Origin of the sequence: Marmoricola endophyticus, assembly GCF_014644415.1 — a bacterium.
Lineage (GTDB): Bacteria > Actinomycetota > Actinomycetes > Propionibacteriales > Nocardioidaceae > Marmoricola > Marmoricola endophyticus.
This window is the reverse complement of the sequence record NZ_BMKQ01000001.1, coordinates 858861-915671: the sequence shown is the minus strand read 5'-3', so window position 1 is coordinate 915671 and position 56811 is coordinate 858861. Positions and strand designations below refer to the sequence as shown.

Here is a 56811-nt window from a genome sequence, read left to right as displayed (position 1 = left end):
CGGGGGAGAGGTCGTAGGACCAGCTGGCGATCCGGCCGCCCATCACCGGCTTGCTGGGGCCGATCGCGAGCACGTCGAAGGCGAAGCGCTTGCCCGGGTCGCTGTCGCTGACCCGGCACTTGGTGACCCATCGTGCGCGCCCGCGCCTGTTGCGGCCGACGAACTCGTCGCCGACGGACAGGACGCCCCTGGACGGCGCCTCGGTGCCGCTGTTCTCGGGGCTCCAGCGCCCCATCTGCGACGGGTCGGCCAGCTGCGCCCAGATCTCGTCGGCGGGGGCGTCGATCTCGACGGAGTCGGAGACGGTCAGCGTGCGTTTCATCGGCGGTTCCTTGCGTCGAGGAGGGTACGGCTGGCGACGACGCCGACGAACATCGACACGACCGCCACCCAGGAGGCGACGTTCAGCTGCGCGACGCCGGACAGCCCGTGGCCGAGGTTGCAGCCACCGGCGATCCAGCCGCCGGCACCGAGCAGGAAGCCTCCCACCAGCAGCTGGACGTACCTGACGGGGGTCTCGCCGCGCACCCAGAGGTCGCCGGCTCGTCGCGCCGCGACGAACGCGCCGGGGACCAGCCCGACGAGGAACGCGATCAGCCACCAGTTCGGGCTGCCCGCGGCGAGGCTGGCGGTGGCGCCCACGGTGCTCGGGCCGTAGGTGGATCCGCCCACCCGCGCCAGCAGCCAGGCCGCCGGGACCGCGAGCCCGATGGCGACCCCCGTGGCGCGCCAGGACCAGCGGTCGTCCGGCTGGGAGCCGTCGTACGACGACCTCGGCGCCGCGGCCTCCGCCCGTCGCCCGAGCAGGACCGCGGCCACCAGCAGCACCGCCCCGATGACGACCGCCACCACGAGCCGCGGCAACCCGAGCGAGCCGCTGATCGTGCCGGCGTCCCCACCGGGGAGCACCGTGGGGCCGCGCAGGTCGGTGAAGGTGGCGGCGTACTCGCCGCCGACGAAGCCGACGATCCCGACCAGCGCACCGAGCATCCCCGTCCCGAGCTTGTAGAACAGCCCCGAGGCGCACGAGCGGGCGACGGCCATGCCGACACCGATCAGCAGCCCTCCCACGACGTTGCCGACGGGGCGGAACGGGAGGCCGGAGTTGAGGGCGTCGCCCGCCGGGGTCAGGTAGACCGCCGAGAGCAGCACCCCTGCGATCGCGACCCCGACCAGCCAGCCTCGCAGCAGCCGGGTCTCGTTGCGGCCCGCGGTCGCGAACATCGAGTGGAAGCACATCCCCGAGCGCTGCAGCACGAGTCCCAGCAGTGCCCCGGCGACCAGCCCGGTCCAGATCATCGCGCCCACGAAGGGCCAGTGTGCCTCAGGAGGCTTTGGAGTAGCTCAGGTCCTTCCCGCGCAACGTGAGCCGCAGTCCCTGCTCGGTCGCGCGCACGGACTGCACGGTGACGTCGAAGGGCAGGTCGTCGAGGCGTACGGCGTCGTCCACCGCGTCGCGCAGCGCGGAGCCGATCGAGTCGGGCAGGTCGTCGCCCAGATCGAGGTCACCGAACCTCAGCGAGCCCCGCTCGTAGGTCGGCTCGATCGTCGCCGACGGGGTGATCGACCCGCCGAGTGCGCTGAGCTTCTTGGAGATCTTGACGCGCCCGTCGCCGGCGTACGAGGTGGTCACCCCCAGCGCGCGCCCGAGCCCGGCGTACCCGATGGTCGCGGTGGCCGCCGCCCGCTGAGCGGTGAACCGGCTGAAGTCGCGGTTCGTCGTGACCCCGCGGAAGTCCACCCGGACCGAGCGCAGCGTCAGTGCAGTGTCCTCGACCGGGACCGAGTCGGCGCTCGCGCTGACGTGGTCGTAGCGACCCTCGGCGAACTGGTCGAGGAACGGGAAGCCGTCGATGGAGACGTCGGGCTCCTGGCTCAGACCCTGCTCACTCTGCAGGTTCGAGGCCACGACCTGCTCCGCGATGGCCTTGCCGCCCCGGTCGAGGACCAGGGCGAGGACGACCACGACGACGAGGAACCACACCAGTGCGCGCACCGCACCAGCCTGTCAGGCCCCCCTGAAGCCGTCCTGAAGGGATAGTCCCTGACGTTTCTGCGGTCGTTTCGGCGCCAGGACCGCAGAAACGTCAGGGACTACCCGTGGCGGGTCAGGCGGCGGGGCGCCGACGCAGCTCGCGACGACCCTGCTTGGTGGTCAGCGCGGTGACGGTGGCCAGCGGGGCCTTCGAGGCGCCGTTGGGCAGGGAGAGCCGGATGACCTTGTGCCAGGCCGACGCCACCTGCACCGGGAGCGGCGCCGAGTGGTAGTTCAGGCCGTAGCGGCGGAACAGGTCCTGCACCTGCGGCGCGATCTCGGCGTACCGGTTGGAGGGCAGGTCGGGGAACAGGTGGTGCTCGACCTGGTGCGAGAGGTTGCCGGTCATGAAGTGCATGGCCTTGGAGCCGGAGATGTTGGCCGAGCCGAGCATCTGGCGCAGGTACCACTCGCCGCGGGTCTCGCCGTCGATCGACTTCTTCTCGAACGTCTCCACGCCCTCGGGGAAGTGCCCGCACATGATCACCGAGTGGGTCCACAGGTTGCGGATCAGGTTGGCGGTGAAGTTCGCCGACAGCGTGGTCAGCGCGGACGGGCCGGAGACCAGCGGGTGGACGACGTAGTCCTTGGTCATCTGGTTGCGGATCTTCTTCAGCGTCACCTTGGCGGCGGCCTTGAACTGCGGGCTGCGGCGCCGCTTCTTGCTGGACAGGTTCTTGCCCAGCTCGAGGTCGTACGCGGCGATGCCGTACTCGAAGAAGCAGGCGTTGATGAAGTTCCACAGCGGCTGGGCGAGGTACATCGGGTGCCAGCGCTGCTCCTCGTCGACGCGCATGATGCCGTAGCCGAGGTCGTTGTCCTTGCCGATCACGTTCGTGTACGTGTGGTGCAGCTCGTTGTGCGAGTGCTTCCACTGCTCGGCGGGCGAGGCGTTGTCCCACTCCCAGGTGGTCGAGTGGATCTTCGGGTCACGCATCCAGTCCCACTGGCCGTGCATGACGTTGTGGCCGATCTCCATGTTCTCGATGATCTTGGCGACGGCGAGTCCGGTGGTGCCGACGAACCACGCCGGCGGGAAGATCGAGGCGAGCAGCACGGCCCGCGAGCCGAGCTCGAGTCCGCGCTGGGCCTTGATGACCTTGCGGATGTACGCCGCGTCGCGCTCGCCGCGGGTGTCCAGCACCGACTGGCGGATCGCGTCGAGCTCGCGGCCCAGCTCCTCGACCTGCGCGGCCGAGAGGTGCGCGACCGGGTCGGTCTGGTCCGCCTTGGACTTGGTCTGGATGGTGGTCATCAGATTCTCCTTCTCGGTGGGGAGAGCAGTGGGGTGGTGGTCAGACGACGAGGTCGACCGGGCCGGCGGCGGCGTTGATGCAGGTTTGGACGATGACGTTGTCGCCCGGCTCGGCGCTGGTGATCTCGCCGTTGCGCAGGTCGCGCACGGAGCCCTCGCGCAGCGGGAGGACGCAGCCGAAGCACACGCCCATCCGGCAGCCGGAGGGCATCAGCACGCCGGCCTCCTCGGCGACGTCGAGCAGCGGGGTGGCGCCGTCGGCCTCGATCGAGTCGATGCCGCTCTTGGAGCAGGTGAGCGTCCCGCCCTCGGCGACCACGCGGGTGCCGGTGCGGAACTGCTCGACGAACAGCGCGAGGCCGCGCTCGTCGTGGTGCACGGCCAGCGCGTCGAGGAGACCCGCCGGGCCGCAGGCGTACGTCGCGCGCGCCCCGACGTCGGGCACCAGCGACTCGAGGTCGGCGAGGTCGAGCACGCCGTGCTCGTCGTCGTACCTCGCGACCAGGTCGATCACCCCGGCCTCGGCCAGCTCGCGCAGGTTGGTGGCGAAGATCGAGTCCGGCGCGCTGGGCGCGACGTGCAGGACGGTGACGTCGAAGGCCTCGCTGCGCGGGAGGCGGACGACGCCCTCGTCGGTCGCGGGGAACAGGTTGCGCAGCATCCCGATCACGGGCGTGATCCCGGACCCGGCGGTGACGAAGAGGAACTTGCCTCCCTCGGGCGGCAGGACGAACTCGCCCGCCGCCTGCTCGAGGTGCACCAGCGTGCCCGGTCGGGCCTGGTGGACGAGGTGGTTGCTGACCTTGCCGTCGGGCACGGCCTTGACCGTGACCGAGATCCGGCCGTCGGCGCGAGGGCCGTGGGTCAGGGAGTACGCGCGCCACAGGCGTACGCCGTCGACGTCGATCCCGATCCGGAGGTACTGCCCCGGCACGTGGCCGGCCCAGTCCGCGCCCGGGCGGATCACGATGGTGGCGGCGTCGGCGGTCTCCGGGTGGATCTCCTCGATCCGGCCGCGCAGGTCTGCGCCCGAGCGCAGCGGCGCGAACATGTCAAGGTAGTCGGCGGGCAGCAGCGGCGTGGTCGCCGCCTCGGCGACGCGGGTCAGCCGGTCGCGCAGGCGGGCCCCGCGGTGGGGGAGTGCTGCCGAACTCATGGCTCCATCCTGGCTGTCCGCAGGTGTGAGCACATGGGTCCGCAACGTGATTCTGCAACGAATCGTTGTTCGCGACGAACAAAGCGCTGTCCGGCCCGCGCAGAGACGCCGGTGGCGGCCTCGAGCCATGGCGGTTGTCACACCGGTGACAAGACAGGGTCTCGAACAGGTAACTGCGCCAGATTGTCGGCGCTACACCCTTGCCGCCGGTCTGTCGCCTTGGTCACATGGCCTCCGCACCGAATCCGGGTTCGGTGCCTCTCTCGGCCGGGCCCGCGTCCGAGACACCTTCGGGGAGGACGGCTTGATGGCGCGAGGCGGCGCGAGCGTGGAGATCCGCGGTCTGACCAAGAGCTTCGGCGCCCAGAACATCTGGCGTGACGTCTCGCTCGACCTCCCGCCCGGGGAGATCACGGCGCTGCTCGGCCCGTCCGGCACCGGGAAGTCGGTCTTCCTCAAGTCCGTCATGGGGCTGCTGCGTCCCGAGGCCGGCTCCTGCGTGATCGACGGCGTCGACATGGTCACCGCCAGCGAGGCCGAGCGGCAGGAGGTGCGCCGCCGCTTCGGCGTGCTGTTCCAGGACGGCGCGATGTTCGGCTCGATGTCGGTGTACGACAACGTCGCCTTCCCGCTGCGCGAGCACACCCACCTGAGCGAGTCCGAGATCCGCAGCACCGTGTACGACAAGCTCGAGCTGGTCGGCCTCGTCGGCGAGGAGCACAAGCTCCCCGGCGAGGTCTCCGGCGGGATGCGCAAGCGCGCCGGTCTGGCCCGCTCGCTGGTCACCGACCCGGACATCGTGCTCTGCGACGAGCCCGACTCCGGCCTCGACCCGGTCCGTACGGCGTTCCTCGCGCAGCTGATCATGGACGTCAACGCCGCTACCGACGCCACGATCCTGATGGTCACGCACAACATCGAGCTGGCGCGCACGCTCCCCGACAACATCGGCATGCTCTACCGGCGCGAGCTGGTCGTCTTCGGCCCCCGCGAGCTGGTGCTGACCAGCCAGGACCCGGTCGTCGAGCAGTTCATGGAGGGCCGCCGCCAGGGGCCGATCGCGATGTCGGAGGAGGCCGACACGACGATCGCCGAGGCGAGCGCGTCCGAGGACCACGCCGGTGGGGGTACGGCACTGCTCACCCGCGCTCGGCGCGCGTCCGAGCCGGTCGCCGCCCCCGCGATCCCCGACCAGCTGACGCCGAGCGACGGCTCGGTGCGCGAGGGCGCGCTGCGCCACCGCGACCGTCTCGTCGGCACCGACCCCGCGGACCTGCTGACCGTCGGCGGGCGCGAGGAGAAGGCGCCTCTGCCCCCGCCACCGAGGACCACGGCCATCGGTCGCGGGATCGACCTGCTCGGCGACGTGCTCGCGCTCGGGCTGGAGGTGCTGCGCCTGAGCCTGCGGCGTCCGTACGCCTGGCGCGAGACGATCGAGCAGTTCTGGTTCCTCGCCCGCGTCTCGATCCTCCCCGCCGCCCTGGTGGCGATCCCGTTCGGTGCGGTGATCGCGCTGCAGCTCGGCTCGCTGACGGTCCAGATCGGCGCCCAGTCGTTCACCGGCGCGGCCAGCGTGCTGGCCGTGGTCCAGCAGGCCAGCCCCATCGTCACCGCGCTGGTCATCGCAGGGGCGGGGGGTGCCGCCATCTGCGCGGACCTCGGGTCGCGGACCATCCGCGAGGAGATCGACGCGATGAAGGTGCTCGGGGTCAACCCGGTGCAGCGGCTGATCGTGCCGCGCGCCCACGGCGCCGTGCTCGTGGCGCTGCTGCTCAACGGTCTGGTCTCGGTGGTCGGCGTGCTCGGCGGCTACTTCTTCAACGTCGTCGTGCAGGGCGGTACGCCCGGGGCGTACCTCGCCAGCTTCACCGCGCTGGCGCAGATCCAGGACCTGTTCGTCGGTGAGATCAAGGCGGCGATCTTCGGCTTCATCGCGGCGCTGGTCGCCGCGCACCGCGGGCTCAACCCCAAGGGCGGGCCGAAGGGCGTGGGGGACTCGGTGAACCAGTCGGTCGTGATCACCTTCCTGCTGCTGTTCTTCGTGAACTTCGCGATCACCACGCTCTACCTCCAGATCGTCCCGGCGAAGGGGGCCTGAGATGGCGGCACGCGACGTCATCGGCAGCGGCCTGCGCTGGCCGTACGACACCCTCGTCGGGCTCGGCGAGGAGCTGCGCTTCCACGCCCGCTCGCTGGCCTGGATCCCCGGCGCGATCGTCCGCTACCCCAAGGCGGTCGTCGCGCTCCTGGCCGAGGTCTCCTTCGGCTCCGGTGCCCTGGCGGTCATCGGCGGGACCATCGGCGTGATGGTGGGGCTGAGCCTGTTCACCGGGTCGGTGGTGGGCCTGCAGGGCTACGCGGCGCTCGACCAGATCGGCACCTCGACGCTGAACGGCTTCATCTCGGCGTACTTCAACACCCGCGAGATCGCCCCGCTGGTGGCCGCCCTGGCGCTCTCGGCGACCGTCGGGTCCGGCTTCACCGCACAGCTCGGCGCGATGCGGATCTCGGAGGAGATCGACGCGCTCGAGGTGATGGCGGTGCCGAGCGTCCCGTACCTCGTCTCGACCCGGATCATCGCCGGGTTCATCGCTGTGATCCCGCTCTACGTGATCGGGCTGCTGACGTCGTACCTCGGCGCGCGGGTGGTGACGGTGAACTTCTACGGCCAGTCCGCAGGCACGTACGACCACTACTTCGGGCTCTTCCTGCCACCGCAGGACATCCTGCTGTCGTTCGTGAAGGTGATCGTCTTCGCGGTGCTGATCATCCTCATCCACTGCTTCTACGGCTTCCGCGCCGAGGGCGGGCCCGGTGGGGTCGGCCGCGCGGTGGGCCTGGCCGTGCGCCGCTCCATCGTCACCGTCGCGGTCCTCGACCTGATCCTGTCCTTCGCCCTGTGGGGGGCCACCACCACCGTGCGGATCGCCGGATGAGCGGCCAGCACTCCGGCCAGGCGCCGCTGACGGCGGCGGTGCGCAAGGCGCGGGTGCGGCGGACGGTCAGCGCCGGCCTCGGCGTGGTGTACGTCGCCGCGGCGCTCGTCGTCGTCCTCGTCGCCGTGCTCGTCTACGACAAGGCGTTCACGGACACCGTCGACGTGACGCTCAAGGCCGACAGCGTGGGCAACGCGCTGCAGAAGGGCTCCGACGTGAAGGTGCGCGGCGTCCCGGTGGGCCGGGTCACCGAGATCGACCCGAGCGAGGGCGGCGCGACCATCCACCTGCAGCTGCAGCCGGACAAGGCCAAGGAGATCCCGGCGAGCACGACCGCGCGACTGCTGCCCAAGACCCTGTTCGGCGAGCGGTACGTCTCGTTGGCCGACAGCTCCGACGGGGCCAGCGCCGGCGACCCGCTGCGGAGCGGCGACACCGTCATGCAGGACACCTCCAGCCAGGCCCAGGAGCTCGAGCAGCTCTTCGACCAGCTGCTCCCGCTGCTCACCGCCGTGCAGCCGGAGAAGATCTCGGCCACCCTGAGCGAGATCGCGACCGCCCTGCGCGGGCAGGGCGGCGACCTCGGCGACACGCTGAGCCAGGCGGGGGGCTACCTCACCAAGCTCAACCCCGACGTCCCCCAGCTGGCGCGCGACCTCGACCGCCTCGGCACCGTCGCGCAGCAGTACGACGACGCCGTCCCGGACCTGCTGGCCGGCCTGGACGACCTGAGCGTCACCTCGCGCACGATCGCCGACCAGCGACAGGAGCTGAGCGCGGTCTACGCCACGGTCGCCAGCGCGAGCGACACCACACGCGGGTTCCTGGTCCCCAACGAGGACACCATCGTCGTCGTCTCCCAGCAGGGGCGGCGGGCGCTGGATGCGGTCGCGCCGTACGCCTCGACGTTCCCGTGCACGCTCAAGGCGCTGCGCGAGTTCATCCCGCGGATGGACACCGTCCTCGGCAAGGGGACCAAGGAGCCCGGCCTGCACGCGACACTCACCGTCACCGACGCGCCGGCGCCGTACCGCCCCGGCAAGGACGCGGTGCGCTACTCGCGCAAGAAGGCGGCGTGCCCGTACTTCCCGGGTGCGAGGGACGGTGCCGCCGGTTCGCTGGCGACCGCGGCCACGCCGACGGTCGAGGGCGAGCCGAGTGTCGCGAAGGCTTCGGCCGCACGCAGTCTCGCCAGCGCCCAGGCCGCCGCGGGGGAGGGCCTGGGCAAGGCGAACTCGCCGGCCGAGAACCAGCTGATCGCCGAGCTGGTCGCGCCGGGCGAGGGCAAGGACCCGGCGACGTACCCGCGCTGGAGCAGCCTGCTGCTCGGCCCGACGATGCGCGGGAGGACGGTGGCGGTCTCGTGAAGTCGCTGACACCGACGATCGTCAAGAGCCTCGTCTTCATCGTGGTGACCGTGCTCGCGACGGTCGCGCTGGGCGCCACCATCCGCAGCTCCTCGGGCGGGGGTACGTCGTACACCGCGCTGTTCACCGACGCCACCAGCCTCAACAAGGGCGACGACGTGCGGATGGCCGGGGTCCGGGTCGGCCAGGTCGACGACATCTCGGTCTCGGACCACCGGGTGGCCAAGGTCCGCTTCGAGGTCGACCCCGACGTGCCGCTGATGCGGGGCACCGTCGCTGCGCTGCGCTTCCGCAACCTCGTCGGTCAGCGCTACATCGCGCTGAACCAGGGCGACTCGAGCGTCTCGATGCCGGCCGGTGCGGTCTTCGACACCGACCACACGCAGCCGGCGCTCAACCTCACGATGCTGTTCAACGGCTTCCAGCCACTGTTCCGGCTGCTCGACCCCGACGACGTGAACAAGCTCAGCTACCAGATCGTCCAGGTCTTCCAGGGCGAGGGCTCGACGGTGGAGAGCCTGCTGTCCAGCACCGCGCGGCTGACGAAGACGATCGCGGCCAAGGACCGGGTGATCGGTCAGCTGATCGACAACCTCAACTCGGTCCTCGCGGTCGTCAACGGCCGCGCCGACGAGCTGTCGACGACGATCGTCACCCTGCAGCGGCTGGTCAGCGGTCTGGCGGAGGACCGCAAGACCATCGGCAGCACCCTCGACGGGCTCGGCGACCTGACGGTCAGCGTCTCCGGGCTGCTGGAGGAGGGGCGTGCACCACTCAAGCGCTCGATCGTCTCCCTCGGCGCGCTGTCGAAGAACCTGTCCGACAACGAGCCGGTGATCGACGACTTCCTCGCGAAGCTGCCGATCAAGCTCGACGCGCTCGGGCGTACGGCCAGCTACGGCTCGTGGCTCAACGGCTACGTCTGCTCGATCCAGACCCAGCCGGGCACGACCTTCCCGCAGCCCGAGGGCTACCGCGGCGACTACGGCGCGAAGCCGGTGGCGGAGAGGTGCAACGGATGAGGCTCCTGCCCGACCGCTCCTTCCAGGAGCGCAACCTCAAGGTCATCGCGACGATCGGCACGGTCGCGCTGGTGGTGCTCTTCGCGCTGGCCTTCAACCTCTCCCGACTGCCGGTGGTCGGCGCCGGTACGACGTACCACGCGGCGTTCTCCGAGGCCGCCGGTCTCAAGGAGGGCGACGAGGTCCGCCTGGCCGGCGTGAAGGTCGGCGAGGTCCAGGGGATGCACCTGGACGGCAAGCAGATCATGGTCGACTTCGCCGTCAAGGACACCTGGGTCGGCAGCTCGTCGTCGGCCTCGATCGCGATCAAGACGCTGCTGGGTCAGAAGTACCTCGCCCTGGACTCGACCGGCTCGACGGAGATGGAGAAGGGCGGCACGATCCCGCTGTCGCGCACCACCGCTCCGTACGACGTCACCCAGACCCTCTCGAGGCTCTCCAGCCAGGTCAGCGAGATCGACACCGGGCAGCTCGAGCAGAGCTTCGACGCCCTGTCGAGCACCTTCGAGAACACCCCGGATGACCTGCGCGGCACCCTCGACGGGCTCACGGCGCTGTCGAAGACGATCTCGACACGGGACCAGCAGATCGCCGAGCTGCTGGCCAACACCGCGAAGATCTCCCAGGTCCTGCGCGAGCGGCGTGCCCAGATCGGCTCGCTGATCCAGGACGGCAACCGGCTGCTGGCCGAGCTGCAGCAGCGCCGGCAGACCATCAGCGACCTGCTGCGGGGGACCGCCGAGCTCGGCACCCAGCTGCAAGGACTGGTCGCGGACAACCAGGACACCCTGCGACCCGCGCTCGCGAAGCTGGACCGGGTCTCGGAGATCCTCAGCCGCAACCAGACCAACCTCGACTCGGCGGTGAAGCTGCTCGGGCCGTACTACCGGGTGCTGACCTCGGCGATCGGCAACGGGCCCTGGATCGACGTCTACGCCTGCGGCCTGTTCCAGACCCAGGGGCCGGACGCCGGCTACCCGCAGCTGGACAACGACGTCGCCCGCAACTGCAACCCCGGCGGCAAGGGAGGAGCCCAGTGAGCGGCATCCTGAGAGGACTGGCGCGCAGCCGCGTGCTGCTGGTCGCGCTCGTCGTGCTGGCGGTGGCGCTCGTGGCCGTCGGCTGGAGGCTCGTCACGCGCCAGGACCCGACCCGGGTGACCGCGATGTTCTCCAACTCGGTCGGGCTCTACCCCGGCTCCGACGTGCGCGTGCTCGGCCTGCCGGTCGGGACGGTCACGAAGATCACCCCGGTCGGCAAGGAGGTCCGGGTCTCGATGGACGTGGACCCGGACCAGAAGGTCGCCGCCGACACCGGTGCGGCGATCGTCGCGCCGACGCTGGTCAGCGACCGGTACGTCCAGTTCACCGAACCCTGGGACACCGGGTCGGCCTCGATGCGCAGCGGGGCGTTCATCCCCGAGTCGAGGACGGCGACGCCGGTCGAGGTCGACGAGCTCTACAAGAGCCTCGACGACCTGTCGAAGGCGCTCGGCCCGAACGGCGCCAACAAGGACGGCTCGCTGTCGAGGCTGGTGAAGGTCGGCGCCGACAACCTCGACGGCAACGGCCAGAAGATCAACACGGTGCTGCGCGAGTTCGGCAAGCTGACCGGCACCCTGTCGGGCTCCGACGACGACCTGTTCGACACCGTGTCGAATCTCAAGGACTTCAACGACACGCTGGCCGCCAACGACCGCGGGGTGGCGAAGGTCAACGACCAGCTCGCTGACGTCACCGGCTACCTCGCCGAGGACCGCACCGACCTGCAGGACGCGGTGAAGAACCTCGGCGCGGCGCTCGCGGTGATCGACGACTTCATCCGCGAGAACCGCGACAACCTCACCGCCAGCGTGACCAAGCTGATCGGCCCGACCCGCACGCTGGTGCGCCAGCAGGACTCGCTGGAGGAGTCCGTACGCGACCTGCCGCTGGCGCTGCAGAACTTCCTCAAGACCTACGACGCGAAGAACGGTCAGCTGCAGACCCGGCTGAACCTCAACGAGCTGTCGGTGTGGGCGGGAGCCGCGCAGCAGCCGGCGCCGACCGCGACGCCGAACAGCAAGGCGAAGGCGGCCGGCAAGCGGGTCGCGACCACGCAGGACGCACCGGTGCCACCGGTGCTGCTGCCCGGCCTGGGGGAGGACCGGTGACCCGCCGCAGCACCCTCGCCGCCCGGGTCGCCGCCGTGGCCGCGCTCGCGGTGGGACTCAGCTCGTGCGGGCTGTCGAAGGGCGCGTACGACATCCCGCTGCCCGGCGGCGCGGACGTCGGCTCCGACCCGTACACCCTCTCGGCGAACTTCTCCGACGTGATGGACCTCGTCCCGCAGTCCTCGGTCAAGGTCGACAACGTCGCCGTCGGCCGGGTCTCCGGCATCACCCTCAACAAGGGGGGCAGGAGCGCCCGGGTGAGGATGACGCTCAACGACGACGTGAAGCTGCCGGTCGGCACGACCGCCCGGCTGCAGCAGACGTCGCTGCTGGGGGAGAAGTATGTCGCCCTCGTCCGACCGGGCGAGCAGGGGCCGGACCGGCTCGGCGACCAGGACGTCCCGCCCGCCGACTCCTCCGACGCGGTGCCGGCGAGCAGCGAGGGCGGCGGCTACCTCCACGACGGGGACGTCTTGGCGCTGGACCAGACCTCGCAGGCGGTGGGGGTCGAGCAGGTGCTCGGCGCGCTGTCGGCGCTGCTCTCGGGCGGCGGGCTCGGGCAGTTCCAGGAGATCTCCCGCGAGCTGCAGAAGGTGTCGACCGACCGCCCCGAGGAGATCCGCGCCTTCCTCGACCAGACCCAGGGCTTCGTCGCCCAGCTCGACCAGCGACGCGGCTCGATCACCCGCGCCATCGACGGCTTGGCCCAGCTGTCGAAGACCCTCGACGACCAGCGCCCGCAGATCGCCGACGCGCTGGACAACCTCAGTCCCGGCCTGGCGACGCTCGCTGACCAGCGCACCCAGCTGGTGACGATGCTGAAGGCGCTGGACCGGCTCTCGACGGTCTCGGTGCGCACGCTGAACGAGGCGCAGGACGACATCGTCGCCGACTTCAAGCGGCTCGACCCGATCCTCACCCAGCTCGCGAAGTCGGGCAGCGACCTGCCGCGCGCGCTGCAGATCCTGTTCACGTATCCGTTCCCCGACTCGGTGCTCGGCGCGATCAACGGCGACTACATCAACGTCTTCGCCAGCCTCGCGCTGACCACGCCGGGTGGGCCGTGGCAGCAGCCGGACTCGATGTGGCCTGCCGGCACCGCGGCCGGCCAGGTCTCCCGGCAGGCGCAGCTCGCGATCCCGACGCCCTCGGAGTCGGACTCGACCGCGCCGCCGATGATCCTGCCCAGCACCGACTCCGCCATCCCGGGCAGCCCGTCGCCGACCGTGCCGAAGGGGTCGGGGAGCCCGAGCGGGTCCGCCACTCCGTCGCCGAGCGACAGCTCGTCGCCGTCACCGAGCGGCCCGAGCAGCCCGCAGGAGTCCGGGAGCAGCTCGCCGAAGCCGCAGTCGAGCGCCTCTACGAAGGGGGACGACCAGTGATCACCCGACGGATCCGGGTCCAGGTCGTCGCCTTCGTGGTGGTGGCGCTGCTCGGCATCGCCTACCTCGGCGCGAAGTACGTCGGCATCGGCGACTGGTTCGGCGACGACGGCTACACCGTCTCGGCGGAGCTGCCCTCCACCGGCGGCATCTTCGACCACGGCGAGGTGACGTACCGCGGCGTACCCGTCGGCCGGATCGGCGAGCTGAGCCTGCGCGGCGACGGGGTGGCGGCGGAGCTGAAGATCGACTCCGACGCGCCGAGGATCCCCAAGGACGTCACCGTCGCGGTGGCCGACCGCTCGGCGATCGGCGAGCAGTACGTCGACCTGCGCCCGAAGTCCGACAAGGGGCCCTACCTCGAGGCCGGCGACACGGTGAAGGGCTCCGAGGCCACGATGCCGCCGGACATCGCCGAGCTGCTGAAGGACTCGACGGACTTCGCCGGCTCGGTGCCGCTGGACGACCTGAGGACGCTGGTCGACGAGTCGTACGTCGCCTTCCAGGGCTCTGCGCCCAACCTGCGGCGGCTGCTGTCGACCTCGCAGGAGTTCCTGTCCACCGCGGACCGCAACTACCTCGTCACCCAGGGGCTGATCGAGAACTCCGACACGGTGCTCGCCACCCAGGAGGAGTCTGCGGGCAGCATCCGCGACTTCAGCCGCAGCCTGAGGCAGTTCTCCGGCGCGCTGAAGGACTCCGACGGCGACCTGCGCCGGCTGATCTCGACGGCGCCGCCGGCGGCGCGGGAGGTGGATGCGCTGTTCCGCGAGCTCGGCACCCCGCTGGGCGTGCTGCTGTCCAACCTGATCACCCCGGCACAGGTCTTCGGCAACAACGCCAAGGGCGTGGGCGACCTGTTCTCCGGCGTCCCCAAGGCGGTCAGCGTCGGCTACGCCACCACGAACTCCCGCGGCATCGACCTGGGCGCCGTGACGACGTTCTTCAACCCGGTGCCCTGCGTGCAGGGGTACGCCGGCACCGACCTGCGCCAGGGCCTGCAGACCGGCAAGGGCCGCGCCTTCAACACCCAGGCCGGCTGCACGGCCGACCCCTCGTCCGGCACCGACGTCCGCGGCCCCCGCGCCGCCCCCGGTTCGAGGATCACCACCCAGCCCGGAGCCAAGGTCACCGTGCCCGACTCCCTGCAAGGCCTGATGGGAGGCACCGAGTGAGACTGCGCCGCAGCACTGCTGTCATGGACGACGTGAGCGACGAGAAGAACGACCCCTCCGAAGGTGGTCGAGCAGAGGGCGATGATTCCGCGGGTGGTCGAGCAGCGAGCGCCAGCGAGCGCGTCGATCCCCCCGCACCCGACTCGCAAGGTGGTCGAGCAGCGAGCGCCAGCGAGCGCGTCGAGACCCGCGTACCCGAAGCAGGTGCGCAGGGACCGGAGGTCTCGACGTCCTCCCTCGCAGAGCTCGGTTCGGGCTCGACCACCTCGGACGGTGGTCGAGCAGCGAGCGATGATGCCGCGGGTGGTCGAGCAGCGAGCGCCAGCGAGCGCGTCGAGACCCCCGCACCCGACGGCGGCGCGCAACCCCCGGAGGTCGAGCCTGTCGAGACCCGCGACCCCAAACCGGGCTCCCGCCTCAGCCTCGCCACCGGCATCCTCGCCCTCGTCGGCCTCGGCGCGGCGATCCTGGGCGGCCTGAGCTGGTACCGCGCCGCCCACGACGACGGCATCGACACCGCTCGCACCCGCGACGCGGCGCTGGTGGCGGCCAGCAGCGAGATCGCGACGCTGAACACCCTCGACTACCGCGACGTCGACGCCGGCTTGAAGTCCTGGCTGGCCGCCACCACCGGCACGCTCCGCGACCAGCTCGCCTCGGCCGGCGCGGACCAGAAGAAGCTGCTCGCCGACCAGAAGAAGGTCACCACCGGCAAGGTCGTCTCGGCAGCCCTGACCGACCTCGACGCCGACCAGGGGACCGCGACCGCGATCGCCGCGGTCGAGATCACCGTCCGCGGCACGACAGGGGAGCCGACCATCAAGCGCAACCGCTTCACCGCCAACCTCACCCGCGTCGACGGCCGCTGGAAGCTGGAGACGCTGACCCAGGTCCCGGTGGACGCCTCATGAGCATCCTCAAGGGCCGGTTAGGGCTCAGCCTCCTCGCGGTGCTCGGCGTCGTCCTCCTCGCCGTCGGGATCATCGGCTTCGTCCGCGGCCACCAGATCCGCTCCGTCCCGGCCGCGCAGAACGACGCGCTGGTCGACTCGGCGTCCACCGCCAAGGTCGAGGCGGAGGTCTCCCAGGCGCTGACCCAGGTGCTCAGCTACGACTACACCGACCCCGCACCCACCGAGGCCAGCGCGAAGCAGCTGCTCCAGGGCGACGCCCGCACGCAGTACGACGAGCTCTTCACCGAGCTGCAGAAGCGCGCGGCCGGCCAGAAGCTCACCCTGACCGCCAAGGTGCGCACGGCCGGCGTGGAGAGTCTCAGCGACGACAGCGCGAAGCTGCTGGTCTTCCTCGACCAGACCTCCACCCGCGCCACCGACAATCAGTCCAACGTCGCCGCCGCCCAGGTCGCCATCACGGCCCGCGACGTCGACGGCACCTGGAAGATCACGGGACTGAGGCCGCTGTGAGGGGACTGGGTGCGAGCGCTCCGGGAGCCGAGCGGCGACTCCGTCGACCAGGACATCGAGCCCGCAGGGCGGCCGTTGCAGCCCTCGGAGTGGTTGGCGCTTTGATCGTGCCGGCGGCCTCCGCGGCCGACTACAATCCCCTGGACACCGGTGCGGAGGGGTCGAAGGACGTCATCCCGCTCGGCGTCCCGGACTACCAATGTCCCCTCAACTACGTGCGCCCGCCGGAGGGGTTCGCTGCGCCGCAAGGACTTCGCGAGACGACCGAGTGCACGGTGGTGGGGTCCAAGGGCGAGGACCCGTCGAGGTTCATCAAAGCACCGTTGACCCAGGCCAGTGGGGTGGGAACGCTCGGTGTTCAGGGTGCTCGGCATGCGGCGCAGTGGATCAAGATCCCCGCCGCGTCATCGGTGGCCGTCGTCCCGATCCACTCGTTCAACTATGCCAACCTGCCCGCTCCCTCGGGTGAGCCTTCAGATGTGTCGACGGTCCTGCACTTCTACCCTCGGGTCTGGTTCCTGTCTGCGGACCGCAAGCGCGTCGGCGAGATGCCGCCGTTCCGGGTGCGGACCCTTGCCTTCGGCGCTGTGCCGGTGCAAGTGACGGTGCACATCACCCAGCCCGTACGCGCGGACGGGACTGTGCGACCCATCGAAGTCCAACAGGCCAGTGTCACCTCCAACTCTCGTGGGATCGGTTTCCCGCCCAACGACGAGAGCGGGAGACGGATCAACCAGATCTACCGGAATGCCTACGGCAAGGGCGAGGTGGCCGTCCGGCTCTCACACCTGACCATCGACGGGAAGCCGGTCGACGTGGGTGCCTCGTGCCGTACGACCCGCAGCGGATCACTGAACCTCGCTGGCAAGGGGTACTACAACTACAAAGGCGGATCGAGCACGCAACCGGAGGGCACCTATGCCGGAGCCAGCGGCGGACTGCTGACCGGCATCGTGGATATTCCTCCCTTCTCCGGGTGCAAGGGGTCCTCCGGCGACGATGTCTCACGCATCCTTACCAACGCCGTGTCCGGCGAGAGCAACCCGATCAGCATCTTCCAGTCGCCGAGCTCAGCGACGTGCTTCCCGCAGGACGTCCCAGGCGCGTGCACGAGCCGACTGCTTCCGCTGGACGTGCCGTCGAGTCGCCCGGAGAAGTCGAGTCCGCCGGCGGGTCCGGTCCCCGTACCGGCGTCGTGAAATCCGTCGCACGCGACGCGCGCGACCGCCTACGTGCCGACGCCTCCATGTCGTCCCGGCTGAGGCAGGCCGTGTCGGGCCGGCTCGGCCCGTGGCTCGTCGACGTCAACGTTGACGTGTGAGGTGGTCATCGGGGCCGGTCCGCCCACGATCACCGAGTCCTCTTCGGCCGGTACGGCCCGCAGCGGCCCGGCGGTTCATCTGCGGTAACCCCGGTTCTGTCCCCACCGTAAGTCACGTACGTCACAATCCTTGGCCGGTCGGCGGCCGGATAAGGCGGTCAGGTCTGGCAACCCCGATGAGCAGTGTCTAGCGTCACATCCATCGAAGCGTTCCACCAGTCCGAGCGGTGGAGCGGGCCCCGCGAGACACGCGGTGGCCTCTCAGAACAGGAGTGATCCATCGTGCGCATGCTGTCCCCTGCCTCGCCGCCCTCGGTGCCGCGGGCGTCCTCGCCCTCTCCGGCCCCGCCTTCGCGGTGGGCTCCTACACCGTCACCGCGGGCAGCCAGACGAGTGGAACCACGACATTTGTTGGATCGGCCGAGCCGGTCGAGTTCTCGACTCCCGGTGTGAATCTGTCATGCGGGGGCAGCCAACTCGGCGGAGTCCTCAACCTGGGCACCAGTGACGGCACCGACGTCGCCACCGTGCAGAGCAGCTCGTTCACCGACTGCGTCGGCCCGCTCGGGATTCCGCTCGAATTCACTCATACCGGAGACTGGACGATCAGCACCACAGGAACGAAGCAGGACGGGACGTACATGAAGCGCGTCAGCAACATCTCCCTCCACGTGTCCAACCCCGACGGGCAGTGCGATCTGGACGTGAACGGTTCGGTGGACGGGGTCATCGACCAAACCGCTCAGCAGTTTCGCGCCACCACGCCTGTCGCCGGGGCTCGTCTGGTGATCAGCAACGTCTCCGGCTGCTTCGGCATCGTGAACGACGGTGACACCGTCGAGACGGACGTGGCGTACGACATCACCACCGCGGCGGGTCCGTTCGCCATCTCGGAGTCCTGACGCCTCGACCCGGCTCGACGGCTTCAGCGCCGGCGCTGTCGTGACAGTTCTGTGACAGTCAAATGTCATCGGCGTCACAATATTTCGCAGCGGTCGCACCAACTTCGATCGCTGGTATGGCGCGACCCGTTGGGCGGTGCCTAGCGTCACAGCCATCTCGACGCTTCACCCATCCGAGCGGTGGAGCGGGGCCCCGCGAAACACGTGGTGGCCTCTCGGAACAGGAGTGATCCATCGTGCGCAAGCTGCCCACCGCCCTCGCCACCCTCGGCGCCGCAGGTGTCCTCGCCTTCTCCGGCCCCGCCTTCGCGGCCGGCTCGTACACCGTCACCGCGGGCGGCCAGTCCACCGGGACGACCGCCTTCACCGGCACCGCCGGTTCGATCTCCTTCACGACGCCAGGGGCCGACCTGAGCTGCGGCGGGGGTACCGCCGGTGGCACGCTGAACCTCGGGACCAGCGACGGCACCGGCATCGCCGACATCTCCTCCGCGTCGTTCTCCGACTGCGTCGGCCCGTTGGGTATCCCGCTCGACGTCACCCAGACCGGGGACTGGACGCTGAACGCCACAGGCACGCCGGGTGCGGTCACGGACGGCAGCATCACCGGCGTCTCGGCGCACGTGTCGAACCCCGACGGCCAGTGCGACTTCGACGTCACCGGTGCGGTCGACGGCAACTTCGACTCCGCCAACCAGCAGCTCAACGTCACCAGTGGCAACGTGCTGACCCTGTCCAACGTGAACGGCTGCTTCGGGATCCTCAACGACGGCGACACGGCGGACTTCTCCGCGACGTACGACGTCGTCGCCGACGCGGGCGCGATCGCCATCTCCTGACCGTACGACCGTCTGGCCGGGTCGGCTGACCCGAGCCAGCGCACTTCCGGTGGTGCGGGCGATCCCGGGTCGCCCGCACCACTGCTGTCCCACCACCACTCGTCCCAGCCCGTCCACAGGAGAATCCATGGCCCTCCCCGCTCGTCGTACCCGCCAGGCCGCCGTCGCGGCAGCCGCGCTCGCCGCCGCCGCCGTCCCCGCCACCGCGCTGTCCGCGCACGCCGCCACCCCGGCCGCGGCACCGCCGCTCAACGTCGACTACGACGCCGTCGGCACCTCGCACGTCGCCAAGACCGACTCCGACGTCGCGATCGGCCCCACCACGCTGAGCACCACGGTGCAGGCCGCCGGTGGCGCGCTGACCGGGCACCTGCCGATCCCGCAGACCAGCACGTCGTTCAAGGCGGTCGGCTTCCTCCCGATCAGCGCCAAGGTCGACTTCGTCGAGGCAGCCCCGATCACCGGGACCCTCGGGCGCGACGGCACCCGCACCGTCGTGAAGTCGACCGCGTCGTACTACCTGAAGCTGACCGACGTGAAGGCCGCCGGCCTTCCCGCCTTCGTCGGCGACACCTGCCAGACCAAGGAGCCGATCTCGGTGCCGGCCGACACCCCCGACGGCGAGAGCTTCAACATCGTCTCCGGTGGCCACCTGACCGGCACGTTCGACATCGGCTCGTTCGAGCACTGCGGCCTCACCACGCCGCTGATCAACCTGCTGGTCCCCGGGTCGGGCAACACCCTCGACCTGACCGTCAGCAACGGGCGGATCAAGCAGTAGCTCTGGCACGCGACGGCGGCACCTCCCCACGGTGGGTGCCGCCGTCGTCTGCGTTCGACGGCACGCCCTGCCGTGACGGGCCCGTGACCGCGTTTAGTCACGACGGTGACAAACGGGAGGGGCCCGGAGCGAAATGGGGCGTCCAGGTATGGCGCCCATCGCGCAGCAGTGTCTAGCGTCACACCTGGTCGCCGACCCCCCGAAAGGAGGACGGCGACACCGGTCCACATCCGTCTCCACTCTCGGGAGCAGCAATGAGCGACAACCGCCTGATCGACTCCTCCGCCCCACGGGCAGGGAGCACACGAGGTCGGAGCACCGGCACCGGTCGCACCACCGACTAGCACCACCGTCACCATGACCACGTCTCGGGCCGCAGCGACACCCCACGCCACGTCGTGGGGTGCGATCGCGCCCGTCCGCACAGGTGAACGGCCGACATCGCAACGCACCGGGGGGAGCGTCATGGGGGAGGGCGAGGAGGGGGCCGCGACGAGTGCGTTCCGGCGTGCTCAGGAGGAGCTGGCCGACCTGCCGGGGCGGATGGCGTACCTGATGCGCCCGATCCTGCCCGGCCTGGTCAGCCAGATCACCAGGAGCATCCAGCAGCGCGTCGCGGCGTACGCCGGCTCCGCCTCCGGGCGGCGTCGCCTGGTGATCGAGCAGGCGGTCGGCGGCGCGACCCAGCTCTTCGTCGACATCCTCGAAGGGCGCGCCGGCTCCGGGCCGCGGGTCGAGGAGCTCTTCCGCCGAATGGGCCGCGGCGAGGCGATGGAGGGCAACGACCTGCAGTCGATGCGGCGCGCCCTCGACATCGCCACGCGCGACGCCTGGGCACAGCTGCACCGGTTCGCGCTGGGCAACGGGCTCTCGGCGGACCAGCTCGGAGCCTTCGGCGACGCGCTGTTCGCCTTCATGGACGGGCTCGGGGACGAGGTCGCAGCGGGGTACGCCGCCGGCACCGCCGCCCTCGAGCGAGACCTCCAGCGCGGCTGCGACAAGCTGCTCGACGCCCTGCTCTCCCGCGCCGACCGCGCCGAGATCGAGCGGCTCGCGGACGCGATCCGGTGGGTGCCGCCTGCCGAGGTGATCGTCTGCCTCGCCGAGACCACGACGTCCCACGTCCTGCCCGAGCGGGTGCCGCGCGAGAACGGCGTCCTGGCGCGCCTCGGCCGTCCGGTGTCCCTGCTCGTCGTGGACGCGATGAACGGCCCCGAGGCGCTGCACCAGGCGCGGTCGTGGTTCTGTCACGGCAGGGTCGTGAACTCCTGGCCGGTGCCGCTGGAGGAGGTCCCCGACGCCCTGCGCTGGGCGCGTCGCGCGCTCGAACTGGCCGAGCTCGGCGTGCTCGAGGTCGGGCCGGTCGTCGACTGCGACGAGCACCTGCCGATGCTGTGGATCCACTCCGAGCCGGTGCTGCGCCGACGGCTGACCCAGCAGGCGCTCGGCCCGCTGCTGGAGGAGACCCCGCACAACCGGCAGGTGCTGGCCGAGACCCTGATGGCCTGGCTGGAGACCCACGCCAGCGCGCCCGCGCTCGGCGAGCGGCTCGACGTGCACGCCCAGACGGTGCGCTACCGGATGCGCAAGCTGCGCGCGATGTTCGGCGAGCGGCTCGACGACCCCGACAGCGCGCTGGCGATCGGCCTGGCGCTCAAGGCCAGCCTGCCGCTGTGGCGGTGCGGGGTGCTCGCCGAGGACGTGGCCACCCACTACGCCGTCGCGGAGCGGTTGGCCGGAGAGATCACCGGCTGACGCGCGCGGGCGCCGCTGAGCGCGTACTTTGTGCGCTGTGAACAACACCTCCGGTGTCGCGCCCAGCATGGACCCCGCGGTCGTCGCCACGCTGCGCGAGGAGCTGCACACCGTCGGTGAGCAGGTGGTCGCGGTGGTCATCGCGGAGGTCCCCGCCTACCGCGACGCCTTCCTCGGCCCGATGGGTCAGAACATCGAGCAGGCGGTCCGGCTCGCGCTGGACGGCTTCCTCAAGCTCGCCTCCCGCGGCGCGGACGCCGTCACCGACGCCGGGACGCCCCTGGAGCCCGTGGTGGAGGGTGCCTACCAGCTCGGCCGTGGTGAGGCCCGGTCCGGCCGGACGATGGAGGCGCTACTGGCGGCGTACCGCGTGGGTGCTCGGGTCGCCTGGCGCAGCCTCGCCGAGCGGGCCGTGACGGCGGGGATGGGTGGGGAGCAGGTCGCGTCGTTCGCCGAGCTGGTCTTCGCCTACATCGACGAGCTGTCCGCGGCCAGCGTCGCCGGGCACTCCGACGAGGCCGAGACCTCCGGGCGGGTACGCCAGCGCCTGCTGGAGCGACTGGTGCGGCAGGTCGTGACCGAGGGGCCGCGTGCCTCCGTGGAGGCGACCGCCCGGCGGGCCGAGTGGGCGCTGCCGTCCACCGTGACCGTCGTGCTGCTGGGGCAGGGCCAGGTCCGGTCCGCGCTCTCCGCCCTCGGCCCGCGCGCGATCGCCGCCGAGGAGGACCTGCCCGGCCTGGAGCGCGACGACGTCTCCGTGCTGCTGGTCCCCGACGCGAGGCGGACCTCGCTCCTGCACGCGCTGCAGGGACGCTCGGCGGTCGTGGGCCCCACCGTCGAGTGGGCGCGCGCGGCGGCGTCGTACCGACGAGCGGTGCGGACCCGCGCGCTCGCCCCCCGCCGCGGCGTCGTCGACACCGACGCGCACCTGGTGCGCCTGGTCCTCGGCGCCGACGAGGAGGCGCTGCGCGACCTGCGTGCACGGGTGCTCGCACCGCTGGACGACCTCCGCGAGGCCTCGCGCGAGAAGCTGGTCGAGACCCTGCGCGCCTGGCTGCTGTGCCGCGGGCGACGCGACGAGGTGGCCGCGCTGCTGCACGTGCACCCGCAGACGGTGCGCTACCGCGTCGGTCAGCTGCGCGAGCTGTTCGGAGAGACGCTCGACGACCCCGAGGAGGTGCTCGCGCTCGTCGTGGCGCTGGGGTGAGCCGGGATAGGGCTGGCTACGCCCGGCGCACCTCGCTCTTGAGCTTGAGGACGGTGGTGCCGTCGTCCTGCTCGATGACGTACGCCGGGTCGTCCTTGGTGCCGTCGCGGGTGATCGTGCTGCCCTTGGTCTTCCGGCTGACCTTCTCGTGGTGGACCTCGGTGACCGTGCCGCGGGCGGTGCTGTCGCCCCAGTCCCACTCGACGTCGGTGCCCTTGCGGATGCTCATGGGCGGGGAGTACCCGTCCGAGCGGGAGTCCAGCCCACCCGGGTGGGTACATCGCTCGCGTGACCACTCGTCTGCCCTTCGCCTTTACGCCCGCGTACCGCGTCCTCGCGCTGCCCTTCGGCATCACCCCGCGCACGGCGTGGGTCGAGCTCGCCCCCGAGGAGCTGAGGGTCCGCTTCGGACCGTGGCGGCTGCGCACCGCGCGCAGCAACATCGTCGGCACGGAGCGGTCGGAGGGGTACGCCGTGCTCAAGACGGCCGGTCCGCCGCACCTGTCCTTCGCCGACCACGGCATCAGCTTCGCCACGAACGGGCACGCGGGCCTGTGCCTGCGCTTCGAGGCCCCGGTGGCGGGCATCGAGCCGACCGGACGGATCCGGCACCCCGGCGCGACGCTGACCCTGCAGCACCCCGAACGCCTCGAGGAGTGGCTCGGCTAGCGTGCCCGTGTGCTGGGCCTCGTGACCGACTCGACCGCGTCGCTGTCCGCGACCACCGCGGCCGACCTGGGCATCGAGGTGGTGCCGCTCCAGGTCGCGATCGGGAGCACGACGTACCCCGAGAACGCGCCGGGCGGCACGCCCGACGCGATCGCGGAGGCGATGCGGGCCAAGGTGCCCGTCTCCACCAGCAGGCCGTCGCCCGAGGTGCTCCTCGCGACTTACGACCGCCTCGCGGCCGCCGGTGCCGAGCAGATCGTGTCGGTGCACCTGTCCTCGCAGATGAGCGGGACGTACGAGTCGGCCCAGGTCGCGGCGCGACGCTGCAGCGTGCCGGTCACGACACTCGACACGCTCCAGGTCGGGATGAGCACCGGCTTCGCCGTGCTCGCCGGCGCACGCGTCCGGGATGCGGGGGGCGACGCCGACGCCGTGGCCGCCGCCGTGCGCTCTCGTGCCGCGAGCACGACGTCGCTGTTCTACGTCGACACCCTCGAGCACCTGCGGCGAGGCGGCCGGATCGGCGCCGCGTCGGCGCTGCTCGGGTCGGCGCTGTCGGTCAAGCCGATCCTGCGCGTCGAGCACGGGCTGGTGTGCCCGCTGGAGCGGCAACGCACCTCGACCCGCGCGCTCGCCCGGCTCGAGGAGCTGGCCGTGGAGGCCGCGGGAGAGGACGGCACCGAGACGCCCGTCGACGTCGCGGTCTTCCACCTCGCCGCCCACGAGCGCGCGAGCGAGGTGGCCGGCGCGCTCGCGGCACGGCTGAGCGACCAGCTCGAGGGGCGTACGCCCGTGCTCGGCGAGCTCGGTGCCGTCCTGGGGGCGCACGTGGGCCCCGGCACCGTGGCGGTCTCCGTCAGCCGACGACTCGGCTGACGCAGACCGCTCGACGCCTCACAGCGTGCGGAACGCCTCCTCGATCTCGTTCTCGCCGCCGAGCAGGTCGAAGGTCTTGCCCACGGTCTTCGTGGAGTCCAGCGCGGCGACCAGCACTGCGGCGACGTCGTCGCGCGGCACCTCGCCACGGCCCAGCGAGCCGACCTGGACCAGGCCCGTGCCGGGGTCGTCGGTGAGCTTCCCCGGGCGCACGATCGTCCACGCCAGGTCCCGCTTCTGCAGGTCCTCGTCGGCTGCGAGCTTGGCGCGCAGGTAGACCTGGAAGACCTCGTCGGAGTCCGGGTCGATCTGGTCGGTGCCCATGGCCGAGACCATGAGGTACCGGTTCACGCCAGCTTGCTCGGCGGCGTCGGCGAGCATGATCGCGGCGCCCTTGTCGACGGTCTCCTTGCGCTCCTTGTTGCCGTCGCCGCCGCCACCGGCGGCGAAGACCACGGCGTCGGAGCCGTCGATGGCCCGCGCCATCTCCTCGACGTCGGTGCTCTCCAGGTCGATCAGGACGGTCGAGGCGCCGTTGGCCTCGACGTCCCCGGCCTGCTCGGGCTTGCGGATCATGGCGACGACCTCGTGGCCGGCCCTGCTCAGGCGGCGCTCGAGGTGCTGGGCGATCTGTCCGTGTCCTCCGGCGATGGTGACGCGCATGGGTTCCTCTCTTCGGGTGCCTGTCCCCGGGTGCAGCGTCCGAGTGGCGCGATTTCATCCGTCGCCCGTCCACGGCCTGCATCGCCGCGTGGTTGTCCACAGGCTCGCGACGGGCTGCTGACATCCGTCGGTGCCGTTCCTAGGTTGATCGGTGTCGGGGCGTCGAGCAGCGGAGGTGGGCAGCGATGGGCAGGAGCCGTCGTCGTGAGCGCGACCAGGTGGCCGCGGTGGCCCGCCGCCGCATGGCACTGCTCGAGGCCGAGCTGGCCGGACTCCGGGACGAGGCGGGCGACGCCGGCCCGACCGACTCCGAGCGGGGCGACACTGCCGGTCGTACCCTCCGGGAGCCCGGCCAGCACCGTCAGCAGCCCCGCCCGGCTGCGCAGCGCGAGCGACCGCCGCTGCGGGCGGGCCGGCCCGGGATGCTCGAGGAGGACCGGGGGTGGTCGCAGCGACCGGCCTTCGGGCCGAGCACGTCCTGGGCGGGCGAGGAGCGGGCGGGGGAGTCGGGGTACGCCTACGAGACCGCTCCGCTGCGGGTGGACCCGCTGCGAGGCGACGAGCGGGACGTACGACGCGGCGTGCTCGACGTCGAGGACGAGACCGAGCCCGCACCGGCGGGGGCCACGGCCTGGTTGGCCGACCGGCTGCCGGAGACCCTGCGGGGGCGGGTGGCACTGTCCGGTCGAGCCGTCGCGGCACTGGTCGTCGTCGCCGTGCTGGCCGTCGGCATCGTCGGCTGGACGTCGCTGCGCTCGGGGGACGGGGACCCGGTGCCGGCGGCGCGGGTGCAGGCGCCGGCGTCGGCCTCGCCGGCGGCGCTGGCCTCGGGCGCACCGACCACGGCTGCCGCTGCCCCCGGGACGGCTGCGTCGGCAGCCCCGACGGCGGCCGGTGGCTCGGTGGTGGTCGACGTCGCCGGGCGCGTCCGCCGACCCGGGATCGTCACCCTGCCCGCGGGGTCGCGCGTGCACGAGGCGATCGAGCGGGCCGGGGGACCACGCGTGGGGGTGAGCCTGACCAGCCTCAACCTGGCCCGGGTGCTCGTGGACGGCGAGCAGATCCTGGTCGGCGTGAAGGGCGCGGCCGGGGCGCCGACCGCCGGGAGCGGGTCGCCCTCGGGCAGCACCACCGGGTCCGGCAGCGGGCAGCTGGTGAACCTCAACACCGCCGACGCTGCCGCGCTCGACACGCTCCCGGGAGTGGGGGAGGTGACGGCGCAGAAGATCATCGACTACCGCACGAGCCACGGGGGCTTCACCTCGGTCGACCAGCTGCTCGACGTCGACGGCATCGGGGAGAAGACCCTGGCCGACATCAAGCCGGGCGTCACCGTCTGACGGCCGTGGCCGCCGCGGACCCTCCCGAGCGGCCTCGGGACCTGCGGGCCCCTGCGCTCGGGGCGGTCGCCTGGCTCTCCGCCCTCGCCGGGCTGCTGCTGCCCGGCCGCGCGTGGTGGGGGCTGCTCGGGGTGCCACTGCTGCTGGCCCTCCCGTGGGTACGACGACGTGCCGGCCGGGCCGGCGTCGGGTACCTCGGCTGGGCGGCGGTGGCTGCGGCGGTGGCCGCCGGTGCGGCGCTGCACGTGCACGAGGTCGCCACCGGCCCCGTACCCGCGCTGGCCCGGCAGGACTCCTCGGCCCGGCTGGTCCTGCACGTGTCCAGCGACCCGGTGCTGCGCGAGGGCCGGTTCGGGGGCTACGTGATCGTGCGGGCGACGGTGACCTCGATCACCTCGCGCGGCACGCGGTGGCACGACCTCGACGCCCCGGTGCTGGTGATCGGCTCGGAGTCGTGGCGCGGGGTCCGGCTCGGCGAGAGCGTGCGCGTCGACGCCCGCCTGCAGCGTGCCGAGGGCCGCGACCTGGCCGCCGTGGTCTCCGTACGGACCCACCCGGTGGTCGTCGCGAGGCAGGGGCCTGCACTCCGTGTCGCCGAACGGGTGCGTGAGGGCGTCCGGGACGCGGTGGCCCACCAGCCGCAGGAGCCACGCGCGCTGATCCCGGCCCTCGTCGACGGCGACGACTCGGGACTGCCGCAGGAGACGCAGGACGACTTCCGCACCACGGGCCTGACCCACCTCCTCGCGGTCTCCGGGACCAACCTCACGCTGGTCGTCGGCGCGCTCCTGCTGCTGGCGCGCGGGTGCGGCGTGCGGGCCCGCGGACTGGTGGCGGTCGGTGCGCTGGGAGTGGTCGGGTTCGTGCTGCTGGCCCGGCCGGAGCCGAGCGTGCTCCGCGCGGCGGTGATGGGGTCGGTGGCGCTGCTCGGGATGGGCAGCGCGGGCCGCGAGCGCGGCACCCGAGCGCTCGGCCTGGCCGTGCTGGTCCTGCTGCTCCTCGACCCCTGGCTGGCGGTGCAGGCAGGGTTCGCGCTGTCGGTGCTCGCGACCGCGGGGATCCTGTTCCTCGCGCCCGGCTGGCGAGACGCGCTCGCCCGCTGGCTGCCGCGCTGGGCCGCCGAGGCGGTGGCCGTCCCGCTGGCCGCGCAGCTGGCCTGCACGCCGGTCGTCGCCGCGATCTCCGGCCAGGTCAGCCTGGTCGCCGTCGCGGCCAACCTGGTCGCGGCGCCCGTGGTCGCCCCTGCCACCGTCCTGGGCCTCGGTGGCGGCCTGGTCGCGGTGCTCAGCGAGCCGCTGGGCCGGGTGCCCGGGGCCGTGGCGGGCTGGTGCGGGCGCTGGATCATCGCGGTCGCGCACCACGCGGCCGCACTGCCCAGCGCGGCGGTGGAGTGGTCGGCCCGACCGGCCTCGATCCTGCTCCTCACCCTGATCTGCCTGCTGCTCGCCGTCGGCCTGGCGCCGCTGCTCGCCCGCCGCTCGGTGACCGTCGTCGGTGGGGTCGCTGCGGTCGTGCTGCTCGTGGCGCCCCTGCCGCACCCGGGCTGGCCGCCGCAGGACTGGGTGATGGTCGCCTGCGACGTGGGGCAGGGGGACGGGCTGGTCCTCAACGCCGGCGACCACGCCGGCGTCGTGGTCGACACCGGCCCCGACCCGGCCGCGATGGACCGCTGCCTGCGTCGCCTGGGCGTACGCCGCGTCCCGCTCGTCGTGCTCACCCACTTCCACGACGACCACGCCGGCGGCCTGGCCGGGGTGCTGAAGGGCCGTGACGTCGGGGCGGTCGAGGTGACCACGCTGGACGAGCCGGAGGGACAGGCGCGCGAGGTCGCCGAGGAGGCAGCCGAGGCGCACGTGCCCGTACGCCGTGCCGTCCTGGGCGAGCGCGGCGCGGTCGCCGACCTGCGCTGGACCGTCCTCGCCCCTGAGCACCAGCCGTCCGGCTCCTCGGACTCACCGCCCAACGACGCCAGCATCGTGCTGCTGGTCCGCAGCCACGGGATCAGCCTGCTGCTGATGGGCGACCAGGAGACCGAGGTGCAGGAGGACCTCGCTGCCGAGCTCGCGGGACTCGGGGTGAGCGGGGTCGACGTGCTCAAGGTGGCGCACCACGGCTCGGCCAAGCAGGACCCCGACCTCGTCGTCGGGCTCCACCCACGGCTGGCGGTGATCTCGGTGGGCGAGGACAACGACTACGGGCACCCGGCTCCGCGCACGCTGGACCTGCTGCGGCGCGCGGGCGCCTCGGTGCGTCGTACCGACCAGGTCGGCGACGTCGCCGTCCTCGCCGGGCCCGACGGCCTGCGGGTCACCGGGAGCAGGTAGTGCTGTCGGTGGCGGGTGAGAGAGTGCCGTCATGCCAGCGCGTACGGCCCCCGCCGCGAAGACCCTCGACCAGGTCCCGCGCGAGCTGCTCGGCCGGGTGCTGCTGGTGGCCGGGCCCGAGGAGTTCCTCAACGAGCGCGCGATCGCCACGGCTCGCGACCACGTCCGCGAGGCCGACCCGGAGGCGGAGCTCAGCGAGACGACCGGTGACCAGCTGACCCTGGCCAGCCTGGGCGAGCTCAGCGCGCCGTCGCTGTTTTCCAGCACCCGGTTCGTCCTCGTGCGCCGGCTGGAGGACCTGCCGGAGGAGTCGGTCGACCCGGTGCTCGGCTACGTCGCCTCGCCGGTCGAGGACGTCGCCCTGGTGCTCGCCCACTCCGGCGGCCAGAAGGGCTCCGGGGTGCTCACCAAGCTGCGCAAGCTCGGGGTGCTCGAGATGCGCTCGGCGTCGTTGAAGGGCGGCGAGCTGCCGCAGTACGTCAACGCCGAGCTGCGTCGTCACCGCACCCGGATCGAGCCCGAGGCGGCGACCGCCCTGGTCAGCGCGGTCGGTGCCGACCTGCGCGGGCTCGCCGCGGCCTGCGAGCAGCTGGCCAGCGACGCCTCGGTGGCCGCCGGGCCGGACGGCCGCCAGCCGGTCACGGTGACGACCGAGCTGGTCAAGAGGTACTTCGGCGGACGCGCGGAGGCCCGCTCCTTCGACATCGCCGAGCACGCGATCTTCGGGCGCACCGCCGCCGCCCTCGAGGAGCTGCGCTGGGGGATCGTCACCGACCTCCCCGCGGTGCTGGTCACCTCGGCGCTGACCAACGGCCTGCGCCAGCTCACCAAGTACGCCGCCGCCCCGCGCGGTCGCAGCGACGGTGAGATCGCCCGGCTGATCGGGGCGCCGCCGTGGAAGCTGCGCGTCCTGCGCAACCAGCTGCGGGTCTGGGACGCCGACCGGCTCGGAGCGGCGATCCGCCTCGTCGCCCGGGCCGACGCCGACATCAAGGGCCGCGCGCACGACGCGTCGTGGACCCTGGAGCAGCTCGTGCTCAGCGTCGCCGGGTTGGCCGACACCGGTCGCTGACCCGGGTCCGCGGCTCGGTGGTCTCGACGTCCCTTCGACGCGCGGCCTCGTTCCTCGGTCGCTGCTCAGGGCATCGCCTCGCTCGCTGCGCTCGCATCCGGCTCGACCACCCACGCACAGCAGAAGAGGCGCCGACCGGCTCCCGTGCGGGAGGGTCGACGCCTCGTCGGCGCGGCGCGGCGCTCAGAGAGAAGCGGCCCGCTTGGCGATGGCCGACTTGCGGTTGGCCGCCTGGTTCTTGTGGATGACGCCCTTGGAAGCAGCCTTGTCGAGGCGCTTGGACGCCTCCTGCGCGAGCGCGGTGGCCTGCTCCTTGTCGCCGGCGTCCGCGGCCTGGCGGAAGCGGCGAGCCGAGGTCTTCAGCGCCGACTTGATCGCCTTGTTGTACTCGTGGGCGGCGTCGTTCTGCCGGATGCGCTTGATCTGCGACTTGATGTTGGCCACTGATTGCCTCTTCGTGTGGGTCGTGGTGCGGGTGCGATTGAAACTCTGCTGCGAGTCGGGAGGGCGCGACGAGCCACCTGGCCCGCCGGGCACAAGCGCCAAAGGTATCAGCGGCGCGTCGCGCCCCCCAAATCCGCTCAGCAGTCCGGGATCACGGCCCCGTTGTTGTCCTTCGCCTCGTCGTTGCCCCAGCGGCTGAGGTAGTAGGCCGAGACGTACTGGCCGCCGGGGCCCTGGTCGGGGTCGGTGCGCAGCCAGTAGTGGTTGTACGAGCCACCGCTGCCGACCTGGCGGCCGTACGCCTTGCAGTAGACGTAGCTAGTACCGCCGTACAGCGTGCCGGTCTGCGCGGTGCTGGTCGGGGAGGCGTACACGGGAGCGTCGGCGTAGGTGTCGACGTAGTACTTCCCGGCGCCACTGCCGCCGCCGGCGCAAGGGCTGGCGCTGCCGCTGTCGCCGGTGATCGCGGCGGTGCTGCCCGCCTGCTGGTCGTAGAAGCTCACCGCCCAGTCGGTCCACTGGTCGTATCGGTCGGGGTACGCCGAGACCTGTACGGCCTGCGCGACCTCACCGCGGTCCCGGGTCTGCCAGCTCGGGATCTGCAGCAGACCGGCGTTCGAGCCGTACGCGGCGACGCCGTAGAACGACTGCGTCGAGGTGACGACGTTGGTGATCTGCGCCGGCGTGCCCCACCCGGTGCTCGGCCGCTGCTGGAAGATGCCGAGCGAGTCGTGGTCGACGGCGGTGGTGTAGTTGACGAACTTCGACTCCTGCATCGCGGTCATCAGCGCGATCTCGATCCCGCGACGCGGGATGCCCTTGCCCTTGCCGACGCCGATGACGGTGCGCGCGTTGGTGCACTCCTGCCCGCTGAGAGTCGCCGACGCCTGCGCGGCGGGGTAGATCCGCGCCAGCTCGGCGCGCGAGGCGGACCGCAGCGACCGGGCGGTCGCGGCGTCCGTCCGTCCGGTGGCGGGCAGGTCGTGCCGGGCCTGGTACGCCTCGAGCCGCTGGCCGGTCGTGGTGTCGGGACCGTCGCCCGCAGCCGCGGTGGCAGCGGGCGCGGCGACGAGGGAGAGACCGACGACGGCGGCGGTCGTCGTACCCAGCAGGGCGCCGGTCAGGCGCCGTGCCGGGGAGAGGGGTCGTGCTGTGGTCATTCATCACTCCTGGTGATCGATGACCGCCCGAGACGGCGGCGTGCCCCCGGGGTCGGGAGCGACGACTCCGGCTTACCGACCGCCGCGGGTCGCGGTCAACGGCTGATCGTCTCGAACCGTGCCGTCGATCCGCCTCAGTGCCATCTGCGCCGCTCGCCGAGCCAGCGCCAGGTCGCCTCGGCGTACCACCGGCTGTGCGTCCGCAGGTGCGGCGAGTTCAGCGGGGCCGGGCGCAGCGCGGCGTCGGCCATGAAGCCGGACAGCGCGGCGAGCCAACGGTCGACGTGCTCGGGGTCGACGTCGCGGGTCAGCGCCCGGCGGGCGAGGACCTCCTCGACGTCGAGGCCGTCGCCGTACGCCGAGACCAGCAGGTCGACGGTGTCCTGCCAGGGTGTGGAGAGGCAGGCGTGGTTCCAGTCGACGGCGTACGCCGACCCGTCGTCCAGCAGCACGTTGTCGTCGCGCAGGTCGCTGTGGCAGAAGGCGGTGAGCGGCAGGTCGGCGTACGACGACGCGAGCGCCAGCGCCTCGTCCCGGTGCGGTCGGTCCGGGAGCATCTCCCAGGCGTGCAGCAGCGAGGGCTCCGCCTCACTGATCGTCCGCAGCGCGAGGCCGGCCGGGACGGGGTCGGTCGCCGCGGCGATCTCCTCGGCGAGGTCGAGCGCACGCTCCAGCTCGACCGCGCGCCACGGTCGCCGAGGCGGTCGGCCCTCGACCACCTCGAAGCCGATCGCGACCCACGCGTCGTCGTCGAGCACCCACAGCGGCCGCGGCATCGGCAGTGCTCGGTCGTGGGCCGCGAGCGCCCGCAGGACCGTGATCTCGTCGCGGTACGCCGCCGCCACCTGCTCCTGGGCCACCACGCTGGCGGCCTTGAGGAAGACGCTGCCGCCGTCAGCCGTACGCAGCACGGAGGCGAAGCCGGTGGTGAAGCCCGACTCCTTGGACTCGTCGGCGACGACCTCGCCACCGAGACGCTGCTCCACCGCCGCTCGCAGCGCTCGCGGCAGGAAGCGCCAGGTGAGCCGCTGGGCGGTCGCCCCGTGCGGCACCTGCGGGAGGTCGACGCGGGGCGTGGGCTGGCTCATCGGCGCTGATGCTGCCACGGCGGTGGTCTCGACGTCCTCGCTCGCTGCGCTCGCGTCGGGCTCGACCACCGTGGTGGCGGTGGTCTCGACAGTCTCGACCTCCGTGGTGGCGGTACCTCGCTGACGAAGGCGCGACGATAGGCCCCATGGCCGAGCTGGTGACCCCCGACGTCCGCTACCGGGAGTCGTTCCTCGCCGCGATGGAGGAGTTCGCGGCCGAGGGGCGTGCGGGGGACGGGTCGATGGTCGGCAACGACCTCGCGACGTACTCCTCGACCTGGCACAGCGCCGACGGCTTCGCGGCGTACGTCGAGGCGCTGGTCGCGGAGCGGCACACCCCGCGCTTCGCGCACTACGTGTGCTCGACCTCGCTGTGGTGGGTCGACGCAGCCGCCTGGCTCGGCCGGATCGCGATCCGCCACGAGCTCTCGACACCGTTTCTGCGCGAGCTCGGCGGCCACATCGGGTACGACGTCCGCCGTTCGGCCCGCCGTCGGGGCCACGCGACCGCGATGCTGGCCGCCGCCCTCCCCGTGGCCCACGACCTGGGCATCGACCCGGCGCTGGTCACCTGTGACACCGACAACGAGGCGTCGCGCCGGACGATCGTGAGCAACGGCGGGGAGCTCGAGGACCAGCGCGGCGGGAAGCTCCGGTTCTGGGTGCCCACCTCGTGACGGTCGGTGCACGGGTCTAGGTTCGACGGCGTGCTTCGCTTCTTCCTGATCGGTGTCCTCAGCCTGCTCCTCGTCGTCGTCGGCGTCATCGCCGCGATCGGCAGCTGGGCGTGGATCGTGCTGCTGGTGATCCTCGCCGGCCTGGTCGCGCTGGGGGTCTACGACCTGGTGCAGACCAAGCACTCGATCCTGCGCAACTACCCGATCCTCGGGCACATGCGGTTCCTCATGGAGTCGCTGCGGCCCGAGCTGCAGCAGTACTTCATCGAGCGCAACTTCGACGGCCGCCCCTACGACCGCAACACGCGCACGGTGATCTACCAGCAGGCCAAGGGCACCAAGGAGGAGCACCCGTTCGGCACCGAGCGCGACCTCTACCAGGTCGGCTACGAGTACCTCGTCCACTCCACCGCTCCGGTGAAGCCGATGGATGCTCCGCCGCGGGTCCGCATCGGCGGCCCGGACTGCACCAAGCCGTACGACATGGCGCTGCTCAACGTCTCGGCGATGAGCTTCGGGTCGCTGTCCGCCAACGCGATCGAGGCGCTGAACAAGGGCGCGGCCGCGGGCGGGTTCGCCCACGACACGGGAGAGGGGGCGATCAGCCCGTACCACCGCAAGGGTGGCGGCGACCTCGTCTGGGAGGTCGGCTCGGGCTACTTCGGCTGCCGCACCGACGACGGCGACTTCGACCCCGACGAGTTCTCGCGCAAGGCCGCCGACGACCAGGTGAAGATGGTGCACCTGAAGCTCAGCCAGGGCGCGAAGCCCGGCATCGGCGGCGTGCTTCCCGGGGCGAAGGTCACCAAGGAGATCGCCGAGACCCGCGACGTCCCGCAGGGCCAGACGGTGATCTCCCCGGCGTACCACCAGGTCTTCTCGACCCCGCGCGAGCTGGTCCGGTTCATGGCGCACATGCGGAACCTCGCCGGCGGGAAGCCGACCGGCTTCAAGCTGTGCGTGGGTTCGCGGCGCGACGTGCTGGCCATCTGCAAGGCCATGCTCGAGGAGCAGACCTACCCCGACATGATCACGGTCGACGGCGCCGAGGGCGGCACGGGCGCCGCGCCGGTGGAGTACTCCGACCACGTCGGGATGCCGCTGACCGAGGGCCTTGCCGTCGTGCACAACGCCCTCGTCGGCGTCGGGCTGCGCGACCGGATCGCCATCGGTGCCTCCGGGAAGGTGGCCACGGGCGTCGACGTGGTCAAGCGGATCCTCCAGGGTGCCGACTACCTCAACGCGGCGCGGGCGATGATGATGGCGGTCGGCTGCATCCAGGCCCAGGAGTGCCACACCAACACCTGCCCGGTCGGCGTCGCGACCCAGGACCCGAAGCGGATGCGGGCCCTGGACGTCGCGAGCAAGAGCGAGCGCGTCACGTCGTACCAGAAGCACACGGTCGAGCAGGCGATGCAGGTGCTCGCCTCGATGGGGCTGTCGTCGTTCGACGAGCTGCGTCCGCACATGCTGCGCCGCCGGATCGGGCACGGGGACATCGCGTCGTACGACGAGATCGTCGAGTACCTCGAGCCCGGCGCCCTGCTCGAGAACCCACCCGAGTCGTGGGCCGCGGACTGGGTACAGGCCGACCCTGACCGGTTCGTCCCCTAGACGAGGAGCGCGAGATGGCCGACGAGAAGACCCTGCTGGGTGCCAGCGACGTCGAGGAGGCCGTGCTGGCCGACTGGCGGATCGTGTTCGACGTGCTGCACGCCCGCTTCGAGACCGGCGACTTCGCGACCGGGCTGGCGCTGGTCAACCGGATCGGCGAGAAGGCCGAGGAGGTGCAGCACCACCCCGACCTCGACCTGACCTACCCGACGCTCGACGTGCGGCTGACCAGCCACGACGTCGGCGGGATCACCTCCCGCGACATCGACATGGCCCGGACGATCTCCGCGCTCGCCGCCGAGGCGGGGGCCGCGGCGCGCCCCGACCAGGTCTGGGGCCTTGAGCTGAGCCTCGACACCCCCGACCACGCCGAGATCCGCGACTTCTGGGCGGCGCTGCTGGACTGGGAGGTCGACGAGGACGAGGTCGTCGCCCCGGACGGCAACCACCCGACGATCTGGTTCCAGGAGTCCGACGACCACGAGACGCCGCACCAGCGCTGGCACCTGGACGTACGCGTGCCTCCCGAGGTCGTCGACGCCAGGATCGAGGCCGCGCTCGAGGCCGGCGGCACGCTGGTCTCCGACGACGCCGCGCCGGCGTACTGGGTGCTGGCCGACGCCCAGGGCAACCAGGCCTGCCTGACCACCTGGCAGGGACGCGGCGAGTAGCCGACGGCCCCGCCCGACCGACCCGAACCGAGGAGACCCCCTGTGACCACTGTTGCCGAGCTGATCATCGACGCGCTCGCCGAGCACGGCGTGAAGAGCGTGTGGGGGGTGGTCGGCGACGCGCTCAACCCGATCACCGACGCCATCCGTCGCGAGGACCGCGTGGAGTGGGTCGGGGTGCGCCACGAGGAGGCGGGGGCCTTCGCCGCCAGCGCCCAGGCGCAGCTGACCGACGACCTGGCGGTCTGCATGGGCACGGTCGGGCCGGGGGCCATCCACCTGCTCAACGGGCTCTACGACGCCAAGAAGTCCCACGCCCCGGTGCTCGCGATCGTCGGCCAGGTCCCGCGCGAGGAGATGGGGCAGGACTTCTTCCAGGAGGTCGACAACGACAAGCTCTTCGCCGACGTCGCGGTCTGGACGCAGACGCTGACCCACCCCGACCAGCTGCCCGAGCTGCTCGAGTCGGGCGTCAACGCCGCGCTGGGTCAGCGTGGGGTCGCCGTGCTCAGCGTGCCCGGAGACGTCGGGTCGCTGGACGTGCCGCACGGCACCCGTACCCCGACCTTCGTCGGCCCTGCGCCGCTGGGGTCTGCGGACGCCGCCGAGGTGCACGCCGCGGCGAAGGCGATCGACGCCGGCGACCGGGTGACCATGCTGGTCGGGGCCGGGGCGCGCCCGGCACGCGAGGAGGTGCTGGCGCTGGCCGACAAGCTCAACGCGCCGATGGTGCTGTCGCTGAAGGCGAAGGAGGGCTTCGAGCAGGACAACCCGTACGAGGTCGGCCAGTCCGGGCTGATCGGCAACCCCGCGACCACCGAGGCGTTCGCGGCGTGCGACGTGCTGCTGATGGTGGGCACCGACTTCCCGTACAAGGAGTTCTACCCCAAGGGGAAGACGGTCATCCAGATCGACTCCCGCCCGGCACACATCGGCCGTCGTACCCAGGTCACGCACCCCGTGGTCGGCGACGCGCGACTGACCCTGGAGGCGCTCACCCCGCTGGTGGCGAGGAAGCGGTCGGCCAAGCACCTCAAGGCGGCGCGCAAGATCTACGAGGAGTGGGGCCACCTGCAGGCGCGGCTCGCGGATCCCAAGCACGACAAGAAGTTGCTCGGGAGGCTGCGCAGCAAGGCCGACAACCCCGACCACCGGATCCGTCCGGAGGTCGTCGCCGCGGCCGTCGAGAAGCACGCCGACGACGACACCATCTTCACCACCGACACCGGGATGTCGACGGTGTGGCTGTCCCGCTTCGTCCGCTTCACCGGCGCTCGTCGGCTGATCGGCTCCTACAACCTCGGGTCGATGGCCAACGCGATGCCGCAGGCACTGGGCGCGCAGGCGCTCGACCGGTCGCGCCAGGTGGTCTCGTTCTCCGGGGACGGTGGGCTGACCATGCTGATGGGCGACCTGATCACCGCGGTCGCGCAGAACCTCCCGGTGAAGGTCGTCGTGTTCGACAACGGCCGGCTGGGCATGGTCAAGCTGGAGATGGAGCAGGCGGGTCTGGCCGAGTTCGGCACCGTGCTGCACAACCCCGACTTCGCCAAGCTGGCCGAGGCGATCGGCATGAAGGGCATCCGGGTCGCCGACCCCGGCGACGTGGACGGCGCGGTGAAGGAGGCCTTCGCCCACGACGGGCCCGTCCTCCTCGACGTCCTCACCAACCCCGACGAGGTCTCCATCCCGCCGAAGCCGACGGTCTCCCAGGGCTGGGGCTTCGCGATCGCGAAGACCAAGGAGTTCGTGGTCGCTCCCGAGTGACGTCGGCGGGATCCGCTGGGCCCTCTGTTCGGCGAATCGGTGAACAACCGGTCGGTCGCGGTCGCACAATGCCGAGGTCACCCGGCGGTGAGGCGTCGTCGGTCGTCGTTTCGGAGGCACGTCGATGGAACCTCAACCGTCCAGCTCGTCCGACAGTGGGCTCTGCACGGCATACGTCTGCACCCCGGGGGAGGCGCCGGTGAGGCTCGAGGGCCTCCCGGCTGCACTGCCCGAGGTCGCCGTCAGCATCCTGTGGGTGGACGTGCAGGCCGATGCCGACCCCTCGGAGGCGTTTGCGGCCTTGTCGTCGCTTGCGCCGACGCTCAGTCTCGAGGACGTCGTCGACCTGCTCGAGCGCGACGAGCTCGCCAAGACCCATGACCGGGCGGAGGAGTTCCGTAACGCCTCGTTCGTCGGTTTCGACCTTCAGCCGGGACCGACGATCGATCGCGGTCCCGGAAGCCTGGTCGTGCAGATGGTCGAGACCCTCGTCGGGAGCCGGCTGCTGGTCTCGTGCTGGCAGCGCAGTCGACTCCTGCACGGGCTGGACGAGGCCACCGATGGTGAGCCGATCCTCCACGAGGACGTGGTGAGGGACGCGTGCCGGACCTGGACGTCGCAGGACTGCGAGACCGCTGCCGATCTCGCCTCGGCCGTGGTCGCGGGCCTCCTCGTGCGCTCACGTCGGTGTGTCGCCGAGCTCGAGCACGGTCTGCAGCGGTGGGAGCAGCACTACCACTCCGCGTCGCGAGAGCGGGTGGCTGTCGACCAAGCGGACACCCGCGACCTCAAGGTCCTGCTGTCCACGGTCAACGAGATCCGTCGTCGGCTCAGCGCCTTCGAGAACGCCCGGCTGATGCTCCGTCCGGACGAGCACCGGTTCCGCAACGCCGTCGCGGCACCGCTCGAGACTCGCGTGGACGACCTCATGGATTCAGGGCTCAAGCGCTGCGGCGTACTCCTGGAGGGCATCCGGGCATCGATGGAGCTGGTCTCGATGGACCGAGTGGCCTTCCAGGGCTACATGGCTGAGCAGCGCGCGCAGCGTGACCAGGTCTTCCAGGGCCGGCTCGAGAAGGTCACGGCACTGCTGCTTGTGCCCACGCTGATCGCGGGCATCTTCGGCGCCAACACCGCACTCCCGGGCGGAGGAACCTGGGCCGGCTTCGATGCGATGCTCGTATCGATGGTCGTGACCAGCGTGGCGGTCTATGTCTTCCTGGTGGCCCGACGCTGGACGAGGGCGGTGCCGGAGCGGACGCCGGGATGATGCGCCGTCCCCCCTCGGTTACGAGAGGTATGGCTACGAAGAACTGGTTCATCACCGGCGCGTCCCGCGGCTTCGGCCGGGAGTGGGCGATCGCCGCCCTCGAGCGGGGCGACAAGGTCGCCGCCACGGCCCGCGACACCTCGACCCTCGACGACCTCGTCGAGACCTACGGCGACGCGCTGCTCCCGCTGCAGCTGGACGTGACCGACCGCGACGCGGACTTCGCCGCCGTGCAGCAGGCACACCAGCACTTCGGCCGGCTCGACGTCGTCGTCAACAACGCCGGCTACGGTCACTTCGGGATGGTCGAGGAGCTCAGCGAGTCCGACCTCCGCCGTCAGATGGAGACGAACCTCTTCGGGGCGATGTGGGTGACGCAGGCAGCGCTCCCGCTGATGCGCGAGCAGGGGAGCGGGCACATCCTCCAGGTCTCGTCGATCGGCGGCATCACGGCGTTCCCGCTGGTCGGCGCCTACCACGCCTCCAAGTGGGCGCTCGAGGCGTTCAGCCAGACGCTGTCGCAGGAGGTCGCCGACTTCGGCATCAAGGTGACGCTCATCGAGCCGGGCGGCTTCTCCACCGACTGGGCCGGACCGTCGGCCTCGCACTCCGAGGAGCTCTCGGCGTACGACGACTTCCGCGAGAAGGCGCAGCAGCAGCGCGCACAGCGCACCGCGGCCGCGGGCGACCCGAAGGCCAGTGCTGCCGCCGTGCTGCGGCTGGTCGACGCCGACGAGCCGCCGCTGCGCTGCTTCTTCGGCACCGCGCCGCTCGGCATCGCCGAGCAGGACTATGAGTCCCGCCTGTCCACGTGGCGGGAGTGGCAGGACGTCGCCGAGCTCGCCCAGGGCTGAGCCCGGCGTGCTGCTCGAGGGGTTCGTCCGGCGCGACGTCGTCACACCCGGCGGCGTGCGCATCGCGACCTGGACGGCGGGCGACGGTCCGCCCGTGCTGCTGCTCCACGGCTGGCCGCAGGACCACCACATGTGGCACGCCGTCGCGCCGGACCTGGCGCGCGACCACACGGTCGTGCTCACCGACCTGCGCGGGTACGGCGAGTCCGACGCGCCGCCACCGGGGGAGCGCTCAGCGGCGTACGCCAAGCGTGCGATGGCCACCGACCAGCTGGCGGTGATGGACGCGCTCGGTCACGACCGGTTCGCGCTGGTCGGGCACGACCGGGGCGCCCGGGTCGGGCACCGGCTCGCGCTGGACGCCCCCGAGCGGCTGACCGGCCTGGCGGTGATCGACATCGTGCCGACGAGGCACGTGCTGGAGACCGCCGACCAGGCGCTGGCCCGGGCGTACTTCCACTGGTTCCTGCTCGGTGCGCCGGCTCCGGTGCCCGAGAACGTGCTCGGTGCCGACCCGACCGGTTGGGTCCGCACGGTCCTCGGTGGCCCGCTCGCCGGTGGCTGCGACTTCCACCCCGATGCCCTGGCGGGGTACGTCAAGGCACACGAGCGGCCCGAGGTCCTGGCGGGCACGATCGGCGACTACCGGCGGCGCTGGGTGTCGACCAGGACCACGACCGTGCCGACACCGGTCGGCGCCTCGACCTGCCGGTCCAGGTGCTCTGGGGAGCCGACGGGTTCGTCGGCCGGCACTACGACGTGCTCGACGTCTGGTCGTCGTACGCCGCGCAGCTGAGCGGCGTTCCCCTCCCCGGCGGGCACTTCGTGCCGGAGCAGTCCCCGTCCCAGACGCTCGCGGCACTGCGGTCGTTTCTCGAGGGCGAGCAGGTCCTACGCTCTGCGCGTGGCTGAGCAGCGCGAGCGCGATCGTGACGTCGACCGGCTCCTGACGTTCGTCGACGCGGTGGTCGCGATCGCGATCACCCTGCTGGTGCTGCCGCTCGTCGACGTCGCCCGAGAGCTCGGACCGGACGAGTCGGTGGCCCACCTGCTCGAGGAGCACGTGCGTGAGCTGATCGCCTTCGCGCTGAGCTTCGCGGTGATCGCCCGGCTGTGGTTCGTCCAGCACGCCCTGGTGCGTGACCTGGTCGCCGCGGACGCGGCGGTGACGCGGTTCCTCGTGCTCTGGCTCTTCTCGATCGTGCTGCTGCCGTTCCCGACCTCGCTGGTGGCCGAGGCGGGGGAGCAGCCCGGGATCAAGGTGTTCTACGTCGCGACGATGGTGGTGAGCACGCTCTTCCTCTCGGGCATCGCCTGGGCGGTTGCCCGCAACCGTGGGCTCCGCGACTCCGACCGGGCACCCGCACCGTTCTTCGCCCTGGTCACGGCCTCGCTGTTCGTCCTGGCCCTCCTGCTGATGCTGGTCCTGCCGTGGCTCAGCTACTGGCCGATGCTGCTGGTCGCCTTGGACGACCCGCTGGTGGGTGCGTGGCGCCGCTGGCGCGGTCGCTGAGCCGGTTCAGCCGTCGACGCCGAGGTCGAGGGCCTGCGCGGCCGCCACGACCTCGTCCAGCACCGCGACCACCTCGCGCCGGGGCTCGGCCCGAGTGCTGCGGTGCCGAGCGACGACGCGCCGGCTGCCCAGTCCGGTGAGGGACGCGATCCGGACCCCGTCGACCTGGAGCCCGCCGGCCAGCACCAGGGAGGGCAGCAGCGCGACACCGAGCCCACCCTCGACCATCGAGATGGCGACGTCGCTGTTGTTGTAGAGGTGCTTGACCCGCGGGCGTCGGTCGAACGCGGACAGCACCCGCTCGGTGGCTGCCCATGCAGCGGCCTCGCGGTCGGCGCCGAGCCAGGTCTGTCCGGCGAGGTCGTCGACCTTGGTCGGGGTCGGCGCCGCGACGGGGAGCGCGACCAGCCACCGCTCGTCGAGCACGGCCACGTCGTGGGTGCCGCGCGGCGCGGTCAGCCCGGCCGGGCTGTCCGCCTCGAGCATCAGCAGGTCCAGCGAACCCGCCCGCAGCTCGCGCATGCCCTGCTCGGCCGCGACGTCGCGCAGGACGAGCTCGATCCCCGGCATCGTCGTCGACAGCTGCTCGACGAGCGGCACCAGCACCGCCTGGTGGAAGCTCTGGAACGCGCCGATGCTCACCACCCCGCTCAGCTCGCCGTGCAGCACGGCCAGCGCGCGCTCGGCGTCGATCAGCTCGGCCTCGATCCGCTCGGCGGCGTCGGCGAGGATCCGTCCCGCCGGGGTGAGGACCGCCCCGCCCGGCTGCCGGTCGAGGACGGGGGTGCCGACCTCCGCCTCGAGCTTCGACATCTGCTGGCTGATCGCCGAGGCGGTCACGCCGCTCTCGTCGGCAGCGGCGAGCACCCCGCCGTACCGGTGCACCGCGAGCAGCGTGGTCAGCCGGCCGGGGTGGAGTGACATAACTTCAACTTAACCCGTGGTTCCGTGATGTTCAATTGTGCTTAGGCTGCGTGCTCGGCATCGTTCTTCCCATGAGCCCCACCGTCCTGTCCTTCGCCTCGGCCCTCGGGTGGGCCGGTGCCCTCGGCACCGTCGTCGCCTACGCGCTGGTCTCCCAGAAGGTCCTCAGCGCGACCTCGCGCACGTTCCAGGCGACCAACGCCGCCGCGGCGGCGATGCTCACGGTGAGTGCGCTGGCCCACGACAGCCTTCCGTCGGCGGCGGCGAACGTGGTGTGGGTGCTCATCGCCCTGGTCGCGCTGGTGCGGTCACGCGCGACCGACCCGTCCGGCACGGCCGAGACGTTCGAGACGGGTGCCGTGCCGGCGGAGGACCCGCGGTCCGCCCCCCTCGACGTCGTCGCGCCGGACCTGGATCGGGAGCCGGTCCTCGCCTGAGCCGCCCGCCCCGCGCGATTCGGGCGGCGCGTGCGGGCGTGGGATGATGAAGCAGTCCTTGCCCCGCGACGAGAGCCGCCCGTGACCCGCACCAGCAGCGCCCCGGCCCCGGGATCGACCGACCCCGCGATCATCCGCAACTTCTGCATCATCGCCCACATCGACCACGGCAAGTCGACGCTGGCCGACCGGATGCTGCAGCTGACCGGCGTGGTCGACGAGCGCAGCGCCCGGGCGCAGTACCTCGACCGGATGGACATCGAGCGCGAGCGTGGGATCACCATCAAGTCCCAGGCGGTGCGCATGCCCTGGACGGTCGCCGCGGAGACCTCCACGACGGCCGAGCCCGGGACGTACGTCCTCAACATGATCGACACCCCCGGGCACGTCGACTTCACCTACGAGGTCTCGCGCTCGCTGGAGGCCTGCGAGGCGGCGGTGCTGCTGGTCGACGCGGCCCAGGGCATCGAGGCCCAGACGCTGGCCAACCTGTATCTCGCCATCGAGGCCGACCTGCACGTCATCCCCGTGCTGAACAAGATCGACCTGCCCGGCGCCGAGCCCGAGAAGTACGCCGCCGAGCTCGCCGGCATCATCGGCTGCGACGTCGAGGACGTGCTGCTGGTCTCGGCCAAGACCGGTCTTGGCGTCGAGGCGCTGCTCGACGAGATCGTGGCCCAGACCCCGCCCCCGGTGGGCCAGGCCGACGCGCCGCCGCGCGCGCTGATCTTCGACTCCGTGTACGACACCTACCGCGGCGTCGTCACGTACGTCCGCGTGGTCGACGGCAAGCTCACCCACCGCGACCGGATCAAGATGATGTCGACCGGCGCCGTGCACGAGATGCTCGAGGTGGGCGTGATCAGCCCCGAGCCGGTGAAGGCCGACCACATCGGCGTCGGCGAGGTCGGCTACCTCATCACCGGGGTGAAGGACGTGCGCCAGTCACGCGTCGGCGACACCGTCACCGCGCAGAACGGCGGGGCGGAGGAGCCGCTCGGCGGCTACAAGCACCCCAACCCGATGGTCTACGCCGGGCTCTACCCGATGGACGGCGACGACTACCCGACCCTGCGCGACGCGCTGGACAAGCTGCAGCTCAACGACGCGGCGCTGGCGTACGAGCCGGAGACCTCCGGCGCGCTCGGCTTCGGCTTCCGCTGCGGGTTCCTCGGCCTGCTGCACATGGAGATCACCCGCGACCGGCTCGAGCGCGAGTTCGGTCTCGACCTGATCTCGACGGCTCCCAACGTCGTCTACGAGGTGCGCATGGAGGACGGCGCGGTCCACGAGGTGACCAACCCGAGCGAGTTCCCGACCGGCAAGGTCGACGAGGTGCTCGAGCCGATGGTGAAGTCCACGATCCTCGCACCGGCGGAGTACATCGGCACCATCATGGAGCTCTGCCAGTCCAAGCGCGGCCAGCTCGGCGGGATGGACTACCTCTCCGAGGACCGCGTCGAGATGCGCTACACGCTGCCGCTGGCCGAGATCGTCTTCGACTTCTTCGACCAGCTGAAGTCGCGCACCAAGGGCTACGCCTCGCTGCAGTACGAGCCCACCGGCGACGCGCCGGCGGACCTGGTCAAGGTCGACATCCTGCTCCAGGGCGAGACCGTCGACGCGTTCAGCGCGATCGTGCACCGCGACGCGGCGTACGCCTACGGCGTGATGCTGGCCGGCAAGCTGCGCGAGCTGATCCCCCGCCAGCAGTACGAGGTCCCCATCCAGGCCGCGATCGGCACCCGCGTCATCGCGCGCGAGACGATCCGGGCGATCCGCAAGGACGTGCTCGCCAAGTGCTACGGCGGCGACATCAGCCGCAAGCGCAAGCTGCTGGAGAAGCAGAAGGAGGGCAAGAAGCGGATGAAGATGGTCGGCCGCGTCGAGGTCCCCCAGGAGGCGTTCGTCGCCGCGCTGTCCACCTCCGGCGGCGGGACGCAGGAGAAGGGCAGGAAGTAGTGGACGTCCGGCCGGTCGCTCCCGACCAGTGGCCGGTGCTGGAGTGGCTGTGGCAGGCGTACGCCGCCGACCTCTCGGCCTTCCGTGACTCCTATCCCCGTCCCGACGGACGCTTCAACCATGCGTCGCTGGACGACCACCGCGAGGACGCTGCGGCGTACCTCGCCTGGCACGACCCGGACCAGGGCCACGGCGAGGTGCCGGTCGGGTTCGCGGTGGTCAGCGCCGGCGAGCACGGCGAGTGGCACATGATGGCGTTCTTCGTCGTACGCCGGATGCGGGGCTCGGGCGCCGCGCGCGACCTCGCGCTCGACGTGGTCGCCCAACACCCGGGCCGCTGGGAGATCGCCTTCCAGGACGAGAACCCGACCGCGGCGCGGTTCTGGCGGCGCACCGCCGACGTGGCGTTCCCCGACGGGTGGCGCGAGGAGCGGCGCCCGGTCCCGGGCAAGCCCGAGCTCCCGTACGACGTCTGGATCCTGGGCGGCTGAACCTCGGCTCGTGGGCGACCGACGCCGGCCGCCACGCCCGGCAGGCTCTTGCGGGGATACACCGAAGTCGGCCCGCGGGGCCCCACGCAGGCGTGCCGCGGGTCGCTCCTGGACTTCGGTGTGTCCCCGTACGTCGTCAGGCGGCGCTGCCGGCCGCCCGCAGCTTCGGGGACTCGCCCAGCCAGTCGGTGCGGGCGTCGACCAGGCTGTCGGTGAAGTCGCCGAAGAAGCCGTCCACGCCGGCGTCGAGGACCGCAGCCACGTAGTCGTGCACGTCGCCCTTGGCGTTCGGGTCGGTGCCGGTGCGGTAGTTGGTCGGCAGGAACTGGTTCTCGTCACGGATGGTGAAGGGGTGCACGAGCAGGCCGCGCGCATGGGCCAGCGCGACCAGGCTGCTGGGTCGGCCGGTGGCGCCCGAGGCGTCGCGGGGGAGGACCTGGTCGACGTTGGGGCCGACCCCGTCGGCGTACGTCGCGACGTCCTTGAGCCCCTGCGCGGAGGTGAGGTCGGCGTACGTCCGCGGGTCGCCCTTGGCGACGAGGTCGTACGGCGCTCCCGAGGAGTCGGTGAGCTGGATCAGAGGCAGGTCGGTCAGCCGGTCCAGCTTCTTCAGGCTGCCGGTCTCGAAGGACTGCAGGTAGACCTTGGACCCCTTCTGGTCCATGCCGTGCCGGGCGAGGGTCTGCACCAGCGGCTTCTCCAGCGGCAGCCCGATGCCCTGGAAGTACGTCGGGTGCTTGGTCTCGACGTAGACCCCGACCTTGCGGTGCAGGACCTTGTTCTCCGATGCGACGAGGTCGAGCGTCTCGTCGAGCGTCGGCACCTGGAAGCGGCCGTCGTAGCGGGTGTTCCCCGGGCGCACCTGCGGCAGCCGCTCCTTGGCGCGCAGCGTCTTGAGCTCGGCGAGGGTGAAGTCCTCGGTGAACCAGCCGGTGATGCTCTTGCCGTCGACCACCTTGGTCGTCTTCCGGTCCGCGAACTCCGGGTGGTCGGCGACGTCGGTGGTGCCGGTGATGTCGTTCTCGTGACGGCACACCAGCACGTGGTCCTTGGTGGACACGACGTCCTGCTCGACGTAGTCGGCGCCGAGCTGCATCGCCAGCTGGTACGACGCCAGCGTGTGCTCGGGTCGGTAGCCGGAGGCACCGCGGTGACCGATGACGATCGGTACGGGCGCCTGACGGCGCGCGGCGGTGCTGCTGCCGGAGGAGGTGGTCTGGTCGGCGGCGTTCGCGCCGGGCGCGAGCCCGACGGCGAGTGCGGTGACGGTCGCGACGGCACCTGCGCGCAGCAGGACCCTGGTGTGCTTCCCGAGAGTGGTCATGGGTCCATCACAACGTGTCGCGGTGGCCGCGCGGTGAGGGGGAGGTGGCCGGCGGGTGACGGGGTGCTCACGCGGCGAGCCGACGGCGCAGCGTCTCGAGCATCACGGTCGCCGCGGCGGAGGGACTCCCGCGCCACACCACGCCGAGGTACGACGTCGCGTGGTGGGACCTGATCTCCACGCGGGTCAGGTCGTCGGGCAGGTCCGCGTGCGAGGTGGTCAGCACGCCGACGCCCAGCCCGCGGGCGACCAGCGCGCGGGCAGTGGAGGGCAGCGTGACGTCCAGCGCGACCGGCGCCGCCAGCCGCTCGGCCGCCATCATCGTCTCGTACGCCGCGCGCATGCCGGTGCCGTGACTGGTGCAGATCACCTTCACGTCGAGGAGGTCGCGGGGGCGGATCGACCGGCGCGTCGCCCACTCGTGGTCCTGGGGGACGACGGCCGCGACGCGTTCGGTCACGGCCACCCAGGACTGCAGCGAGGCGAGCGGCTCGCGGGCCCACGAGACGACGGCGACGTCGAGGCGGCCGTCGGCGACCGCCGCCTGCAGGTCGGCGGCCAGCCCCTCGCGCAGGAAGATGTCCAGCCCGGCGTAGCGCTCGCGGACCTCCTCCAAAGCGTCGAGGAACGGCGCCCAGCCGAGTCCGGCGACCGCTCCGAGGTGCACGGTCCCGGTGAGCAGGCCGCTCAGCTCGGCGGCGGCGTCCTCCACCCGGTCCAGCGCCTCCAGGACCGCGCGCATCCGGGGGAGCAGCACTCGCCCGGCGGCGGAGGGGACCACGGCGCGGGAGCCTCGCTCGAACAGCGTGGTGCCGAGCTCGCGCTCGAGGCGCGCGACCTGGGCGCTCACGCCGGACTGCGCGACGTGCAGGCGCCGGGCGGCGGCCGTGAACGTGCCGTCGTGTGCCACGGCGAGGGCGTACCTCAGCTGGTGGATCTCCATCAGCCGTGATGATAGCAACTAGCATTATCATCTGTTGGAGTTCTCATCCGTTCCCGCGGAGACTCGTCTCGTGACCACGACCACGACCACGACCACGACCACGACCGTGCTTCGCCCGCCCGCCTGCCGCGCACCGGCGGTGACCGGCCGGCTGCGCGGCCTGCACCTGGTCAGCTCGACCACCGAGGGGCTGGCGCTGTCCACGCTCGTCCTTCACGCGACGACGGGGCTCGGTCTCTCCGCGTCGCTCACCGGCCTCGTCCTCGGGGCGGCCGCGGGCGTGGCGCTGCTCCTGGCGGTGCCGATCGGCGCGCTCGCCGACCGGGTCGGGCTGCGCAGGGCGTACGTCGCGGCCGCCTCGACCGCCGCGCTCGGCCTGGTGGGCTACGCCGTCGCGGGGTCGTTCGCGCTGTTCGCCGTCTCCGTGCTGCTCTTCGTCGCGACCCAGTCCATCTCGCAGGCCATCCGGCAGGCGATCGCCGTGACCGGAGTCGTACCGGCTGCTCGGGTCGCCGTGCGGGCGGAGATGCACACCTGGCTCAACGTCGGGATCGGGCTCGGCACGACGGTCGGAGCGGGCCTGGCCTGGACCGGTGCGGACGGCGCCTTCCGGTCCTCCTACGTCGTCGCAGCCGTCGCGTGCCTGGGGGTCGCGGGGGCGGCGCGTCGACTGCCGGACGGCCGCGAGGTCGCGGTGACGCCGCCCTCGGGGCGGTGGACGGTCCTGGGGGACCGCCCCTTCCTGGTCGCCGTCGGGCTGTCCTCGGCGGTGCAGCTGACGATGCCCGTGCTCTCGGTGCTGATCCCGGTGTGGGTGACCCAGCGCACCACGGCGCCGGGATGGGCACCGGGCGCCGCGCTGGCACTGAACACCGTGCTGGTGCTCGTCGGCCAGCGGCGCTGGGCGCGCACGCTGGTCTCGCCGGCGGCCGTGTCCCGGTCGGCCGGGCTGGGTGGCCTAGGACTCCTCCTCGCGGGGGTCCTCCTCGGAGCTGCGGCCGGACCGTCCGGCGCCGCCGGCGCCGCGACCCTGCTCGGTCTGGCGGTGCTGGCGCTGACGGTCGGTGAGATCGCCGCGGGCGCGGCGACGTGGGTGGTCGCGCTGGACCGGGTGCCGCCAGGGGCGGAAGGGCGCTACCAGTCGACGTTCGCGATGGGCACGAGCCTGGCGCGGATCGTCGGCCCCTCGCTGGCCCTGCCGCTGGTGCTGCACGCCGGCGCACGGGGATGGTGGTTGCTCGCCGTCGTCATGGCAGCCGCGTGCGGGGGAGTCGTCGTACTCAACAACCGGAGGAGCAGGGCATGACCGACTACGTACTGGTGCCGGGGATGAACCACGGCGGGTGGTGGTACGAGCCACTGGTGGCCGAGCTCGAGGCACTCGGCCACCGCGCGGTCGCGGTGACGCCGACCGGGCTCGAGGCGGACCCGCGTACCGACCGGCGGATATCCCTGGAGACGCACGTGCAGGACGTCGTCGCCGCGATCGACTCGCTCGGGTCGGGTGCCGGTGAGGTCGTCCTCGTCGGGCACAGCTACGCCGGGCTGCTGATCACCGCAGCGGCAGACGTGCGACCGGACCGCGTGCGATGCCTGGTCTACCTGGACGCGTACTTCCCGCGCGACGGCGACTCGTCCTGGACGCTGACCTGCCAGGAGGAGCGGGACTGGTTCATCGAGGACTCGCGCCGTCTCGGCGATGCTGTCGACCCGCTCCCGTTCTTCGACGACCGGGCGCGGCCGCACCCCGTGGGCACCCTCCTGCAGGCCGTCCACCTCACCGGAGCCTGGCGGCAGGTGCCGAGGCTGGTGTACGTCGAGGCGACGCAGTGGCAGATCCCCACGCCGATGCGGATCTCCATCGACCGCGTGGCGGAGGAGCCCGACGTCGAGCACCTGGTGTGGGACACCCGCCACAACGTGATGCACGACGGTCCCGGCCGGGTCCTGGCACTGGTGCGCGACCTGTGAGGTCGTAGCGTCGTACGACGTGGTCGACGTTCCTGCCTCGTTCGACGCGTACCGCCGACGCGGTCCGTCGATGGCGGCGTGGCTGGACCGGCTGCCCACCCTGGTCGACGAGCTCGTGGAGGAGTGGGAGCTGACACCGGACGGTGCGCCGGTGCACGGGTACTGCGCCCTGGTGGTGCCGGTCCGGACCGCCGGTGGCCGGCCGGCAGTGCTCAAGGTGACCTGGCCGCACCCCGAGGCCGAGCACGAGCACGTGGCGCTCAAGACCTGGGCCGGCCGTGGCGCGGTCGAGCTGCTGCGCGCCGACCCGCGTCGCTGTGCGCTCCTGCTCGAGCGGCTGCACCCCGACGGGCTCGTCGCGGAGTGGGATGTCGCGGCCTGCGAGGTCGTGGGGTCGCTGTACGGGCGCCTGCACGTTCCCGCTCCGCCGCAGCTGCGCACGCTGTCGTCGTACGTCGAGGGCTGGACCTCGGAGCTCGACGCCCTGCCGCGCGACGCGCCGCTGCCGCACCGGATGGTGCGGCAGGCGGTCTCGATCGGGCGCTCGTTCGCCGCCGACCCGGCCACCGACGGGGTGCTCGTGCACGGGGACCTGCACTACGAGAACGTCCTCGCCGGCGACCGCGAGCCGTGGCTGGCGATCGATCCCAAGCCCGTCTCCGGCGACCCGCACTTCGAGGTCGCGCCGCTGCTGTGGAACCGGTTCGACGAGGTCGCGGGTGACGTACGACGTGCGCTCCGCGCGCGCTTCCACGCCGTCGTCGACGCCGGCGGACTCGACGAGGACCGGGCGCGGGACTGGGTGGTGCTGCGGATGATGTGCAACGCGACCTGGGGCCTGACCAACCCGACGGCGGGACCGCACGAGGAGGCGACGCACTGCGTGGCCGTCGCCAAGGCGGTCCAGGACTGAGAGGTGTAGCGTAAGTGGACATGGCCTCCACTTATGCGATCGGTTCGTACACCGTCCACCGCGTCGGCTTCGGCGCCATGCAGCTGCCCGGCCCGGGCGTGATGGGTCCGCCCAAGGACCACGACCAGGCGATCGCCGTCCTGCGGCGCGCGGTCGAGGCGGGCGTCGACCACATCGACACCTCCGACTTCTACGGCCCGTACGTCTCCAACGACCTGATCCGCGAGGCGCTGCACCCGTACGACGAGAAGCTCGCGCTGGTCTCCAAGGTCGGCGCCTTCCGCGACGACGAGGGGAACTGGCTCCCCGGGCAGACGCCCGCCCAGCTGCGTCAGGGCGTCGAGGACAACCTCGCCCGGCTGGGCGTGGAGCGTCTGGCGGCGGTGAACCTGCGCCGGATGGACGAGCACGAGGGCGCCGAGCAGGTCCCGCTCGAGGACCAGCTGGCCGAGATGGCGGCGCTGCGCGACGAGGGCAAGATCGCCGGCATCGGCATCTCCACCGTCCCGTTGGAGATGGTGAAGCAGGCGCACGAGTCGGTCGGCCTGGTCACGGTGCAGAACGCCTTCGGGCTGACCAATCAGGAGGACCTCGCGACGCTGGAGTACTGCCGCGACCAGGGAATCTCGTACGCGCCGTACTTCCCGCTCGGCTCGGCCTTCGACGGGATCCCCAAGGTCGTCGACCAGCCGGCGGTGCAGCGCGTCGCCGAGCGGGTCGGCGCCACGGCTGCCCAGGTCGGGCTGGCCTGGCTGCTCGCGAAGGCCGACAACGTCCTCCTCATCCCGGGCACGTCCTCGCTGGCGCACCTCGAGGAGAACCTCGCCGTCGCCGACGTCCAGCTCGGTGACGACGACCTGGCCGAGCTCGCCTAGCCGCTCCCACTCCAGGTTGAGTGGTGCCTCCTGCTGGCTCGAGTGGTGCCTTGAATCGGCCCGCCGGCGAAAAACGACTACTCGAGCCCGCAGAACTGAGGACTCGACCCGGTAGGGGGCACCACTCAACGGGTGGGTGCGAGCGCCAGCAGGTCTGCGTCGGCGCCCGGGCGGCCCATCAGCATGGCGCCGACGGGAAGGCCGACCGCGGGGGCGGGCACCGACAGCGCAGGGACGCCGGCGAGGTTGGCCACGACGGTCCAGCAGTCGGTGTACGGCGCGGCCAGCGGGTCGGCCAGCTCCTCCGGCGTGATCTCGCCGACCAGCGGGGGCGCCACGGTCGGCATCGTGGGCGACACGAGGACGTCGACCTCGCGCAGCGCCGCGGCGACCTGGTCGTGGAGACGGGTACGGACCTGCTCGGCCCACTCGACGCGCTCGGCGCCCTCCTCGACGAGGCTGGCCGCGTACTCCGCCCGGCGTACGACCTCCTCCCCGGCGCGTCCGCTGGCAAGCCACGGGCCCAGCCAGTCCAGCGCGGCCACCGAGGTCAGGGTCATGTACGCCGCGAGCGCCTCCGGCCCGTCGGCCACCGAGACCGTCACCACCTCGATGCCCGAGGTCTCGAGGTCGCGGCTCCAGCGGTCGAAGGCATCGAGGACGTCGGGCCGGTTGCGGGGGCCGGACAGCTCGGCGACGACGCCGATCCGACGGACCGGCGACGGGTCGGCCAGTCCTCCCGCCAGCACGTCGAGCAGGAGCGCGGCATCGGCGGCGGTGCGGGCCAGCGGTCCGACCCGGTCGAGCTCGGGGTGGAAGGGGAGCACGCCGTCCGCCGGCACCAGTCCCGGCGAGGGCGCCATCCCGACCACCCCGCACTGGGACGCCGGCTCGCGGATCGAGCCGCCGGTGTCCGTGCCGACCGCGAGCGGCACCAGGCCGGCGGCGACCGCCGCCGCGCACCCGCCGCTGCTGCCGCCGGGGGAGCGGCGCGGATCGGCGGGGTTGCGGGTCGGGCCGTACGCCGAGGTCTGCGTCGAGGCACCCATCGCGACCTCGTCCATGTTCGCGCGGCCGAGCAGGACGGCGCCCGCGGCTCGCAGCCGCGTGACGACGGGCGCGTCCGCCTCTGCCGGCATCCCGTCGTGGGCGAGCGACCCGGCCGTCGTCACCTCGCCGGCCACGTCGACGTTGTCCTTGACCGTGACCGGCACCCCCGCCAGCGGCAGCCGGTCGCGGTCGGGGCGTGCGTCCACCGCCGTCGCCTGCGCGATCACCCGGTCCGGGTCGACCGCGAGGATCGCGTGGTGCCGGTCGGCCGCGACCCGCGCGAGGTGGGCGCGGGCGACGTCGACGGCGCTGACGGCACCACGTCGTACGGCGTCGGCGAGCGCACGCGCGTCCAGCCGGGTCGGGTCGAGGGTGGGGTCAGAGCTCACCGGGTAAGCCTCCCAGCCGGGTAGTCCAGGACGTTCCTGCGGTCAGAACGGACCATCGACCGCAGAAACGTCAGGGACTACCGGCTCAGGCGGTGGCGAAGCGGCCCAGCACCTGCTCGGCGCGCACCCCGGCGAGCACGCCTGCGAAGATCCGCTGGTAGCCGAGCTCCTCGCGGGTGCGTGCGGGCGGCAGACCCTCGATCCGCTCGTCGCGCCAGTCGGCCTCCGGCACCAGCCGCTCGGCCTGGCGTGACATCACGTCCGCGGTGCCGGAGCCGTCGCCGAACTGCTCCTTGCGGCGCCACAGGATCGACTCGGGCAGCCAGCCGGCGAACGCCTCCCGCAGCAGTGCCTTCTCCTGCGCCTGCTCCTGCCCGTCCTCGCCGAGCAGCTTCCACTCCATCGGGATCCGGCCGGCCACGGCGAGCAGGTCGCGGGACAGGAACGGCACCCGGGCCTCCAGCCCGTGGGCCATCGTCACCCGGTCGCAGCGCTGCAGGTTGAGGTGGTGCAGCGTGTCGATGCCGTCCGCGAGGGCGTCCTGCAGCTCGGCCACGTCCATCTCGCGGAAGTGGTGGTAGCCGGCGAACAGCTCGTCGGCACCCTCCCCGGTCAGCACCACCTTCACGTGACGGGCAGCGAGCTCGGCCACGAGGTAGTTGGGCACGGCGCTGCGCACCAGCGACGGCTCGTAGCTCTCGATCGAGCGCACCACCTCGGGCAGCACCTCGACCACGTCGTCGTCGGTGTAGACGCGCTCGTGGTGCACCAGCCCCAGGTGCTCGGCGACCACGCGCGCGGCCGCGAGGTCGCCGGAGCCCGCCGTGCCGGCGGCGAAGGAGTGCACGGGCACGCCCGGCGCTGCGAGACGCGCGAGGATCGCGGCGACGATGCTGGAGTCCAGGCCGCCGGAGAGGAACACCCCGACGGGGACGTCGGCCATCGTCCGCTCCTGCACCGCGGTGACCAGCGTCTCCTCGATCGCGGTGCGCGCCTGGTCCCGCGTCGGGTACGCCGGCAGCGGCGGCGCCTCCACGCCCAGCGGGTCGGTACGCAGGTCCACGAAGGCGACCAGCCCGTCACCGGCGGTCCAGTAGTGCCCGGGCGGGAACTCCTCGACCTGAGGACGTACGTCCGCGGGGAACGCCCGCAGCTCGGAGGCGGCGAGGACCCGGTCCTCGACGCGAGCCCAGTACAGCGGCTTGACGCCCAGCGGGTCGCGGGCGAGCACGACGTCCCCCGACCGGTCGGCGACGGCCCAGGCGTACATGCCCCGCATGTCGTGGATGCCGTCCGTGCCGAGCCGCTCGACGACCCGCAGCACGACCTCGGAGTCCGAGCCGGTCCGGAAGTCGCCGCCGAGACGGGTGCGCAGCGCGACGTGGTTGTATATCTCGCCGTTGGCGACCACCCAGCGCTCGCCGTCGGCCGATCGCAGTGGCTGCTCGCCGCCGTCGAGGTCGACGATCGCCAGCCGGGTGTGCCCCAGCCAGGTCGCCCCGACCTGCCGGGTGCCCGAGCCGTCCGGGCCGCGGTGGTGGATCTCGGCGAGCATCGCCTCGCCGATCCCACGGGTACGGGCGAGCCGCTCGGGGGAGGGAGCGGGGCCGGTCAGGTCGTGGACGACGGCGATGCCACACATGAGAGCCATTGTCCCCCAGCCGACCAGCCCGGGAGACTGGCCGTGTGCTCCCACGGATCCGCTCGGTCAACCTCGCCCGGCCGCGGGAGGCGTCGTACGCGACGATCGGGCGCAGCGCGATCGACAAGCGGGCCGCCGACGGACCGGTCGTCGTACGACGGCTGGGTCTGGACGGTGACGAGGTCGGCGACCCGAAGCACCACGGCGGGCCGGACCAGGCGGTGTACGCCTACGCCCGCGAGGACCTCGACTGGTGGAGTGCCGAGCTGGGCGCGGACGTGCCCGACGGGGAGTTCGGGGAGAACCTGACCACCGAGGGCTACGACGTCAACGCCGCCGAGCTGGGTGAGCGGTGGGCGATCGGTGACGCCGTGCTGGAGGTGGCCTCGGTACGCATCCCGTGCGCGACGTTCCGTGGCTGGCAGGCCACCAACGGGTACGACACGCGCGCCTGGCAGAAGCGGTTCACGCAGGCCGCGCGACCGGGGCCGTACCTCCGCGTGGTCGCCGAGGGCCCGCTGCGTGCCGGCGACGCGATCGAGGTGCTGCGGCGTCCCGGCCACGGCGTCACGGTGGCGACGATGTTCCGCGCGATCACTACCGAGCCCGACCTGCTGCCCGAGCTGCTCGCCGTCGACGACCTGGTTCCCCGGGCGCGAGCCAGCGCCGAGCGCTGGGTCGCCGAGCACCCGCCGATGACTCCACGCACCGGTCCGGGTCGGTAGGGACATGGGACGTCTGGTGTACGCCGTGATCGCCTCGCTCGACGGCTACCTCGCCGACGAGGCGGGTCGCTTCGACTGGGCCGAGCCCGACGAGGAGGTGCTGGCGCTGGTCAACGACCAGGAGGAGCGGATCGGCACCTACCTCTACGGCCGGAGGGCGTACGAGATGATGACCGTCTGGGAGCACGACCCGGGCTCGGTGGCCGCGGACTCCCCGCAGTCGGGGCGGTTCGCGCGGATCTGGCAGCAGGCCAGCAAGATCGTCTACTCCACGACGCTCGACGCCGTCTCCACCCGAGACACCACGCTGCGCCGCGTCTTCGACGTCGACGAGGTCCGCACGCTGGTCCGCGACTCGGAGGCCGACGTCAACGTGTTCGGGCCGACGCTGGCCGCGCACGCGTTCGCGGCGGGCCTCGTCGAGGAGGTGCAGGTGACCGTCGTGCCGCACCTGGTCGGCGGCGGGCTGGCCTGGTTCCCCGGCGGGTCGACGGCGCTGGAGCGTCGCGAGGTGCGCCAGCTCGGCGCCGGCGCGGTGTGGCTGCGCTACGCGGTGGGCGAGCGCCGCGCCTGAGCGTCGAGCGCGGCGAGCGCCAGTCGTACCGGGCGTCGGCGTACCGCCCGGGCGAGGGTGGTCTCGCCGCGGGTCAGCCGGGTGAACTGCCCCCAGGCCGGGCCGGTGAGGAGCCGGTGCAGGAGTGCAGGGGCACTGGACAGCGCCGCCAGGCACTGCGCACCCGCGGCCATCTCGGCGCCGAGCTCGGCCTCGACCAGTGCGGTGTACGACGCCGCCGCGTCCGGCTCGCCGGCCAGCGTCCCCGCCCAGGTGCCCGAGCGGACCGCGAAGGAGATGCCCTCGCGCGTCCAGGGCTCGAGCAGGCCCGCGGCGTCGCCGGCCAGCAGCACCCGACCGCGGCCGACCGGCGACCCGGGCTCGCGGCAGCGGGTGAGGTGCCCGCTGTGGTGCACGACGTGGGCGTCGGCCAGGCCGAGGGAGCGCTTGTACGCGGCGAGGTACTCCTTCGTCGTCGCCGGGTCCCCCCGCGGCGTGATCACGCCGACGGTGAGGAGCTCGCCCTTGGGGAACACCCAGGCGTACGACCCGGGCACCGGCCCCCAGTCCAGGTGGATCCGGTGCGCCCAGGCGGTCGGGTCGGGCGCGACCAGCTCGTCCTCCAGGCCGAGGTCGGCCTGGCCGAAGGTCGCACCGACGTACCTCGAGAGCCGGCTGGTGCTGCCGTCCGCGGCGACCACGGTGCGCGCACGCACCGGGCCGTCCGAGGTGGTCAGCGTGACGCCGTCCGCGTCCTCCTCGACGCCTGTGACCAGCACCCGGTGCCGGAACTCGACCCCGCGCCCCACCGCGTGCTCGACGAGCGCGGCGTCCAGCTCGCTGCGCGCGACGAGCTGGACCACGCCGCGCGGGTCGGTACGCGTGCGCTCGGTCCGGCCGAGCCGGGTCAGGGTCGCGGTGTCGACGCGCGTGCGCACCGGCGGCACGAAGCCGTGGGGGAGCGCGGCGAGGGTGACGCCGATCAGCCCGCCGCCGCAGGTCTTGTAGCGGGGGAACGACGCCCGGTCCAGCAACAGCACGTCGGCGCCTCGCTCGGCGGCCGCGACGGCCGCGCAGGAGCCGGCCGGTCCCGCCCCGACCACGACGACGTCGTACACCGGCGCGAACCTACCGGCCGTGGTTGCATGGCCCATGGCCGACCGGACCTGGCAGACGCGTGCGCTGACGGCGGACACGTTCGAGGACTTCGCCGACGTCATCAACCCGAACCGCCGCTCGACGCACTGCTGGTGCCTGTCGCACCGGCTGCAGGCGAAGGTGATCGACGAGCTCGGCGACGGCAGCCGGGAGCAGGCGATGCGGCGCCTCGCCGCCGCCGAGGTCCCGCCCGGAGTCGTGACCTACCGCGACGACGAGCCGGTGGGCTGGTGCCACGTCAGCCCACGCTCGTCGATCCCGCGCCTGGAGCGCTCGAGGCTTATCCGTCCCGTCGACGACGTCGCCGTCTGGTCGATCGTCTGCGTCGTCGTCCGTGGCGGTCGCCGCAAGCAGGGCGTGACCGGCCACCTCATCGAGGGCGCGGTGCAGCATGCCGCGTCGTACGACGCCCCGGCCGTCGAGGCGTACCCGGTCGACCCGGGCGAGGGCAGGATCGACACCACGATGGCGTTCGTCGGCACGCGGGCGATGTTCGAGCACGCCGGCTTCGAGGTGGTCGGCACCACCGACGCCGTCGCGTCGAAGCTGCCCCGACTGGTGATGCGCCGGACGCTGTGACCGGGACGAGCCGGTGGTTTCGACGCGCTCGCTGGCGCTCGCTGCTCTACCACCGGTGGGCTCGCTGGCGCTCGCTGCTGATCGGGCGGAGCTGGTGGTTTCGACGCGCTCGCTGGCGCTCGCTGCTCTACCACCGGTGGGCTCGCTGGCGCTCGCTGCTGATCG

At 72.0% G+C, this 56811-nt stretch carries 55 protein-coding genes (1 of these 55 cut by a window edge); 39 read left to right on the top strand and 16 right to left on the bottom strand.

What is annotated here, in order from left to right; genetic code table 11:
* The 5 genes from IEX42_RS04465 to IEX42_RS04445 all read right to left on the bottom strand — a co-directional run.
* Positions 1–322: the 5' portion of an SRPBCC family protein gene (locus tag IEX42_RS04465; RefSeq protein WP_188778587.1), read on the bottom strand. Its footprint begins 167 nt before the window's first position; only the first 322 of its 489 coding nucleotides appear in the window; its start codon is at positions 320–322; its stop codon lies off the left edge, out of view.
* Positions 319–1299: a YeeE/YedE family protein gene (locus IEX42_RS04460; protein ID WP_229660951.1), complete on the bottom strand. Its 981-nt coding sequence runs from the start codon at positions 1297–1299 to the stop codon at positions 319–321. The genes IEX42_RS04465 and IEX42_RS04460 overlap by 4 nt, the downstream gene beginning before the upstream one ends.
* Before the next feature lie 25 nt (positions 1300–1324).
* The gene (locus tag IEX42_RS04455; RefSeq protein ID WP_188778584.1) at positions 1325–1996 is read right to left on the bottom strand and encodes an LmeA family phospholipid-binding protein; all 672 of its coding nucleotides are present in this window, start codon (positions 1994–1996) and stop codon (positions 1325–1327) included.
* A gap of 112 nt (positions 1997–2108) precedes the next feature.
* A complete protein-coding gene (locus IEX42_RS04450) occupies positions 2109–3290 on the bottom strand; it encodes a fatty acid desaturase family protein (protein WP_188778582.1) in 1182 nt (393 codons plus the stop codon).
* 40 nt (positions 3291–3330) lie between these two features.
* The gene (locus tag IEX42_RS04445) at positions 3331–4446 is read right to left on the bottom strand and encodes a ferredoxin reductase (RefSeq protein WP_188778581.1); all 1116 of its coding nucleotides are present in this window, start codon (positions 4444–4446) and stop codon (positions 3331–3333) included.
* A 307-nt stretch (positions 4447–4753) separates the two neighbouring features.
* On the opposite strand from IEX42_RS04445, the gene IEX42_RS18355 reads away from it, so the two are divergent.
* The 16 genes from IEX42_RS18355 to IEX42_RS04360 all read left to right on the top strand — a co-directional run bounded on the left by IEX42_RS18355 (position 4754) and on the right by IEX42_RS04360 (position 22708).
* Positions 4754–6544 carry an ABC transporter permease gene (locus IEX42_RS18355; protein WP_444543236.1) on the top strand — a complete coding sequence of 597 codons (1791 nt, stop codon included), beginning with the start codon at positions 4754–4756 and terminating at the stop codon, positions 6542–6544.
* Between the two features lies 1 nt (position 6545).
* A complete protein-coding gene (locus IEX42_RS04430) occupies positions 6546–7382 on the top strand; it encodes an MlaE family ABC transporter permease (RefSeq protein ID WP_188778579.1) in 837 nt (278 codons plus the stop codon).
* Positions 7379–8749, top strand: coding sequence for an MCE family protein (locus IEX42_RS04425; protein WP_188778578.1), 1371 nt, complete (start codon positions 7379–7381; stop codon positions 8747–8749). The genes IEX42_RS04430 and IEX42_RS04425 overlap by 4 nt, the downstream gene beginning before the upstream one ends.
* A complete protein-coding gene (locus tag IEX42_RS04420; protein WP_188778576.1) occupies positions 8746–9771 on the top strand; it encodes an MCE family protein in 1026 nt (341 codons plus the stop codon). Before IEX42_RS04425 ends, IEX42_RS04420 begins: the two co-directional genes overlap by 4 nt.
* Positions 9768–10811: an MCE family protein gene (locus IEX42_RS04415; protein WP_188778574.1), complete on the top strand. Its 1044-nt coding sequence runs from the start codon at positions 9768–9770 to the stop codon at positions 10809–10811. The genes IEX42_RS04420 and IEX42_RS04415 overlap by 4 nt, the downstream gene beginning before the upstream one ends.
* Positions 10808–11923: an MCE family protein gene (locus IEX42_RS04410; RefSeq protein ID WP_229660588.1), complete on the top strand. Its 1116-nt coding sequence runs from the start codon at positions 10808–10810 to the stop codon at positions 11921–11923. Before IEX42_RS04415 ends, IEX42_RS04410 begins: the two co-directional genes overlap by 4 nt.
* Positions 11920–13305 (top strand): MCE family protein, encoded by a 1386-nt coding sequence (locus IEX42_RS04405; RefSeq protein WP_188778572.1) that lies wholly within the window; start codon positions 11920–11922, stop codon positions 13303–13305. The genes IEX42_RS04410 and IEX42_RS04405 overlap by 4 nt, the downstream gene beginning before the upstream one ends.
* Positions 13302–14480, top strand: a complete 1179-nt coding sequence (locus IEX42_RS04400; protein WP_188778570.1) for an MCE family protein — start codon at positions 13302–13304, stop codon at positions 14478–14480. The genes IEX42_RS04405 and IEX42_RS04400 overlap by 4 nt, the downstream gene beginning before the upstream one ends.
* Positions 14481–14503: 23 nt before the next feature.
* Positions 14504–15391, top strand: coding sequence for an Rv1363c family protein (locus IEX42_RS04395; protein ID WP_188778568.1), 888 nt, complete (start codon positions 14504–14506; stop codon positions 15389–15391).
* Positions 15388–15903, top strand: coding sequence for a hypothetical protein (locus tag IEX42_RS04390; protein WP_188778566.1), 516 nt, complete (start codon positions 15388–15390; stop codon positions 15901–15903). Before IEX42_RS04395 ends, IEX42_RS04390 begins: the two co-directional genes overlap by 4 nt.
* A gap of 101 nt (positions 15904–16004) precedes the next feature.
* The gene (locus IEX42_RS04385; protein WP_188778564.1) at positions 16005–17102 is read left to right on the top strand and encodes a hypothetical protein; all 1098 of its coding nucleotides are present in this window, start codon (positions 16005–16007) and stop codon (positions 17100–17102) included.
* A gap of 394 nt (positions 17103–17496) precedes the next feature.
* A complete protein-coding gene (locus IEX42_RS04380; protein WP_188778563.1) occupies positions 17497–18126 on the top strand; it encodes a hypothetical protein in 630 nt (209 codons plus the stop codon).
* Between the two features lie 236 nt (positions 18127–18362).
* The gene (locus tag IEX42_RS04375; protein WP_188778561.1) at positions 18363–18965 is read left to right on the top strand and encodes a hypothetical protein; all 603 of its coding nucleotides are present in this window, start codon (positions 18363–18365) and stop codon (positions 18963–18965) included.
* Between the two features lie 127 nt (positions 18966–19092).
* Positions 19093–19746 carry a hypothetical protein gene (locus IEX42_RS04370; protein WP_188778558.1) on the top strand — a complete coding sequence of 218 codons (654 nt, stop codon included), beginning with the start codon at positions 19093–19095 and terminating at the stop codon, positions 19744–19746.
* 465 nt (positions 19747–20211) lie between these two features.
* Positions 20212–21501 (top strand): PucR family transcriptional regulator, encoded by a 1290-nt coding sequence (locus IEX42_RS04365; RefSeq protein ID WP_188778557.1) that lies wholly within the window; start codon positions 20212–20214, stop codon positions 21499–21501.
* A 37-nt stretch (positions 21502–21538) separates the two neighbouring features.
* On the top strand, positions 21539–22708 hold the full coding sequence (locus IEX42_RS04360; protein WP_229660587.1) for a PucR family transcriptional regulator: 1170 nt from the start codon (positions 21539–21541) through the stop codon (positions 22706–22708).
* A 16-nt stretch (positions 22709–22724) separates the two neighbouring features.
* Here IEX42_RS04360 and IEX42_RS04355 read toward each other — a convergent pair whose 3' ends face one another.
* Entirely contained in the window at positions 22725–22937 is a 213-nt protein-coding gene (locus tag IEX42_RS04355) for a hypervirulence associated TUDOR domain-containing protein (protein WP_188778554.1), read from the bottom strand.
* A 59-nt stretch (positions 22938–22996) separates the two neighbouring features.
* Here IEX42_RS04355 and IEX42_RS04350 point away from each other — a divergent pair, with 59 nt between their 5' ends.
* Positions 22997–23377 (top strand): hypothetical protein, encoded by a 381-nt coding sequence (locus IEX42_RS04350; RefSeq protein WP_188778552.1) that lies wholly within the window; start codon positions 22997–22999, stop codon positions 23375–23377.
* A gap of 9 nt (positions 23378–23386) precedes the next feature.
* Complete coding sequence (locus IEX42_RS04345) at positions 23387–24253, top strand: DegV family protein (RefSeq protein ID WP_308422194.1); 867 nt, start codon at positions 23387–23389, stop codon at positions 24251–24253.
* A gap of 18 nt (positions 24254–24271) precedes the next feature.
* Here the strand turns inward: IEX42_RS04345 and IEX42_RS04340 are convergent, their stop codons facing one another.
* Positions 24272–24916, bottom strand: coding sequence for an SDR family oxidoreductase (locus tag IEX42_RS04340; RefSeq protein WP_188778550.1), 645 nt, complete (start codon positions 24914–24916; stop codon positions 24272–24274).
* 185 nt (positions 24917–25101) lie between these two features.
* Here IEX42_RS04340 and IEX42_RS04335 point away from each other — a divergent pair, with 185 nt between their 5' ends.
* Genes IEX42_RS04335 through holA form a run of 3 tightly spaced genes read left to right on the top strand, consistent with a single transcriptional unit; the run spans position 25102 to position 29652 of the window.
* Positions 25102–26256, top strand: coding sequence for a ComEA family DNA-binding protein (locus IEX42_RS04335; RefSeq protein ID WP_188778548.1), 1155 nt, complete (start codon positions 25102–25104; stop codon positions 26254–26256).
* A 5-nt stretch (positions 26257–26261) separates the two neighbouring features.
* Positions 26262–28580 carry a ComEC/Rec2 family competence protein gene (locus IEX42_RS04330; RefSeq protein ID WP_188778546.1) on the top strand — a complete coding sequence of 773 codons (2319 nt, stop codon included), beginning with the start codon at positions 26262–26264 and terminating at the stop codon, positions 28578–28580.
* 31 nt (positions 28581–28611) lie between these two features.
* Complete coding sequence (gene holA / locus IEX42_RS04325; protein WP_188778544.1) at positions 28612–29652, top strand: DNA polymerase III subunit delta; 1041 nt, start codon at positions 28612–28614, stop codon at positions 29650–29652.
* Between the two features lie 183 nt (positions 29653–29835).
* On the opposite strand, the gene rpsT is transcribed toward holA, so the two are convergent.
* The 3 genes from rpsT to IEX42_RS04310 form a co-directional block, all read right to left on the bottom strand.
* A complete protein-coding gene (rpsT, locus tag IEX42_RS04320) occupies positions 29836–30096 on the bottom strand; it encodes a 30S ribosomal protein S20 (protein ID WP_188778542.1) in 261 nt (86 codons plus the stop codon).
* A 137-nt stretch (positions 30097–30233) separates the two neighbouring features.
* Complete coding sequence (locus IEX42_RS04315) at positions 30234–31256, bottom strand: hypothetical protein (protein WP_188778540.1); 1023 nt, start codon at positions 31254–31256, stop codon at positions 30234–30236.
* A 134-nt stretch (positions 31257–31390) separates the two neighbouring features.
* Entirely contained in the window at positions 31391–32344 is a 954-nt protein-coding gene (locus tag IEX42_RS04310) for a phosphotransferase family protein (RefSeq protein WP_188778538.1), read from the bottom strand.
* A 146-nt stretch (positions 32345–32490) separates the two neighbouring features.
* Here IEX42_RS04310 and IEX42_RS04305 point away from each other — a divergent pair, with 146 nt between their 5' ends.
* The 8 genes from IEX42_RS04305 (at position 32491) to IEX42_RS04270 (ending at position 40710) form a co-directional block, all read left to right on the top strand.
* Positions 32491–33021 (top strand): GNAT family N-acetyltransferase, encoded by a 531-nt coding sequence (locus IEX42_RS04305; RefSeq protein ID WP_188778536.1) that lies wholly within the window; start codon positions 32491–32493, stop codon positions 33019–33021.
* 30 nt (positions 33022–33051) lie between these two features.
* Complete coding sequence (locus IEX42_RS04300; RefSeq protein WP_188778534.1) at positions 33052–34635, top strand: FMN-binding glutamate synthase family protein; 1584 nt, start codon at positions 33052–33054, stop codon at positions 34633–34635.
* A 14-nt stretch (positions 34636–34649) separates the two neighbouring features.
* Complete coding sequence (locus tag IEX42_RS04295; RefSeq protein ID WP_188778532.1) at positions 34650–35306, top strand: 4a-hydroxytetrahydrobiopterin dehydratase; 657 nt, start codon at positions 34650–34652, stop codon at positions 35304–35306.
* A 42-nt stretch (positions 35307–35348) separates the two neighbouring features.
* Entirely contained in the window at positions 35349–37073 is a 1725-nt protein-coding gene (locus IEX42_RS04290) for a thiamine pyrophosphate-dependent enzyme (RefSeq protein ID WP_188778530.1), read from the top strand.
* 199 nt (positions 37074–37272) lie between these two features.
* Entirely contained in the window at positions 37273–38343 is a 1071-nt protein-coding gene (locus IEX42_RS04285) for a CorA family divalent cation transporter (protein WP_188778528.1), read from the top strand.
* Between the two features lie 29 nt (positions 38344–38372).
* Entirely contained in the window at positions 38373–39197 is an 825-nt protein-coding gene (locus IEX42_RS04280; RefSeq protein ID WP_188778526.1) for an SDR family oxidoreductase, read from the top strand.
* A 7-nt stretch (positions 39198–39204) separates the two neighbouring features.
* On the top strand, positions 39205–39993 hold the full coding sequence (locus IEX42_RS04275; protein WP_229660586.1) for an alpha/beta fold hydrolase: 789 nt from the start codon (positions 39205–39207) through the stop codon (positions 39991–39993).
* A 108-nt stretch (positions 39994–40101) separates the two neighbouring features.
* A complete protein-coding gene (locus IEX42_RS04270) occupies positions 40102–40710 on the top strand; it encodes a TMEM175 family protein (protein WP_188778524.1) in 609 nt (202 codons plus the stop codon).
* Positions 40711–40716: 6 nt separating this feature from the next.
* Here IEX42_RS04270 and IEX42_RS04265 read toward each other — a convergent pair whose 3' ends face one another.
* On the bottom strand, positions 40717–41634 hold the full coding sequence (locus IEX42_RS04265; RefSeq protein WP_188778522.1) for a LysR family transcriptional regulator: 918 nt from the start codon (positions 41632–41634) through the stop codon (positions 40717–40719).
* A 71-nt stretch (positions 41635–41705) separates the two neighbouring features.
* Between IEX42_RS04265 and IEX42_RS04260 the strand changes: the two genes are divergently transcribed.
* The 3 genes from IEX42_RS04260 (at position 41706) to IEX42_RS04250 (ending at position 44524) form a co-directional block, all read left to right on the top strand.
* Positions 41706–42071 carry a CBU_0592 family membrane protein gene (locus tag IEX42_RS04260; protein WP_188778521.1) on the top strand — a complete coding sequence of 122 codons (366 nt, stop codon included), beginning with the start codon at positions 41706–41708 and terminating at the stop codon, positions 42069–42071.
* Between the two features lie 81 nt (positions 42072–42152).
* Positions 42153–44033 carry a translation elongation factor 4 gene (gene lepA, locus IEX42_RS04255; protein WP_188778519.1) on the top strand — a complete coding sequence of 627 codons (1881 nt, stop codon included), beginning with the start codon at positions 42153–42155 and terminating at the stop codon, positions 44031–44033.
* The gene (locus IEX42_RS04250; protein ID WP_188778517.1) at positions 44033–44524 is read left to right on the top strand and encodes a GNAT family N-acetyltransferase; all 492 of its coding nucleotides are present in this window, start codon (positions 44033–44035) and stop codon (positions 44522–44524) included. The genes lepA and IEX42_RS04250 overlap by 1 nt, the downstream gene beginning before the upstream one ends.
* A 136-nt stretch (positions 44525–44660) precedes the next feature.
* Here the strand turns inward: IEX42_RS04250 and IEX42_RS04245 are convergent, their stop codons facing one another.
* The gene (locus tag IEX42_RS04245; protein ID WP_188778514.1) at positions 44661–45848 is read right to left on the bottom strand and encodes a glycerophosphodiester phosphodiesterase; all 1188 of its coding nucleotides are present in this window, start codon (positions 45846–45848) and stop codon (positions 44661–44663) included.
* A gap of 67 nt (positions 45849–45915) precedes the next feature.
* Positions 45916–46791 carry a LysR family transcriptional regulator gene (locus IEX42_RS04240; protein ID WP_188778512.1) on the bottom strand — a complete coding sequence of 292 codons (876 nt, stop codon included), beginning with the start codon at positions 46789–46791 and terminating at the stop codon, positions 45916–45918.
* Between the two features lie 70 nt (positions 46792–46861).
* On the opposite strand from IEX42_RS04240, the gene IEX42_RS04235 reads away from it, so the two are divergent.
* Genes IEX42_RS04235 through IEX42_RS04220 form a run of 4 tightly spaced genes read left to right on the top strand, consistent with a single transcriptional unit; the run spans position 46862 to position 50550 of the window.
* Positions 46862–48097, top strand: a complete 1236-nt coding sequence (locus IEX42_RS04235; RefSeq protein ID WP_188778510.1) for an MFS transporter — start codon at positions 46862–46864, stop codon at positions 48095–48097.
* A complete protein-coding gene (locus tag IEX42_RS04230; RefSeq protein ID WP_188778508.1) occupies positions 48094–48762 on the top strand; it encodes an alpha/beta fold hydrolase in 669 nt (222 codons plus the stop codon). Before IEX42_RS04235 ends, IEX42_RS04230 begins: the two co-directional genes overlap by 4 nt.
* Before the next feature lie 19 nt (positions 48763–48781).
* Entirely contained in the window at positions 48782–49675 is an 894-nt protein-coding gene (locus tag IEX42_RS04225) for an aminoglycoside phosphotransferase family protein (protein WP_229660585.1), read from the top strand.
* A 20-nt stretch (positions 49676–49695) separates the two neighbouring features.
* Positions 49696–50550: an oxidoreductase gene (locus tag IEX42_RS04220; protein WP_188778506.1), complete on the top strand. Its 855-nt coding sequence runs from the start codon at positions 49696–49698 to the stop codon at positions 50548–50550.
* Positions 50551–50675: 125 nt separating this feature from the next.
* Here IEX42_RS04220 and IEX42_RS04215 read toward each other — a convergent pair whose 3' ends face one another.
* Positions 50676–51989, bottom strand: coding sequence for an amidase (locus tag IEX42_RS04215; protein WP_188778504.1), 1314 nt, complete (start codon positions 51987–51989; stop codon positions 50676–50678).
* Between the two features lie 85 nt (positions 51990–52074).
* Positions 52075–53631: an asparagine synthase (glutamine-hydrolyzing) gene (asnB, locus tag IEX42_RS04210; protein WP_188778502.1), complete on the bottom strand. Its 1557-nt coding sequence runs from the start codon at positions 53629–53631 to the stop codon at positions 52075–52077.
* A 44-nt stretch (positions 53632–53675) separates the two neighbouring features.
* On the opposite strand from asnB, the gene IEX42_RS04205 reads away from it, so the two are divergent.
* Together IEX42_RS04205 and IEX42_RS04200 are read left to right on the top strand one after the other, a co-directional pair.
* On the top strand, positions 53676–54356 hold the full coding sequence (locus tag IEX42_RS04205; RefSeq protein ID WP_229660584.1) for an MOSC domain-containing protein: 681 nt from the start codon (positions 53676–53678) through the stop codon (positions 54354–54356).
* 4 nt (positions 54357–54360) lie between these two features.
* The gene (locus IEX42_RS04200; protein ID WP_188778500.1) at positions 54361–54930 is read left to right on the top strand and encodes a dihydrofolate reductase family protein; all 570 of its coding nucleotides are present in this window, start codon (positions 54361–54363) and stop codon (positions 54928–54930) included.
* Here IEX42_RS04200 and IEX42_RS04195 read toward each other — a convergent pair.
* Positions 54903–56027 carry a geranylgeranyl reductase family protein gene (locus IEX42_RS04195; RefSeq protein ID WP_229660583.1) on the bottom strand — a complete coding sequence of 375 codons (1125 nt, stop codon included), beginning with the start codon at positions 56025–56027 and terminating at the stop codon, positions 54903–54905. The two genes, IEX42_RS04200 and IEX42_RS04195, sit on opposite strands and share 28 nt — an antisense overlap.
* A 34-nt stretch (positions 56028–56061) precedes the next feature.
* Here IEX42_RS04195 and IEX42_RS04190 point away from each other — a divergent pair, with 34 nt between their 5' ends.
* A complete protein-coding gene (locus IEX42_RS04190) occupies positions 56062–56646 on the top strand; it encodes a GNAT family N-acetyltransferase (protein ID WP_188778496.1) in 585 nt (194 codons plus the stop codon).
* Positions 56647–56811: the final 165 nt, after the last annotated feature.

Excerpts from the sequence above, each read along its gene's own strand:
- IEX42_RS04460 (WP_229660951.1), bottom strand. The coding sequence starts at position 1,299 with ATGATCTGGACCGGGCTGGTCGCCGGGGCACTGCTGGGACTCGTGCTG.
- IEX42_RS04450 (WP_188778582.1), bottom strand. The coding sequence starts at position 3,290 with ATGACCACCATCCAGACCAAGTCCAAGGCGGACCAGACCGACCCGGTC.
- IEX42_RS04445 (WP_188778581.1), bottom strand. The coding sequence starts at position 4,446 with ATGAGTTCGGCAGCACTCCCCCACCGCGGGGCCCGCCTGCGCGACCGG.
- IEX42_RS18355 (WP_444543236.1), top strand. The coding sequence starts at position 4,754 with ATGGCGCGAGGCGGCGCGAGCGTGGAGATCCGCGGTCTGACCAAGAGC.
- IEX42_RS04430 (WP_188778579.1), top strand. The coding sequence starts at position 6,546 with ATGGCGGCACGCGACGTCATCGGCAGCGGCCTGCGCTGGCCGTACGAC.
- IEX42_RS04425 (WP_188778578.1), top strand. The coding sequence starts at position 7,379 with ATGAGCGGCCAGCACTCCGGCCAGGCGCCGCTGACGGCGGCGGTGCGC.
- IEX42_RS04415 (WP_188778574.1), top strand. The coding sequence starts at position 9,768 with ATGAGGCTCCTGCCCGACCGCTCCTTCCAGGAGCGCAACCTCAAGGTC.
- IEX42_RS04395 (WP_188778568.1), top strand. The coding sequence starts at position 14,504 with ATGGACGACGTGAGCGACGAGAAGAACGACCCCTCCGAAGGTGGTCGA.
- IEX42_RS04390 (WP_188778566.1), top strand. The coding sequence starts at position 15,388 with ATGAGCATCCTCAAGGGCCGGTTAGGGCTCAGCCTCCTCGCGGTGCTC.
- IEX42_RS04370 (WP_188778558.1), top strand. The coding sequence starts at position 19,093 with ATGGCCCTCCCCGCTCGTCGTACCCGCCAGGCCGCCGTCGCGGCAGCC.
- IEX42_RS04365 (WP_188778557.1), top strand. The coding sequence starts at position 20,212 with ATGGGGGAGGGCGAGGAGGGGGCCGCGACGAGTGCGTTCCGGCGTGCT.
- IEX42_RS04355 (WP_188778554.1), bottom strand. The coding sequence starts at position 22,937 with ATGAGCATCCGCAAGGGCACCGACGTCGAGTGGGACTGGGGCGACAGC.
- IEX42_RS04340 (WP_188778550.1), bottom strand. The coding sequence starts at position 24,916 with ATGCGCGTCACCATCGCCGGAGGACACGGACAGATCGCCCAGCACCTC.
- IEX42_RS04335 (WP_188778548.1), top strand. The coding sequence starts at position 25,102 with ATGGGCAGGAGCCGTCGTCGTGAGCGCGACCAGGTGGCCGCGGTGGCC.
- holA (WP_188778544.1), top strand. The coding sequence starts at position 28,612 with ATGCCAGCGCGTACGGCCCCCGCCGCGAAGACCCTCGACCAGGTCCCG.
- IEX42_RS04315 (WP_188778540.1), bottom strand. The coding sequence starts at position 31,256 with ATGACCACAGCACGACCCCTCTCCCCGGCACGGCGCCTGACCGGCGCC.
- IEX42_RS04310 (WP_188778538.1), bottom strand. The coding sequence starts at position 32,344 with ATGAGCCAGCCCACGCCCCGCGTCGACCTCCCGCAGGTGCCGCACGGG.
- IEX42_RS04305 (WP_188778536.1), top strand. The coding sequence starts at position 32,491 with ATGGCCGAGCTGGTGACCCCCGACGTCCGCTACCGGGAGTCGTTCCTC.
- IEX42_RS04295 (WP_188778532.1), top strand. The coding sequence starts at position 34,650 with ATGGCCGACGAGAAGACCCTGCTGGGTGCCAGCGACGTCGAGGAGGCC.
- IEX42_RS04280 (WP_188778526.1), top strand. The coding sequence starts at position 38,373 with ATGGCTACGAAGAACTGGTTCATCACCGGCGCGTCCCGCGGCTTCGGC.
- IEX42_RS04265 (WP_188778522.1), bottom strand. The coding sequence starts at position 41,634 with ATGTCACTCCACCCCGGCCGGCTGACCACGCTGCTCGCGGTGCACCGG.
- IEX42_RS04260 (WP_188778521.1), top strand. The coding sequence starts at position 41,706 with ATGAGCCCCACCGTCCTGTCCTTCGCCTCGGCCCTCGGGTGGGCCGGT.
- IEX42_RS04245 (WP_188778514.1), bottom strand. The coding sequence starts at position 45,848 with ATGACCACTCTCGGGAAGCACACCAGGGTCCTGCTGCGCGCAGGTGCC.
- IEX42_RS04240 (WP_188778512.1), bottom strand. The coding sequence starts at position 46,791 with ATGGAGATCCACCAGCTGAGGTACGCCCTCGCCGTGGCACACGACGGC.
- IEX42_RS04230 (WP_188778508.1), top strand. The coding sequence starts at position 48,094 with ATGACCGACTACGTACTGGTGCCGGGGATGAACCACGGCGGGTGGTGG.
- IEX42_RS04220 (WP_188778506.1), top strand. The coding sequence starts at position 49,696 with ATGGCCTCCACTTATGCGATCGGTTCGTACACCGTCCACCGCGTCGGC.
- asnB (WP_188778502.1), bottom strand. The coding sequence starts at position 53,631 with ATGTGTGGCATCGCCGTCGTCCACGACCTGACCGGCCCCGCTCCCTCC.
- IEX42_RS04200 (WP_188778500.1), top strand. The coding sequence starts at position 54,361 with ATGGGACGTCTGGTGTACGCCGTGATCGCCTCGCTCGACGGCTACCTC.
- IEX42_RS04190 (WP_188778496.1), top strand. The coding sequence starts at position 56,062 with ATGGCCGACCGGACCTGGCAGACGCGTGCGCTGACGGCGGACACGTTC.